Origin of the sequence: Streptomyces canus, from assembly GCF_001514145.1 — a bacterium.
In the GTDB taxonomy this organism is placed as follows: domain Bacteria; phylum Actinomycetota; class Actinomycetes; order Streptomycetales; family Streptomycetaceae; genus Streptomyces; species Streptomyces canus.
Window position 1 is genome coordinate 28,729 of sequence record NZ_KQ948684.1, and the last position, 50,409, is coordinate 79,137.

General features: G+C 68.9%; 42 protein-coding genes and 5 pseudogenes. 38 read left to right on the top strand and 9 right to left on the bottom strand.

Translation table 11 applies throughout. The annotated features are described in order from the left end of the window. The 3 genes and pseudogenes from AQJ46_RS56735 to AQJ46_RS48015 all read left to right on the top strand — a co-directional run. A pseudogene (locus tag AQJ46_RS56735) lies at positions 1–348 on the top strand (hypothetical protein); the annotation flags it as partial. Between the two features lie 162 nt (positions 349–510). Then, entirely contained in the window at positions 511–762 is a 252-nt protein-coding gene (locus AQJ46_RS48010; RefSeq protein WP_059211669.1) for a hypothetical protein, read from the top strand. 2 nt (positions 763–764) lie between these two features. After that, positions 765–1,145 carry a hypothetical protein gene (locus AQJ46_RS48015; protein WP_059211670.1) on the top strand — a complete coding sequence of 127 codons (381 nt, stop codon included), beginning with the start codon at positions 765–767 and terminating at the stop codon, positions 1,143–1,145. A 285-nt stretch (positions 1,146–1,430) separates the two neighbouring features. Here AQJ46_RS48015 and AQJ46_RS58035 read toward each other — a convergent pair whose 3' ends face one another. Together AQJ46_RS58035 and AQJ46_RS48025 are read right to left on the bottom strand one after the other, a co-directional pair. Beyond that, positions 1,431–2,888 (bottom strand): hypothetical protein, encoded by a 1,458-nt coding sequence (locus tag AQJ46_RS58035; RefSeq protein WP_225887628.1) that lies wholly within the window; start codon positions 2,886–2,888, stop codon positions 1,431–1,433. Then, a complete protein-coding gene (locus AQJ46_RS48025; RefSeq protein WP_059211671.1) occupies positions 2,885–4,327 on the bottom strand; it encodes a hypothetical protein in 1,443 nt (480 codons plus the stop codon). Before AQJ46_RS48025 ends, AQJ46_RS58035 begins: the two co-directional genes overlap by 4 nt. Positions 4,328–5,012: 685 nt before the next feature. Between AQJ46_RS48025 and AQJ46_RS48035 the strand changes: the two genes are divergently transcribed. The 21 genes from AQJ46_RS48035 (at position 5,013) to AQJ46_RS58050 (ending at position 27,925) form a co-directional block, all read left to right on the top strand. Continuing rightward, positions 5,013–5,945: a conjugal transfer protein gene (locus tag AQJ46_RS48035; protein WP_059211673.1), complete on the top strand. Its 933-nt coding sequence runs from the start codon at positions 5,013–5,015 to the stop codon at positions 5,943–5,945. Beyond that, on the top strand, positions 5,942–6,283 hold the full coding sequence (locus AQJ46_RS48040) for a hypothetical protein (RefSeq protein ID WP_059211674.1): 342 nt from the start codon (positions 5,942–5,944) through the stop codon (positions 6,281–6,283). The genes AQJ46_RS48035 and AQJ46_RS48040 overlap by 4 nt, the downstream gene beginning before the upstream one ends. Then, the gene (locus AQJ46_RS48045) at positions 6,280–6,864 is read left to right on the top strand and encodes a hypothetical protein (RefSeq protein WP_059211675.1); all 585 of its coding nucleotides are present in this window, start codon (positions 6,280–6,282) and stop codon (positions 6,862–6,864) included. Before AQJ46_RS48040 ends, AQJ46_RS48045 begins: the two co-directional genes overlap by 4 nt. Further along, positions 6,861–9,545 (top strand): ATP-binding protein, encoded by a 2,685-nt coding sequence (locus tag AQJ46_RS48050; protein ID WP_059211676.1) that lies wholly within the window; start codon positions 6,861–6,863, stop codon positions 9,543–9,545. The genes AQJ46_RS48045 and AQJ46_RS48050 overlap by 4 nt, the downstream gene beginning before the upstream one ends. Then, entirely contained in the window at positions 9,545–9,895 is a 351-nt protein-coding gene (locus AQJ46_RS48055; protein WP_059211677.1) for a hypothetical protein, read from the top strand. Before AQJ46_RS48050 ends, AQJ46_RS48055 begins: the two co-directional genes overlap by 1 nt. A 1-nt stretch (position 9,896) precedes the next feature. Continuing rightward, a complete protein-coding gene (locus AQJ46_RS48060; protein WP_059211678.1) occupies positions 9,897–12,665 on the top strand; it encodes a hypothetical protein in 2,769 nt (922 codons plus the stop codon). Further along, positions 12,662–13,813, top strand: a complete 1,152-nt coding sequence (locus tag AQJ46_RS48065; RefSeq protein WP_107117490.1) for a C40 family peptidase — start codon at positions 12,662–12,664, stop codon at positions 13,811–13,813. The genes AQJ46_RS48060 and AQJ46_RS48065 overlap by 4 nt, the downstream gene beginning before the upstream one ends. Continuing rightward, positions 13,810–14,445, top strand: a complete 636-nt coding sequence (locus AQJ46_RS48070; RefSeq protein WP_059211679.1) for a hypothetical protein — start codon at positions 13,810–13,812, stop codon at positions 14,443–14,445. Before AQJ46_RS48065 ends, AQJ46_RS48070 begins: the two co-directional genes overlap by 4 nt. A gap of 543 nt (positions 14,446–14,988) precedes the next feature. Then, the gene (locus AQJ46_RS58040; protein WP_225887629.1) at positions 14,989–15,573 is read left to right on the top strand and encodes a hypothetical protein; all 585 of its coding nucleotides are present in this window, start codon (positions 14,989–14,991) and stop codon (positions 15,571–15,573) included. Beyond that, on the top strand, positions 15,567–16,448 hold the full coding sequence (locus AQJ46_RS48080) for a hypothetical protein (RefSeq protein ID WP_059211681.1): 882 nt from the start codon (positions 15,567–15,569) through the stop codon (positions 16,446–16,448). The genes AQJ46_RS58040 and AQJ46_RS48080 overlap by 7 nt, the downstream gene beginning before the upstream one ends. Before the next feature lie 21 nt (positions 16,449–16,469). Beyond that, positions 16,470–17,177 carry an SAF domain-containing protein gene (locus tag AQJ46_RS48085; protein WP_059211682.1) on the top strand — a complete coding sequence of 236 codons (708 nt, stop codon included), beginning with the start codon at positions 16,470–16,472 and terminating at the stop codon, positions 17,175–17,177. Continuing rightward, complete coding sequence (locus AQJ46_RS48090; RefSeq protein WP_059211683.1) at positions 17,177–18,004, top strand: hypothetical protein; 828 nt, start codon at positions 17,177–17,179, stop codon at positions 18,002–18,004. Before AQJ46_RS48085 ends, AQJ46_RS48090 begins: the two co-directional genes overlap by 1 nt. Further along, positions 17,994–19,484 carry a CpaF family protein gene (locus AQJ46_RS48095; RefSeq protein ID WP_404828534.1) on the top strand — a complete coding sequence of 497 codons (1,491 nt, stop codon included), beginning with the start codon at positions 17,994–17,996 and terminating at the stop codon, positions 19,482–19,484. The genes AQJ46_RS48090 and AQJ46_RS48095 overlap by 11 nt, the downstream gene beginning before the upstream one ends. Next, the gene (locus tag AQJ46_RS48100) at positions 19,481–20,431 is read left to right on the top strand and encodes a type II secretion system F family protein (protein WP_059211685.1); all 951 of its coding nucleotides are present in this window, start codon (positions 19,481–19,483) and stop codon (positions 20,429–20,431) included. Before AQJ46_RS48095 ends, AQJ46_RS48100 begins: the two co-directional genes overlap by 4 nt. Next, positions 20,428–21,312, top strand: a complete 885-nt coding sequence (locus tag AQJ46_RS48105; protein WP_059211686.1) for a type II secretion system F family protein — start codon at positions 20,428–20,430, stop codon at positions 21,310–21,312. The genes AQJ46_RS48100 and AQJ46_RS48105 overlap by 4 nt, the downstream gene beginning before the upstream one ends. A gap of 39 nt (positions 21,313–21,351) precedes the next feature. Continuing rightward, positions 21,352–21,666, top strand: a complete 315-nt coding sequence (locus AQJ46_RS58045) for a hypothetical protein (protein ID WP_225887631.1) — start codon at positions 21,352–21,354, stop codon at positions 21,664–21,666. After that, positions 21,666–22,091, top strand: a complete 426-nt coding sequence (locus tag AQJ46_RS48115; RefSeq protein WP_208617114.1) for a TadE family protein — start codon at positions 21,666–21,668, stop codon at positions 22,089–22,091. The genes AQJ46_RS58045 and AQJ46_RS48115 overlap by 1 nt, the downstream gene beginning before the upstream one ends. Continuing rightward, positions 22,088–22,549 carry a TadE/TadG family type IV pilus assembly protein gene (locus tag AQJ46_RS48120; RefSeq protein ID WP_079072800.1) on the top strand — a complete coding sequence of 154 codons (462 nt, stop codon included), beginning with the start codon at positions 22,088–22,090 and terminating at the stop codon, positions 22,547–22,549. Before AQJ46_RS48115 ends, AQJ46_RS48120 begins: the two co-directional genes overlap by 4 nt. Continuing rightward, positions 22,549–23,001: a TadE/TadG family type IV pilus assembly protein gene (locus AQJ46_RS48125; RefSeq protein WP_059211688.1), complete on the top strand. Its 453-nt coding sequence runs from the start codon at positions 22,549–22,551 to the stop codon at positions 22,999–23,001. The genes AQJ46_RS48120 and AQJ46_RS48125 overlap by 1 nt, the downstream gene beginning before the upstream one ends. Next, on the top strand, positions 23,001–26,405 hold the full coding sequence (locus tag AQJ46_RS48130; protein ID WP_059211689.1) for a LysM peptidoglycan-binding domain-containing protein: 3,405 nt from the start codon (positions 23,001–23,003) through the stop codon (positions 26,403–26,405). The genes AQJ46_RS48125 and AQJ46_RS48130 overlap by 1 nt, the downstream gene beginning before the upstream one ends. Before the next feature lie 173 nt (positions 26,406–26,578). Continuing rightward, the gene (locus tag AQJ46_RS58050; RefSeq protein WP_263972917.1) at positions 26,579–27,925 is read left to right on the top strand and encodes a DUF2637 domain-containing protein; all 1,347 of its coding nucleotides are present in this window, start codon (positions 26,579–26,581) and stop codon (positions 27,923–27,925) included. 87 nt (positions 27,926–28,012) lie between these two features. Here the strand turns inward: AQJ46_RS58050 and AQJ46_RS48140 are convergent, their stop codons facing one another. Then, a complete protein-coding gene (locus AQJ46_RS48140; RefSeq protein ID WP_404828535.1) occupies positions 28,013–29,491 on the bottom strand; it encodes an ISL3 family transposase in 1,479 nt (492 codons plus the stop codon). A gap of 113 nt (positions 29,492–29,604) precedes the next feature. Here AQJ46_RS48140 and AQJ46_RS59270 point away from each other — a divergent pair. The 3 genes and pseudogenes from AQJ46_RS59270 to AQJ46_RS54975 form a co-directional block, all read left to right on the top strand. After that, positions 29,605–29,691, top strand: a pseudogene (locus AQJ46_RS59270) (hypothetical protein); the annotation flags it as partial. A 487-nt stretch (positions 29,692–30,178) separates the two neighbouring features. Then, positions 30,179–30,892: a TetR/AcrR family transcriptional regulator gene (locus AQJ46_RS48145; protein WP_059211691.1), complete on the top strand. Its 714-nt coding sequence runs from the start codon at positions 30,179–30,181 to the stop codon at positions 30,890–30,892. Positions 30,893–31,063: 171 nt separating this feature from the next. After that, positions 31,064–31,174, top strand: a pseudogene (locus tag AQJ46_RS54975) (IS5/IS1182 family transposase); the annotation flags it as partial. A gap of 53 nt (positions 31,175–31,227) precedes the next feature. Here AQJ46_RS54975 and AQJ46_RS58910 read toward each other — a convergent pair. The 3 genes and pseudogenes from AQJ46_RS58910 to AQJ46_RS58655 all read right to left on the bottom strand — a co-directional run. Beyond that, positions 31,228–31,604, bottom strand: a pseudogene (locus AQJ46_RS58910) (NF041680 family putative transposase); the annotation flags it as partial. 337 nt (positions 31,605–31,941) lie between these two features. After that, positions 31,942–32,250, bottom strand: coding sequence for a transposase family protein (locus AQJ46_RS58650; RefSeq protein ID WP_107117492.1), 309 nt, complete (start codon positions 32,248–32,250; stop codon positions 31,942–31,944). A gap of 77 nt (positions 32,251–32,327) precedes the next feature. Further along, positions 32,328–32,666, bottom strand: a pseudogene (locus AQJ46_RS58655) (transposase family protein); the annotation flags it as partial. 605 nt (positions 32,667–33,271) lie between these two features. On the opposite strand from AQJ46_RS58655, the gene AQJ46_RS55875 reads away from it, so the two are divergent. The 8 genes from AQJ46_RS55875 (at position 33,272) to AQJ46_RS48185 (ending at position 39,844) form a co-directional block, all read left to right on the top strand. Next, the gene (locus AQJ46_RS55875; RefSeq protein WP_159064215.1) at positions 33,272–33,475 is read left to right on the top strand and encodes a hypothetical protein; all 204 of its coding nucleotides are present in this window, start codon (positions 33,272–33,274) and stop codon (positions 33,473–33,475) included. A gap of 48 nt (positions 33,476–33,523) precedes the next feature. After that, positions 33,524–33,862, top strand: coding sequence for a replication/maintenance protein RepL (locus AQJ46_RS48160; protein ID WP_059211692.1), 339 nt, complete (start codon positions 33,524–33,526; stop codon positions 33,860–33,862). Between the two features lie 17 nt (positions 33,863–33,879). Next, positions 33,880–34,278, top strand: coding sequence for a helix-turn-helix domain-containing protein (locus AQJ46_RS48165; RefSeq protein WP_059211693.1), 399 nt, complete (start codon positions 33,880–33,882; stop codon positions 34,276–34,278). Between the two features lie 222 nt (positions 34,279–34,500). After that, a complete protein-coding gene (locus tag AQJ46_RS48170; protein ID WP_159064216.1) occupies positions 34,501–35,412 on the top strand; it encodes a hypothetical protein in 912 nt (303 codons plus the stop codon). A 217-nt stretch (positions 35,413–35,629) separates the two neighbouring features. Then, positions 35,630–36,526 carry a hypothetical protein gene (locus AQJ46_RS55880; RefSeq protein ID WP_159064217.1) on the top strand — a complete coding sequence of 299 codons (897 nt, stop codon included), beginning with the start codon at positions 35,630–35,632 and terminating at the stop codon, positions 36,524–36,526. A gap of 326 nt (positions 36,527–36,852) precedes the next feature. After that, complete coding sequence (locus AQJ46_RS48175; protein ID WP_059211695.1) at positions 36,853–38,355, top strand: hypothetical protein; 1,503 nt, start codon at positions 36,853–36,855, stop codon at positions 38,353–38,355. Next, on the top strand, positions 38,306–38,527 hold the full coding sequence (locus tag AQJ46_RS48180) for a hypothetical protein (RefSeq protein ID WP_059211696.1): 222 nt from the start codon (positions 38,306–38,308) through the stop codon (positions 38,525–38,527). The genes AQJ46_RS48175 and AQJ46_RS48180 overlap by 50 nt, the downstream gene beginning before the upstream one ends. Positions 38,528–38,767: 240 nt before the next feature. Then, complete coding sequence (locus AQJ46_RS48185) at positions 38,768–39,844, top strand: hypothetical protein (protein ID WP_059211697.1); 1,077 nt, start codon at positions 38,768–38,770, stop codon at positions 39,842–39,844. Between the two features lie 252 nt (positions 39,845–40,096). Here the strand turns inward: AQJ46_RS48185 and AQJ46_RS48190 are convergent, their stop codons facing one another. Then, positions 40,097–42,916 (bottom strand): tetratricopeptide repeat protein, encoded by a 2,820-nt coding sequence (locus AQJ46_RS48190; protein WP_059211698.1) that lies wholly within the window; start codon positions 42,914–42,916, stop codon positions 40,097–40,099. Between the two features lie 119 nt (positions 42,917–43,035). Between AQJ46_RS48190 and AQJ46_RS48195 the strand changes: the two genes are divergently transcribed. Together AQJ46_RS48195 and AQJ46_RS48200 are read left to right on the top strand one after the other, a co-directional pair. After that, on the top strand, positions 43,036–43,233 hold the full coding sequence (locus tag AQJ46_RS48195; RefSeq protein WP_059211699.1) for a hypothetical protein: 198 nt from the start codon (positions 43,036–43,038) through the stop codon (positions 43,231–43,233). Positions 43,234–43,745: 512 nt separating this feature from the next. Further along, a complete protein-coding gene (locus tag AQJ46_RS48200) occupies positions 43,746–44,525 on the top strand; it encodes a hypothetical protein (protein ID WP_059211700.1) in 780 nt (259 codons plus the stop codon). 495 nt (positions 44,526–45,020) lie between these two features. Here AQJ46_RS48200 and AQJ46_RS48205 read toward each other — a convergent pair whose 3' ends face one another. Beyond that, on the bottom strand, positions 45,021–45,446 hold the full coding sequence (locus AQJ46_RS48205; RefSeq protein ID WP_059211701.1) for a hypothetical protein: 426 nt from the start codon (positions 45,444–45,446) through the stop codon (positions 45,021–45,023). Between the two features lie 409 nt (positions 45,447–45,855). Here AQJ46_RS48205 and AQJ46_RS48210 point away from each other — a divergent pair, with 409 nt between their 5' ends. Continuing rightward, positions 45,856–48,825: a Tn3 family transposase gene (locus AQJ46_RS48210; protein ID WP_059211702.1), complete on the top strand. Its 2,970-nt coding sequence runs from the start codon at positions 45,856–45,858 to the stop codon at positions 48,823–48,825. Between the two features lie 167 nt (positions 48,826–48,992). Here the strand turns inward: AQJ46_RS48210 and AQJ46_RS48215 are convergent. Beyond that, a partial coding sequence (locus AQJ46_RS48215) for an MFS transporter (protein WP_225887630.1) occupies positions 48,993–50,409 on the bottom strand: 1,417 nt, incomplete at its 5' end.

Consider the following 50,409-nt stretch of genomic DNA (forward strand, 5'->3'; position numbering starts at 1 on the left):
CGCGTGGAAGGCCTGGTGAGCAAGCGGACCGACGCACCCTATGCCGCCGGCCTGACCTCGGGCTGGGTGAAGTGGCGCGAGCGCCACACCGCGGGGGTGGTGATCATCGGGGTGACCGGCAGGACACCAGCGACGCAGGCCCTCGTGCTGGGCCGGCCAACGGGCGGCCGGATGCGGGCGGTGGGCGTCAGTCTGCCGCTCACTCAACAGGTCCGCCTGGCCGTGGCGCCCCTCTTGCGCGCGGCCGGTGACGAGATGCACGAGCTGCCGGGTGGGCGGGCTGTCCGGCGCCGAACCGGTGCGCTTCCGGCCGGTCGAGCCGGAGGTCGTGGTCGAGATCGAGGCTGACCAGCCGCGGCTGGAGTTCGGCCGATATCGCCACCGGCCGCGTGTCCGACGGGTACGCGGCGACCTGACGCCCGAGATGCTCGACGACGGGTACTGACCGGAAAGGTGGCCGCATCCGCAGACCGGTATTCGCAAAGGTACCCATGGGTGCATACTCGGGGTATGGCTGATACCACCGTAAAGGTCGACTCCGAGACCAGGGACCGGTTCGCTGCGGTCGCCGCAGCCCGAGGGCAGAGCGTGCGCGCCTACCTGGCCGAGCTGGCTATAGAGGAAGAGAACCAGATCAAGCTGAGCAAGGCGACCGCCGTGTTCCGCGAGGTCACCGCACAGCCGGGGCTGGCCGAGGCGTTCGATGCGGCCTTCCCGAATGACGCTCCGCCCCGCCGGGACGCCGCGGGCCGGGCGGCCTGACCTTGGACCTGCACATCGACATCAGGTGGCTCCTGGACCGGCAGGAGGAGCTACTCGGCAAGGACCTCGGGGTTCGGGACTACTCGGGGCTGGTGGCCGCCGTGGCCCGACACCGGGTGAACACCCCGCAGTTGGACATGGGCACGCCCGACGCCTACTGGCGGGCCGCCGCACTGCTGGAACAGCTGGTACTGCTGCGTCCGCTGCCGGCCCGCAACGCGTACTTCGCGTACGGCGTCGCGGTGGCGTACATCCGGGCCTCCGGCGAGGAGATCGACGATTCCTTCGAGCTGTGGCGGGACCTGATCACCGACATCCGCGCGCTACGGCTCACCGTCTACGACATCGCCGACCGCATGCGCTCCTGGAGCAGCAACGGCTGATCCGAACGACTTCCGCCCGCAAGACCAGGCGGCGCCGAGGCTGGCGTACCGGGCCCCCGAACGGGGTCGGCGGGTGGGATGTTCCGTACCTGCACTTGCACCGTCGCGGGTGTTGGGCGCGGGCAGCATGGTGTGGAGGACCCGCAGGCCGCGCGCGCAGGCGAGCCTGCTACGGGAGCGACAGATGGAGCTCATGCGACGCCCCAGGCACACGACCTGGGGCGTCTACGTTCGTGCGTTCGGCGTGCCGCCCGCATGCACGGTGGACGAGCTGATCACCCGCCGTCATGCCTGTTGGAAGAGCGGGGGTAGCAGGCCATCGCCCGGCCAGAGATCCTGTTCGGCTACGAGGCAGGTAAGGAACGTGTCGATCTCGGCCAGAACCGCCGCACGCTCGTTGGGCCCGTAGGTGATGAGCTCGTCGGCTCCGGCGTCGAAGGCGCGTACCTGGCTGTGCGGGCCGGCGATGATGAGGGCGCGGGCGATGTCGGGGAGGCCGAGGCTGAGGGCGTCGCACTCCCCTGCACGGACGAGCTGTAGGAGGTCGGTGATGACGTTTTCCCAGTCACCGACCGCCGGCCAGTCGGCGCCGCCGCCTAGTTCGTGGGTCAGGGTGGCCAGCGGGATGATCTCGCCCGGCTGGCGCCCCCGGGTGAGTCGGTCGTGGATCCGGGCTCCGTCGGGCTGCTGCACCTGGGGGTGGAGCAGGGTGTCGGCGGCGACCAGGGTGGTGTTGATCTCCTGGGTTCCCGCGCTGGGGTAGTACGGCTCGTGTGCGAAGAGGAGGTAGACGTCCGTGGTGCGGGCTGTGTCGTCGGGCCGGGTCTGCGTCATGGGCGGGAATCCCTTCCGCGGTGATATGTCGTTGGTGGGCGGGGGTGTTGGCCGCGACGCTGGTTCGAAGCCGGGCGGAAGCGGGCCCAGGGGGCTTTCGTCGCTGCGGGGCTGGACGGCTTCGTCGGCGGTCGGCGCGGCGCGGGTGCGCTGGAGTATCTGGGCGACCTGGTCGGCGAGTTGGGCCATCAGCCGCTCCCGGTGTACGAGGCGCGTCGATGTAGTGCGGGTGTCCTGGTTCTGGAGTAGGTCAGCGGCGCCCCACAGCAGGTTGTGGCCGATCTCGGCTGAGCGGCGCAGTTCGTAGCGGTCGCTGTCGGCGGCGGCCTGGACGATGTAGGTGTGCAGGGCGGCCAGGCGCTGCAGGTAGTGGCAGGCGTCGTCTCCTTCGACGCTGCGGACGTGTGTGCGGGCCCGTTCGTCGAGCCGTTCGGGCAGGTGCTCGGTGAGCAGCGGGGCGAGCAGCATCGTTGGCAGCACGACGTCGGCGGGGATGCCGCGACTGAGGGCGAATAGGGCGGCGAAGAAGCTGACGGCCCCCATGGCGGCGGCGGAGTACCGCAGGGAGGCGGGGCTCGTGGCGGTCAGGGCGATGCGGCGGGCGGGGCGCCGGGTCAGCCAGCGCACGGCCAATCGCTGCGGAAGCGCCCGGCCGGGAGTGAAGACCCCGATCTGCGAGGGGACCTTGGGCGGGGTGCCGTCGCTGGGAACCCTCCATCCCAGCCAGCCCCATCCGGTGCGCTCGTACACGAGCGCCGGTTCGCCTGTGCCGGCGCATACGGTCTCGCGGCAGACATGGCCAAAGCGCAGAGCGCGGGAGCGTTCTTCGTCCCATCGTTGCGGATCGCGGGCGAAGGGGCGCAGCGGCTGCTGGGGTCCCGTCCCGTGTGAGTGGAGCGTGTCCGTCATGGGTTGCTCGCTTCCAGATGAAGGTCGGTCGCAGTCAGGGCAGAGGTGCAGGTGGCGCATCGGCCGTCGGCGTCGGGGTGCGCGCGACGGGGAGTCGGCCCGGGGCAGGTGCGGCACAGCGGCCAGTCGAGGCAGGTCGGGCAGAGGTCTTCACCGGGTGCGGTGCCGGGCCTGCCGCAGCCGGCGCATTCGACGAGTGCCCGGTAGGTGATCGCCTGGTCGACCGTGCGGGCGGCTGCGGGCTGCGTCGCGAAGGGCGCCGTCGTCCATGTGGCCTCGCCCGGGTCGACGTCGTCGGCGCTGGCAGTGGCAGGCGGGTAGAGCTGAGCGGAGCGCAGCCGGGCGGCGACGATCGCGCCGACGGAGGTGCGGATCTGGCTCGGCAGCGGGCGGCTGGTGATGACGTAGCGCAGTTGCTCGCCGCTCCAGCCGGCGTCCAGCATCGCCGTCACGACCCGGCCCTGGTCGTACAGGGCCTTTTCCTGCAGCAGCAGTTCGGGGTGAGCCGACCCGATCGACAGCAGCAGCCGGGTGCCAGGGTCCAGGTCCTGCGGCGGCGGGACCGTCCGCTGCGCGAGCACAGCCGCGCGGCCGCTCGTGCGCTCGCCTGGGGCGCACGGAGGGATGGAACTGGTCTTCTGCTTGTTGGTTTTCTGACTGATGGTGTTCTTAGTGGGGCGGTCAGCCAACGTAGGGTCATCCACTGGCGGAAAACCCGACTCTGGCTGCGACCTGCCGTTTTGCAGGGCGGGCAGGTCGGTGATGACGTACGCGGCCGCGCCGAGGGTTCCGTCCTCGCCGCGCTCGCGTTCCCGGACGAGGAAGCCGTGCTTCTCCAGCTCCCTTAGTCCGCTCTTGATGGCTGACTCACCGTCGCGGCCCCGGCGGGCGATGTCGGTGACGGTCATCCGCCAGCCCTCCCGGTGCGTGGAGAGCAGCCCGAACAATCCCTTGGCCTTGTAGGACAACTCGGGGGTGCGGAACAGGCCGTTGGCGATCTGGGTGAACTGATCGGCGGCCATTACGCCCCGGCAGATCCCCGCCCTGAAGCCGCCCGCGTGCCCGGCCTCCGGGGTCGCGATCGCCAGTTGCGCTTCGATCAGCGCGAAGTCCAGGGTGGCCGGGCGGTCGGTGATGCAGTAGACGATCTCGCCCAGGGTGCCGTCCGGGCGGCGCAGGCGCTCACGGATCAGGTAGCCGTGCGCCTCCAGCTCCTGCAGCCCGGTGCGTACCGCTTCCCGTCCGTCCGGGCCCAGGCGGACGAGGTCGGCGATCGTCACCTGCCAGCCGTTGGCATGCGTACTGACGTACCCAAAAATGCCCTTCGCTTTGAACGACAACTGCGAGTCACGGAACAGCCCGTTGGCAACCTGGGTGAACTGGGTGAACTGATCGGCCGCCATCACGCCCCGGCGGATCCCCGCCCCGAAGCGGCTCACCGCCGTGCCCCCGGCACCGGCCGCGCACGGCTGCCACCGCTCACCGAGGCGGGGCGGCCGGTGGTCCCGGGCGAAGAAGCGTGCATGTGTTCCATGCCGTCAGCTCACTCGCCGACCCCGACCAGGCTGACGGCCACCAGCCCCGACCATCGGTCACGATCCGGCAACACAGCCGACTAGCTGCCGTGGTCGGGCTCATGGTCGGGGCGACCACACGCCTTCAGCCATGGCGTGTAGGGGGGCGCCGCCCGGTTGCGCATCGCCGCACGACCGGTTGCACAGCGAGGCTGCGCAACCGGTCGAAGGCCGTGCGCAGTCGGATGGTGCTGAGCGGTTGCGCAGTCCGCCTGCGGCTTTCTGATCTTCTCGTGCGCAGGACCGGGTGCCGCACTGCGCAGGCTCTGCCGCGGCCCTTAGCGGCGACCGTCTGCGCACTGGTGTGCCGGTCCGTGGCCGTGGGGCAGCAAGACCTCGCTGTGGTCGTCGGCCGCGGGCTTGTGGCAGCCCGGATGCGCGGGTTCCACCTCAGGGCCGGCTGGTCCGTGGTCGGGCCGACCACGGACCCGACCATGGACTTCGTGTCCGCTTCGTGACCGTGGTCGGGGGTTCGTGGTCGGTGGTCGGGTCGGGGTCGCCCGGTTTTCTCAAGGTCAGCAAAATCCGTTCCTGACCTGGGAGTTCGTCCATGTCCCCTGGCAAGCAGGCCTCACAGAGCGAGGCCGCTGCTCCGATGGCGGCCGGTGCCCGGCTGGAGGCGATGCGCCGCCGCGTACGCCTCTCACGCCTGGCGGTCTGGACCGTCATCGCGGCCGGCCCCATCGCTCTGTGCGTTGCCGTCGCCTCTACCCCGACCACGGTCGTGGCAGCGACCGCGACCAAGCCCACCACCGTGCGCACCGCGACATCTGCCGCCGGCCCGGGCGGCTATGCGCAGGTGTTCGTCGGGGCGTGGCTGCGCAGCAGCGCGAACGACGAGACGACTGCGCAGGCTCGGCTTGCGCAGTCGATGGCGCCGGACGTCGAGCTGCCGGATCCGGCTGCCGATGCTCAATCGGCGCCGCCGTCCGTGACGGCGGTGCGCAGCGTGCAGCGCGCCGGCGGTGCGTGGTCGGTGACGGTGGCTGCGCAGTACGCAGGCGGATCGGTGCGGTACTACGCCGTGCCGGTGGCCTCGGACAGTACGGGCTCCTCGTTCACGGTGACTGGTGCGCCCGGCGTGGTGGCCGGACCGGCCCGCGCCGAGGTGCCGACGTCGTCGTACGGCGTGCTCGTCCCGGAGGGTGATCTGTCGTTGGCTGTCGGGCAGTTCCTCGCCGCCTACCTGACGGGTGCCGGTGAGGTCGACCGCTACCTCGCGCCCGGCGTGAAGCTCACCGCCGTCTCCCCCGCCCCGTACACGGCGGTCGCCGTCCAGGAGGTTTCGGCCGCCGAGGAGTCCGCGGCCGCCGAGCAGGTGCCGGCGGACGGCACGACGGTGCGGGTCCTCGCCTCGGTGGAAGCCCGGGACGCTGCCGGCCGGTGGCCGCTGGGTTACGAGCTCACGCTCAAGGCCCGCTCGGGCCGGTGGGAAGTCGCCGCGATGGAGTCCGGTACGGCTCAGGACGGGGCTGCGCGATGAACAGCGTGCACAGCCTGATGCTCGCCGGTCAGCTGAACGATCTTGGCAATTCGTGGATCGACATGCTGAAGGAGTGGGCCACGAAGGGTCTCCAGGCCGGTCTGATCTGCCTGGTAGTCGTCATCATGATCCAAAAGTTCAGCCTCAAGGCGGGGATCGGTGCCCTGCTGTTGATGGTGATCGCGCTGGGTCTGTACAACTCGCGCAACGACCTCGCGGAGATGTTCACCGACGAGGTGAAGAACCCGTCCAAGGGCGCGCCCGCCGTTCCCGGGGTCGTCCGGTCCGAACTCCCGGCCTCTGGTGACCACTCGCCGGGCGTCGGAGGCTGGCTGTGAGCGCGGCCGCCGCCCGGGTGGGCCGCTTCTACACCGCCGCCCGCCGCCATCCCTGGGTGCTGGGCAAGGTCGCCGACTGGAGGATCCCGCTCGGCCCGTACACGCCAGCGCAGATCGCGGTTGCCGTCGGCGGCGGCTTCCTTCTGGTCAAGACGATCAGCTGGTGGTCGTGGATGGGGCCGGTCCCCATCGTCGGGTGGGGTTTGGTCATCTGGATGGTGCGCCGGCCGAAGGTCCGGGGCCGTGCTCCGCTGCAGGCCGCACTCGGCTGGGTGCTGCTTGTTTGGCAGCCGCGCGGGGGGCGGATCGGCGGCCGGGCCGCCCGCGACCGCGCTGTCCACCCGTTGCTCGGCGGCTTCACCATCGAGGACGCGCCCGCGACCGGTCCGCGTCCCGCTGTGCAGGCCGCGCCCTCCCGTGCGGTTCAGCGGCATGCAGCCCGGGCGCCGCACCCGGGCCCGGCCGCAGGCCGCGCGTGCGCACCCCGCCGCACGCAGCCGGTTGCTCCCGCGGTCGCGGCAGGGCCGGTGTCGGGTGTGCAGCAGCTGCTCGCGCTCGCCCAGCAGGGGGGTGCGCGGTGAGGGTTCCGATCCGTCACATCGCCGGGCATCTGGTGTGGTCGGTGCAGGGCAGCGTGTGGGCGATCTACCGTCTGCACCCGGGTCCGGACGCTCAGGGTCGCCGCGAGGAGACCGTCCAGGGCACCTATGTGCCCGCCCCTGTCCGCGACGAACAGCTGGCAAAGATCACCCGCTTGGTGCGCTCGCTGTCCGGGGCGCCACGCCTGTATGGCATGTGTGCCCAGGTCGATCCGGGCGAGATCGCCCTCAAAATGATCGAGGGCATCGAGCCGGCCGAGCAGGCGCCCGGTGCGGGCCGGCACCCGTGGGTGGAGAACGTCGAGGCCACCCTGGATCTGCTGGACGACCAGGAGATGCACCGCCGCACCCTGTGGCTGGCCGTGCCCCTGCAGAGCGAAACAGGTGGCCTGCAGGTGTCGGCGTCCCTCGGTGCGGCGTGGGCCGAGGTCGTCCCGATGCTGGGCATGCGCCCGGCGCCGGTGGCCCGGCGCGAGGTGAGGGCCTACCGTGAGCAGGCCTCGCGGGTGGAGGCCGCGCTCGCCGGTGGCATCGCCTTCCGCCCGGCCCGCCCGGCGGAGATCGTGTGGATGATCCAGCACGCCCTCCACCGCGGCATGGCCGAGCCGTTGCTGGCGGAGGCCGAGTCCAGCGAGATGTATGGCGGGCAGGTACGCGAGGGGGTGTTGCGCTCCCCCAGCTACGCCGACCTCGGCCAGGTGCGCCTGCAGGAAGGCGGCCTCGACCCCGACCTCGACGACACGGGCGAGCTCAAGAGCATGGGCCGGATCACCCGGTCGGGCCGTAAGGCCTGGTGGCGAGTGAACACCGGCTCACCTTTGGGGCGGCGCTGGCTCCAGGTCGAGTCCGACGACGGGGTGGGTTACCAGGCGCAGTTGGCGCTGGCCGAGTGCCCGCCCGCGGTCAGCCAGGACGCCGCCGATCTGTTCGCCCAGCTGGAGATGCTGGACTTTCCCGTCGACTACACCGTCGACCTCACCCTCGTGCCCGCGGAGAGGGCCCGGGAGCAGGTGCGGCGCAAGAAGAACGAACTCGTCGACCAGGCCGACCAGTACGACGCCCGCCCCACCGGGATGCCCGCGTCCCTGACCGAGGCTGCCCGCGACCTGGGCGAGCTGGATGCCCGCCTGTCCCGCACCAGCGTGGAGGTCGAGGTGCAGTCCGTCACCGTGCTGAGCGTGTGGGGGCCGACCGCCGCCGTCTGCGACGCCCGGGCCCGGGCCCTGGCCGCGCTGCTCGGCGGCGCCGACTACCGGGCCGTGCGCCCGGCCGGCCTGCAAGAAGCCCTGTTCACCCTCGGTTTGCCCGGCACCGTACGGCCGGGGGTGGTGCGGGAGTTCACTCAGCATCAGGTCTCCGAGGACTGGGCGCTGGGCGGGGCCTTCACCGCTGCGGAGGTCGGCGACCCGAACGGGATGTTCCTCGGCATCGACCTGGACTGCGGTACCACCCGCCCCGTCATGATCAACGTGGCGGATGCGCCCAAGGTCGACGCGTCCGCGTCCATGGGGATCGTCGGGGATCTCGGTGCGGGCAAGTCAGTGATGCAGAAGCTGATCGCCGAGGCCGTGTGGGCTCGCGGCGGCTGCGCGATCTGTATCGACCGCACCCCTGTGCGCGAGTGGGCCGATTTCGCCCGCACCGCCGCGATAGGCCGCGCCCAGATCATCGACGCTGCCCAGGCCGAGGTGTCCATCGACCCGCTGCGCATGTTCGACGGGCCCGAAGGCCGCCACTACGCCCTGTCCTACCTCACCCTGCAGCTCGGCATCGGCCCGATGAGCACGAATGGAGAGGTCCTCCATCACGCCGTCGAGCAGGCCGCCCTCAGCGACGCCCCGTCCATGCACCGTGTCCTTGAGGTCCTCGAGGAGATGGCCGCGCGCGAGGCGGGCAAACGGCAGGACGCGGCCGCGACCCTCGCAGGCCTCATCCGGGTCGTCGCCACCAATTCCCTGGCCCGGATGGTGTTCGACCCGACGCTGCCACCGGTCAGGCTGGACGCCTCCAGCGCCTCCGACATGATCGTGATCACCACCACCGGTCTGAAGCTGCCGCCCAAAGCAGCCTTCGCTAATCCGGAGGTCCTGCACCAGCAACCGCTGGAAGCGCTGATCGGCCGGGCGGTGCTCTACCTGATCGCCGCGATCGCCCGGCAGACGGCGTTCGAGGACCCCGAGCGGTTCACCGCGGTGGTCCTGGACGAGCTGTACTGGCTCACCTCGTCCGCCGAAGGCACGGCCCTGGTCCACCAAATCCTCCACGACGGCCGCAAGCACGGCGCCGGGCTGTTGGCGGGCTCGCACGACGCCGAAGAACTCGGGCCCGACCGCGGCTTGATGGCCTACCGGGCACTCGCCCGCACCGCAGACCGTGAACGCGCCCGCCGCGGAATCGAGTTCGTGGGCCTTGACCCGAACGACGGCGAGCTGTTGCGGCTGGTGACCACCGGCCTGTCCCCCGTCGGCCAAAAGGGCCGGGAGGGCGAGTTCCTGCTGACCTGCCCGAGGCAGAACACCGGCCGCATCAAGGTCTCCATTCCCCGCATCCCGCGCATCACCACCTCCATCACCACCACGCCAGGACGCCGCGTGGGCGTGGCTCCGCGCTCCGCCCCTGCGGCCGGTGAGGCCGTGGGCGCCCGTCCGAAGGAGCACATCTGATGACCACTTCGTCCTGGGATCGCTCCCGGAGGATCGCCGCGGCGCTGAGCGTGATCTCCGCGATCGCCGTCGTCGGCGCCACGGTCATCCTCGCTCTCGGGGTGGGCCTGCCAGACGCGTGGTGGCCTCACACCGGACGGGCCTTCGCCGCCGACACCGCGCACCACGATCCCTGCGCCCTGATCGTGGGCCCGGCCAAGGCGCACTGCGAGCGCGGCGCCGCGACCACTGCCTCCGCCGCTCAGCACGATGTGGCCGGCGGGGCGTGGAGGCTGGTGCCTGCCGGTGCAGGTGTGGGCGCTCTCGTGGTGTGGGGGCTGCGCGGCGCCGCTGGGCAAAGGCGGCGCTGACGTGCTGCGTCCAGACCGCGCGACCCTGCGTTCCGCCGGCTTCGTCGTGCTGCTCACCGGCGTGTTTCTCATGGTGAACAGCCAGGTCGTGTACGCGGCGAGCAGCAACAGCGAGACCGGTGACCTCCTGGCGCCGCTGAACATCTCCTCCTCCGAGGGGCTGCCGATCAACGGCTACGAGTTGGGCGCGGACGGGGGCTCCATCGTCAGCTTCAAGACGCAGATCCTCGCCTTCGCGCTGTCCGGCGTGTTCACCCTCATCCGGCTCCTGGTCGGATTGGCCGGCTGGTCCATCGAGGTCGCTCTCCGGTTCCCGCTCCTGAAGATCCTCATCCGTCCGGCGCAGAAGGTCGCCGACTCCTACAACAACGTGGTCGTCGACACCCTCGGGATCAAGGGGCTCTTGCTCGCCTGGGCTTTTGTTTTTGCCGGGTTCATGATGGTGCGCGGCCGGGTCGGCCGCGGTCTCGGCGAGATCTTCCTGACCCTGCTGATCGCGGCGTTCGCCGCTTCCACCTTCGTCCGCCCCGACTACCTGCTCGCCGAGAACGGACCGCTGGGGCAGACCCAGCAGGTGGCCGCCGAGGTCGCCCAGGAGAGCGTCAACTCCTACGACTGGGGCGGCAAGATCGCCAGCACCGACCCGTGCGCGGGCATGGCCGGCAACGCCGAGATCAAATGCCTGGAGCGTGAGGGGGAAGCTCCCGTCTCCGCGGAAGACGTGGCCCGCCCCCTTCAGGACTCGATCACCAACGCGCTGATCGTCAAGCCCTACATGCTGCTGGAGTACGGGCGCGTCCTCGACCCCGCCAAGAAGTCCGACCGCAAGGCATACGCCGTCCATCTGAAATGGGTCGCCGGCGGCTACAAGGCCTACACCAGCAGCGACGACGGTGACGGCGGCGCCGACTGTTCCCTCATCGCCCCACCGGCGCGGAAGTACTGCGAGGAACAGAACCAGTCGCAGAAGGAGAGGGAAGGCAACTGCTCCTTGATCAAGGGCCCGGCCAAGGAGATCTGCATGGAGGACGGGGCCTCCCGGGATCTCACCGGCGAGCTGCCCGAACTCACCCCGGGCGGTGAACTGCTGGACACCGCACGACCCCTGGTGTCCGAGGAGGACCAGGAATTCAGCGCGTTCATGGCCGACATGAAGAAGGCCGGGGACGTCGGCAAGGCGTGCGCCGCCTACGCCGAGGAACCGACCTGGTGGCGGGTCGGCGGCGCGTTCCTGCTGATGATTGCCGCGCTGTTCATCTGCGGCATGCTCCTGTCCAGCGCGATCGTCCTGCTCGGTACCCAGGGCGTGTGCGCTGCGGCGGCGGCCGCAGGGGGTGTCACCTTCGTCGCGGGCATGCTGCCCGGCCCAGCCCGCCAATCGGTGTGGAAGTGGCTGTCCCTATGGGGCATCGCGTGCCTCGCCGTGGTCGGCATCTGCGCCTTCATTCCCTTTTTCGGGATCGCCGTCGACGCCACCATCACCAACGGTCCCGACCTGATGGTCGAACGCATCCTGCTGATCGACGTCCTCGCTATCGCTGGTGCGGCCGGGCACCGCCGTCTACTGGTGGGCATCACATCCTTCGGCCGCCGCATGGCCATGCGGATGCGTTACGCCAAGATCGGCGGCACCCACCTGCCCGGCGACACATCCGAGCTCGCCGCCGCGCTCGCCATGAACTCCCCCGCCGCCATGGCCGGTTACGGCGGCGGGCTGCGCGCCTTCGCCTCAGGTGGAGGCGGCCGGTACGGGGTGCTCGGCACCCGCCAGCGGCTGATGGGCGCACTCGCCTCCCTGGTCGACGGAGCGGGCATGCCGGTGGACACCGGCGGCATCCTCGCCGACGCCACCGCCGAAGCCGGGCGTGGTCTCGCCCCGCTCACCGCGGCCGCCGCCGTGGGCGGCCTGGGCGGGCGGCTCGGCGCCAAGGGCGCGCACTGGCTGCTCATCGGCAGGCGGCCGGAGGCGGAGCAGCTGGCCAAGTGGCGCAAGCCCACCGCCGACGGCGACCCGGACACGGGCGGGCCCGTCGACGGAGGACCCGGCTCGGGCGGCACGGGGCCGCGCCGGCCCGGTGGCCCTCCCGACCGCTACCGCGACGAAGACGGCCAGGTCGTCGACCGGGACTCCGGCCAGGTACTGCATGACCAGAACAGCGACCGCACCCTGCTGTCCACCCGCGCCCACAATCGTCTGGTCCGCTTTCGCGGCTACCGCATCCTCAACCGCGGGGGGCGCACGGCATACGGAGCGACGGCGGGTCTGCCCGCCAATGCCCGCCGGGCCAAGGCCGCAGGATCGCGCTACTCCCAGGACGCCCGACAGCAGGTACGGGTTTGGGCCAACACCGTCCGCGAGGACGGCCGGGTGTGGGCCGAGACGGGCCGTCAGGCGGCCCGCGCCAACCGGGACAACGGCGACAGCGGCGGGATGGGCCCCTTCACCAGCCGCCGCCTGCCGACCCGTCCGGCCCCGGCTTCGCCGTCGGGCAGGTCCTCCAGCTCCCCCGACCGCACCGGGTCGGCCGTGCCGCACGCAGGCGCGCCCACGGTTCCTGCGGCCTCCTCCAGCGCGGCGCCCGCCGCCTCGCCGGAGCCCCCCGTGCGGTCCGCAGGCGGAACAACCAGCGGCCCCGGCCGTGGAGATGGGCCGGACCGGGTGCGGGAGGCCATGCGGGACAGCGCAGCGGATGCAGAACGCCGGCGCCAGGCCGAGGCCTTGCGACAGATGCGACAGCGGTGGGCCAACGAGGGCGGTGAAGGCGAGTGAGCGCGTCCCGGCGCCGGCTGGGCCGGTGGGGGTGCGTGGTGGTGCTGTTGCTGCTGGCCGCCGTGTGCTGTGCCGCGCCGGTCAGCAATGCGATCAGCGCGTACGTCACCCTCAAGACGGGTGCCCAGGAGGACGGCGGGATCGCCGAGGGCGGCAGCGCCGCGGACATCCCACCGCGGATGCAGACCGCGTACAAGAAGGCCGTCCAGCAGGTCGGCAAGCATGTTCCGAAGTGCCGGGGCATGCGCTGGCCGCTCCTCGCCGGGATCGCCAAGGTCGAGTCCAACCACGCCATCGGCCGCACCATCGCCACCAACGGCGACATCACCCCGAAGATCTATGGGGTGCTCCTCAACGGCTCCGGCCAGGGCGGCAACACCACCGCCTTGACCGACACCGACAACGGCCGCTGGGACGGCACCTCGAGCGCGGAGCGTGCGGTAGGTCCCTTCCAGTTCCTGCCCTCCACCTGGGAAGGCGTCGGCAAGGACGCCAACGGCGACAAGACCGCCGACCCGCACAACGCCGATGACGCAGCGCTCGGCGCCGCGATCTACCTGTGCGGCAACGGCCGTGACCTGACGAAGCGGTCACAGCTGAAGGCCGCGATCTTCCAGTACAACCGGTCGCAGGAGTACGTCGCCAATGTGCTGGGCTGGATCGACCAGTACACGGCGGCCGCCAAGAACCCGGACCTGAAGAACGTCACGGGAAGGGTCCGCACCGTGCTCGATGCGGCGCTGTCCCAGCGCGGCGTCCCCTACTCGTGGGGCGGCGGCAACGCGAACGGCAAGTCGACCGGCATCTGCTGCTCCCCCAGCGGGAAGAGCGGCGTGGGCATCAAGGGCTTCGACTGCTCCGGGCTGGCCCAGTACGCGTACGCAAGGGTGGGCATCAGCCTGCCGCGCGTCGCGGCTGCCCAGGCTGGTGTCGGCAAGCGGATCCCGGCCGGCCTCGGCACGAGCGCGCTCAAGGCCGGTGACCTCGTCTTCTATGCCAATGCTCCCGGACGTGATGCCACGATCTATCACGTCGGGATCTACGTGGGCGGCGGAAAGATGGTCAACGCTCCCCGCCCGGGGACCGTGGTGCGCCTGGACTCCGTCAACGCGATGTCGGGTTTTGCCGGGGGAGCGCGGCTGCTGTGACCACCGCCCCGCGCTCACCGCGCCTGCTGCTGCTGAGCACCGTCATGCTCGCTATGGCGGGTGTCGCCCTGCTGGGCGGCCCGGGTCCGCAACCGGGCCCGCCGCCGACAGCGCAGACGGCCACGGATCGACCTTCGGCGGCCACAGTGCCTTCCGCTGGCAAGCCGACCGCTGGCACGGCTGTCTCCGCGACGTCCGCCGCATCGACCCCGTCGGCCGTCGAGTCCGCTCTGCCGCCGCACGGCGAGGGCGTGGCCGGCGACCCGGCCATCCAGCGGAACCTGGAGGCGGCCTGGCCCGCCGACCTTCCCGCAGGCGACGAGCGGGAGTTGCTTGCCGCCGGTCGTACTCTGCTCCGCGCGGACACCACCGGAGTCGGCCGTGCCAAATGGCCAGAGTTGTTCCCCGACTCAGGCCGCCAGGCGGTGGCCCCGGCGTTCGCCACCGCTCGCTTCCGCATCCAGGCCGCGATCGCCCGCCGCGACGGCAGCCCGGACAAGGCGGTCGTCCATCTGGTGTGGGCCGGCATGGACCGCGGCGGCACCTTCACCGATCTCCGCATCACCGACTGGGTCTTCACCCGCACAATCAAGAAGGCAACAGCGACATGGACTCCCCGGCCCCGTACCTGACGGACCGGCGCGATCACATGCCAGCTGATCCGGTACTTGGCCTGGTCGACGCCGTCGACTAGCTGTACGACCACTGGTACCTGCCCCCCCTGGTGATCGCGCGTGCTGGGGCGCGGTGAGCTTGTGGTGCATCGGCTCGCGGCGCGCGCCTCGGCCGAGCCGATGGCCCTGCAGCTCGTCTCCAACCGGCATCTCGGAGGAAGGTCTTCTGGCGAGGCGTCCAGTTCGCCCGCGCCTGGACGGCCATGAAGGACTCTGGCTCGGTAGACGCTTGGAAATATCGTTGAAGAGAGGAGCCGTTAGCAGAAGTAATGCTAGAAGTGATGGATCGAATAACTCGAATTCCGCATTCTGCTGTGACCGTGTACGTCCCGAGATGTGCGGGTGAATTCATTTTTCGCGCTGGGAAGTTGACCGGCGCATGCGTAATCTTGCCGCTACGCAAACGGATCACCGCAGCTGGACTAGGTCGCAGGGTTGGATTGCCGTCCGTCGGCGGTTCTGGTGGCGGCCAGTTCACATCGCGTCGCACGGGGAGACATCGTGGAACGTCGCGCACATCGGATTCATCACAAGACCGTCGCCTTCATCTCGCTGTGCGCTGCGCTCGTCCTGGCCGCGTGCAGTTCGTCTGACGGGACGGATGAGGCGACAGGCCAATCCCCGGGCGTCGCACAGTCCCCCACGTTGTCTGCCTCCGCCGACCCGAGGGAGACGGCGACAAGGGAATCGATCGCTGCGTACGTGGCCTATTGGCAGGAGATGGAGAAGCTGTACGCCGACCCGACCGGCAAGGGCGCGCATCTGGATCAGTACGCCGCATCCGCTGCGCTGAAGAACGCCGAGGCGGACGCGAAGCGCGCTCACGACCGCGGCCTCCTCTACACCGGCAGCGTCGCCCTCACCAACCAAACAGTCACCAAGGTGAACGTTTCGGGCAAGATACCCAATGCGACCGTGTCCAGCTGCCTGGACGTTTCCAAGTGGCAGACCGTCGATGCCAAGACCAAGAAGCCGGTGTCCCTGCCGGAGAACCGGCTGACGAAGTACCGGGTCCTCAGCACCGTGGAGAAGTACCCGGAAGGGTGGCGGGTCACCCGCGATGAGCCCCAGGGCAAGCCATGCTGACGCGCCGTATTGCCGTCAGCGCCGCTACCGTCTTGGCCACGCTCTCCATATCTGTTTCCAGCTATGCAGAGGATGACCCCAAGGGCGGCGGCGGCATCGAGTGCGGCTTGTACAACTGCGAGGTCGAGGTAGGCATCCCCAGGCAGGGCGGCGGGCAAGCAGGCGGCGGTGACGGCACCGGCGGCTCGAACGGAGGTGGCTCAGCCGGGAGCAACGACGGCGAGTTCGCGAACGTCTGCACCTATAAGCGCGCAGACCCGCAGCCGCCTGCCGGCAGCCTGGACTGGGACGGTCACACACCTGGCGACGGCGCCGTGTACGAGCAGGCGTGCACCCGGGACGGCGGAAATCTCACCGTCCTGCGGATGGTGTGGCTGGCCGACCCACCCGAGCAGGAGGCTGTCGACCCGGCCTTGCTGGCACAGCGCGCGGTCGACTCGATGACGCTGCTCGGCCCGGACATCGCCAGTCCGCGGGCAGCCGGGACGTACACGGTCGGTGTCCCGATGTGGATGTGGGTCAACCAGAGCGCCACGACCTACGGTCCCAACACCGCGACGGCGGCGGCCGGCGGTGTCACGGTCACCGCGACCGCGAAGGTGTCGAAGATCGTGTGGACGATGGGCGACGGCGCCAGCGTGACGTGCAACGGCCCCGGCACGCCCTACCAGGCCTCCGAGGGCATGGCCGAGTCGCCGACCTGCGGACACGTGTATGCCAAGACCTCAGCCGGCGCCGAGGGCGGCAAGTGCCCGGTCACCGCGACCTCGACGTGGACGATCGACTGGCAGGGCGGCGGACAGGCTGGCCAGCTCACCGAGATCCGGCAAACCAACGTGCAGGTGGCGATCGGCGAATTGCAGGTCGTCAGGTAACGCCGCCGGAAGGACAGAACGTTGAGCAAGACCCAAGAACGCACCAGCACAGCCAGCTCGAACGGCGTCCCTCAGCAGGGACATCCGGCCGGGCCGATTACTCCCCCGCGGGTATCGGCCCGCCGCCGTCGACCAGGGGTCATCGCCCTGTCGCTGGCGCTGATCGCCGCCGGAGGGGCCGGCGTTGCCGTCCTGATGCTCCAGGTCGGCAACCGCACCGAGGTGGTGACTGTCGTCCGCGACGTCCAGGTCGGCCAGGTCGTGACCGAAGACGACCTGGGCAAGGCCTCTCTTGCCCTGGATCCGTCCGTCAAGGCGGTGCACGGCACTGACATGGACTCGGTCGTGGGCAAGCGGGCCGCGGTCGAACTCAAGCCCGGCTCTCTGCTCGCCCCCTCCCAGGTGACCAAGGACTCGCTGGTGAAGGCCGGCGAGCAACTGGTGCCGATCGGGCTCAAGCCCGAGCAAGTACCGGCAACGGCGCTCGTGCCGGGCCAGAAGGTGCAGCTGGTCCACGTCCCCGCGCAAGGGCAGGCGGACAGCGGCAAAACCTCCGGCACCCCGCCGGAGACCATCGACGGCCGGGTGGTGAAAGCCTCCACCGCCGCTCCCGGCACCGGGACCGTGGTCGTCGACGTCGCCACCACCGCGGAGGAAGGCCCGACCGCCGCCGCATGGGTGTCGGCCGGCACGCTGCGCCTGGTCCTCGCTGCTCCGGACGGCACCTGATGGCGGTGATCGCGCTCGCCGGGTGCAGCGGCGCGCCCGGCGTGACCACGAGCGCTCTGGCCCTGCTGCTGTCCTGGCCCCTTGCCCCGGGCCGACGGATGATCCTCGCCGAGTGCGACCCGGACGGCGGAGCCGTGCTGCACGGTCTACTGCAGGGCTCACTCGGCGACCGGTACGGGCTGCGCAACCTCTCGGTCGCCGCCCGCAAGAACGAGTTCAGTGACGCCTTCTGGCGCCAGCTGATCGACCTCAGCAGCGAGGACGGAAGGAAGGATTCCCCGCGCGACCGGCTGCTGCTGCCCGGCATCACCGACCCCGCGCAGGCCGCGAGCCTGGGCTCGGTCTGGAAGATCCTGGCGCAGATGTTCCGCGGCATCGACGCCCAGACCCAGCACGACGTCCTGATCGATCTCGGCCGCCGCGGGGCGTACGGGCCGTCCGGCGTCCTGGCGGAGCAGGCCGACGCCGTGTTCGTCGTGGTCCGCAACACGCTGCGCTGTCTGCAGGCGGCCGAGGGGCGGGTGCGCACGCTCGAAGAGCGCGTCGGTGACGTCGGCGTCGTGATGATCGACGAGGGCCCGTATCCGGCGGGCGAGGTGCAGCGGGTTCTGCAGGTGCCGGTGGTGGCCACGATGCCGTACGCGCCGAAGGACGCCCGCGTGCTGTCCGACGGCGTCGAGCAGCCGCGCCACTTCACCAGGTCGCCGCTCATGAAGGCCGCCCGCATGGCCAGCACTCCCCTGATGCAGCGGGCCGCCATGCGCCGGGCCCGTCTCGATCCACGGGGTCTGCGCGCCGGGGGCGGGGAGGTGAACCGTGCACGGTAGGCCGCTGCACCCCGACCCGAGCGTGGCACCACCGCCTCCAACGCGGGTGCCCCACAGCAATGGCGCACCTTCGTCTGTCGGTGCTGCCTCGAGTACGCACGCGCTCGGCACCGCAGTTCCTCAGGTCACCGTCGACTACAAGGTGGCCCGGGACATCGCCTCCCAGGTCGCCAAGCAGCGCGAGGAACTGCTGAAGACCAAGCCCGATATGGACCTGGCCAGCGAGGAGCAGCGCTGCCTGAACTGGATCGCCGAGGCTGTGGCGCTGTGGTCGGACGCCCAGGCCATGACGCCGCAGGAGGACGAGGCACTGCGGCGCGCCATATACGACCAGCTCTTCAGGGCCGGCAGGCTGCAGCCGTATCTGGATGATGACCGGGTCGAGGACATCATCATCCAGGGCCCGCACGAGGTGTGGCTCGACTACGGCGACGGCGGCGTACGCCGCAAGGTGGGGCCGATCGCCGAGTCGGAACAGGAACTGCTGGAACTGCTGAGGGAGTTGGCGAGGGGCTCCGGGTACAACGAGCGCACCATCTCCACCGCGAACCCCACCCTCGCGCTGTCTTTGCAGGACGGCTCCCGTCTCCAGGCCATCACCGGGCTGGGTCCGATGACCTATGCGGTCATCCGCCGGCACCGGGTTTCCCACGCCGGTCTCGACGACCTCGTACGGCTGGGCACGATCGACCCGATTCTGCGTGACTTCCTCGGGGCGTGCGTGCGCGCAGAGAAGAACATCATGATCGCGGGGAAGCAGAAGGCGGGCAAAACGACCCTGATGCGGGCGATGCTCAAGGAGTTCGACCCGGAGTGCCGGTTCGCCACCATCCAGACCGAGGATGAGCTGTTCGCCCACGCCAACGGCTACCACCGCCAAGTCGTCTCCCTGGTCGGCCGCGAGTCCAACGGCGAGAAGGACGTCACCGGTCGCGGCGCGGGCGAGGTTACGCTGCTGGATCTGATGCATCCCGCGCTGCGGATGTCGCTGGAGCGGATCGTGGTCGGCGAGGTCCGCGGGCCCGAAGTCGTCGCGATGATGCAGGCGTTGACGAACGGGTCGGGCGGCAACCTGTGCACGATCCACGCCCGCCGCCCGGACATCATCTTCGACCGGATCGCCGAGCTGTACGCGCTCGCCCAGCAGAACCTGTCCGAGCAGCTCGCCTACCGGCAGACCGCCAACGGCCTGGACTTCATCGTCTACGTCGACATGACGGACGAGACGCAGATCGGCGGCCGCCGCCACCGCTACGTCTCCCACGTCCTGGAGCTCACCGGGATCGGCGAGAACGGCCGCCCGGCCACGAACACCATCTTCTCCCCCGGCACCGAATTCGGGGACCTGCGGGCTGTGCCGAGGATGGATCCCGGCTGCATCGACGACCTGCGCCGCGTCGGCTTCGACTCCGCCCTGCTGCAGCAGCCCTACGGTGCCTGGCAAGCGCCGCTGTCTCTGATGGTGGAGGTGCGCCGATGATCCTGTTGTTCGGGCTGCTGTGCGGCATGGCCGTCATCGGCGGGCTGGTCGGCGTGGTGGCCGGTGTCGTCGGCACCACCGGGCCGCGCCGGGCTCCGCTGGGGCAGCGCTGGAAGGTGTTGCGTGCCGGAAAGGAGCAGGGCGCGGACGTCTGGCTGCGGCGCCGGACCCTGGCGGTCTTGGCGGCCGCGGTCTTTGTGGCCGTGTGGCTGGTCTCGGGGAACTTCGTGGGCGGCGCACTGCTCGGCGCGGCCGTCATCGGAGTGCCGTGGCTGATCACCCCAGCGCAGATGGCGCAGGAGCGCATCGGCCAGCTGGAGGCGCTCAGCGAGTGGACCCAGCGGCTGGCGGGCCTGCTCCGCCTCGGCATGGGCCTGGAACAGGCGATGATCACCAGTCGGCAGGGGGCGCCGGAGGAGCTCGCCCCGCAGATCGTGAACCTGTCCGACCGGCTGCGTCTGGGCTGGCGCCCGGACGCAGCGCTCCGCGCGTTCGCCGACGAGCTCGACGACGTCACCTCGGACAAGGTGGTCGCCGCGCTCATCCTGTCCGTCAACGACCGCGGCCCGGGCCTGGCCCAGGCGCTGGAGGATTTGGCGGGCACCGTCCGTGAGGAGGTCGCCAAGAAGCGCGCCATCGAGGCGGACCGGGCCAAGCCCCGCACCACTGTGCGGTGGATGAGCATCATCACCGTGGGCATCGTGGTGGCCGGGTTCTTCGTGCCCTCCTACACGAAGCCCTACTCCACGCTGCTCGGACAGTTGGTGCTGGCGTTCCTGACCGCCGGGTTCATCGGGGTGCTCGCCCTGATGCGGCAGCTGGGGTCCTTCCGCCGCATCCCGCGCTTCCTGATCACCGACCCGTCCAGCACCGTCCGGCTGCCCGCACCTGCGGCGGAGACGGACGTGCCGGTCGCCGGCCGTGAGCCGCAAGGAGTCACCTCATGAACCTGCTTCCCGTCGTGGTGACCGGTGGCACGGTCGGTGCCGGTTTCGCGCTGCTGGTACGGGAACTCCTGCGCCCGCAGCCCGCCTTGGGAGCGGCCCTCGCCCGCAGCACCCCTGCCACGTTGACCATGCCTGAGCCGGAACTGGACCGCGAGGAGAAGTGGGGCCGGTGGCTGCTGGCCCGCCTCGAGCGTCTGCCCGGCGTCCGCATCCCCACCACCAACCTGGCCCTGCTCGGACAGGGCCAGGGCCAGTTCATGCTGAAGAAGACCGCGCTCGCTGGTCTCGGGCTGCTCTGCCCGGTGATCGCGACGATCCCGTGGATCATCGCGGGCGTCTCCCTGCCGTTCTACGTGCCCGCCGGCGTGGGACTCCTCATCGCGGGGCTGCTGTTCATCACCCCCGACCTCGCGGTTCGGGATCAGGCCAAGCGGGCACGGGAGGAATTCGCGCACGCCTTGTCCGCCTACCTTGACCTGGTCGCACTCAAGCGGGCCGCCGACGCCGGCCCGGCCGAGGCCCTGGAGAAGGCCGCCGAAGCCGGCGAGGGCTGGCCGTTTTTGTATCTGCAGGGCGCGCTGCGACGGGCCCGGCTGGAGAAGATCCCGCCCTATGAGGCGCTGATGCAGCTCGCCCATGAGTACCACCTGCCCGTCCTGGACGACGTCGCCGACATCATGCGCGGCAGCGCGACCGACGGCGCCGCCGTCTACAAAGCGCTGCGGGCCCGCACCGCGGCGCTCAACGCCGAACTGCTGGCCGCTCAGGCCGCCGAGGCGAACGCGGCCAGCGAGAAGATGACCGCGCCGGGAGCCCTCTTGGCCGTCTTGGTGATGCTGCTGATGGCTTTTCCCGCGGTGATCCGCATGTTGACCGTCTGAGACCAGCAACTCGTTCAACGCCCCAGAGAGGTAAGGAACATGAGGCACACCGCAGCCCGCACCCGCCGTGCTGTGCTCCAGGCGAGCACGCCCCCGCACCCCGGCTCCTGCACCGCGTCCCGCCAGCCGGGCCGTGGCCGCCGGGGCGCGCGTGCCCGCGTGAATCGTGGAGTCCTCCGGCTGACGACCCGAGTACACGAAAGCCTTCAGGAGGCCGCCCGCCGGCCGGACCGCGGCGACATCAGCACCACCACCATCATCATCTGGGTGGCCGCCGTCACCGGTGCCGTCCTGATCGCCGGGACCATCGCCGTCGTGATCGCCAAGTACAACGGCCAGCTCAACGGCCTGTGATGCGAGCTCCGGAGCAGCTGAAGAGCTGGTGGCAGGGGCGAAGGTGGCGCGACGACCGGGGTGACACCTCCCTCCAGATGGCGATCATCTTTCCGTTCGTGCTGCTCGCCACCGTGGCCGTCATCCAGGCCTCCATGTGGTACTACGCACGGCAGATCGCCCTGACAGCTGCCCGCGAGGGCCTCACCGCGGCCCGCGCCTACGAGTCGAACCCGGCCAATGGTGCGGCCCAGGCCCGGGACGTCCTGGGCCGGACCGCTGGGGACAGCCTGCGCGGCTACAGCGTCTTTGCCAGCAGCGACGGGCAGCGGGTGCGGGTCGCAGTGTCCGGCACGGCCCTGTCGATGATCCCGGGCCTGCCGGGCTTGCAGGTCACCCAGTCGGCATCCGGCCCCGTTGAGCGCTGGACCGTCCCGGGAGGTTGAACCACGTGCGATACACGAACCGATGGGCCGGCAGGCTCCGCAGCGAGGAGGGCAGCGCCGCGATCGAGGCTGCCATCATCCTCCCCGCGCTGATCATGTTCCTCTGCATGGCCATCGCCGGGGGCCGCATCGTCACCTCCGGCGCGAAGATCGACGCGGCAGCAGAGGACGCGGCGCGGGAGGCCTCCCTTCACCGCACAGCGGGGGCCGCGCAAGGCGCCGCACAGGCGGCAGCCGCCGAGTCCCTGACCGACCAGGGCATCACGTGCGCGTCCACCAGCGTCAACATCAACACGGGCGGTCTGAACGTACCGGTGGGACAGGTAGGAACGGTCACCGCGACCGTGACCTGCACGGTCAATCTCTCCGATCTGCTGCTTCTTGGGGTTCCCGGAGCGAAGACGCTCACGTCGACCGCCACCTCGGTCGTGGACCAGTACCGGCAGCGGGGTGACTGATGATCTTCCGTCATTCAGGCCTACGGCGAAGGCGGCTGGACGACGCCGGAGGCATCACCGTGTTCGTCGCCGTGTGCGTCATCGCGCTGATCGGGATCATCGGCGTCGCCGTCGACGGCGGCAGCACAATGCGTGCCACGGAACGCGCCGACTACCTCGCCGGTGAAGCCGCCCGGGCAGGCGGGCAAGCCATCGATCCCGCAGAGGCCATCAGCGGAACCGCGATCGTCGTGGATCCACAGGACGCAGTGGCCGCCGCCCAGGCCTACTTGGGCTCCGCCGACGCCACCGGAACGGTCAGCGTGTCCGGCGACGGCAAGACCCTCACCGTCAACATCACCAGCTCCTACGACACGAAGTTCCTGTCAGCGGTCGGGATCGGCTCCTTGCCGGTGACCGGCCAGGGCAAGGCCACCCTCCTGCATGGCGTCACCGCTCCTGAAGGAAACTGATGCGCACCACGCCCTCCCCCGCCACGACGGCCGGCCGCACCCTGGCCCGGGCCTTCAAGGCCGTGCTCAGCTTGATCGTCCTGGCTGCCGCGGTCGCCGGGCTGCCGCTGCTGCTGGCCTGGGCCACCCCGGCCATCTGGCGTGCCACCCACGACGACCTCACCCACCTGCTGGACCGGCAGGACACCGGGGCAGTGTTCCTGCTGCTACTCGCCGCGGTGGGCTGGACCGCGTGGGCCCAGTTCGCGTTCTGCACCATCCGTGAACTGATCGCGCAGCTGCGGGGCCACACCTGGCACACCCCGCGCGGCATGGGCGCCTCGCAGCGGGCCGCCGCTCTTCTGATCGGCAGCATCCTGGTCCTGCTGCCCACGAGCTCGGCTCTGGCCTCCGACACCCAGGCCGCGCCCACCACGACCGCAACCCCCACCCCCGGCCAGGCAACACCGACCGCCCAAGCCGATCAGGCCCCCGCGTCCGCGGCAAGCACCTCGACCAGCCCGTCGTTGTACACGGTGCGCGAGATGCGGCCCGCGGAAAGCCTGTGGGGCATCGCCGAACGGGAGTTGGGAGACGGCGAACGGTGGCGGGAGATCGCCGACCTGAACGAGGGCCGGACCATGGTCGATGGCCAGGTCTTCCGCGCGAACAGTTTTCTGCAGCCCGGCTGGCAGCTGGAGATGCCCGGGACAACTGCTGCCGCACCAGGCGCCCGTACACAGCTGGAGAACGGCGCCCCGGCTGCCGACGAGAAGGGCGAGCGCGTCGTCACGGTCCACGCCGGCGACTACCTGTCGAAGATCGCGGAGGAAGAGCTAGGCGACGGTGACGCGTGGCCCCGCCTGTTCGAGGCCAGCCGGGACATGCCGCAGCCGCGTGGCCTGCCCGCCATCTCCGACCCGGACGTCATCTACGCGGGACAGCAGGTCACGGTGCCCGGGGCCCAGCCCGAGCAGCCGCCCCAAGACTGCGGACACGGCGCTGAGCCGGAGAGCCGAGAAGCCACTCCCCCAGCCACACAAAAGCCCGACCAGGAGCACAAGCCGGGCGGGGGCACAGGGGACGAACAAGCACCCCCGTCCAGCAACACCGCTGCGCCTGCACCACAAGCCTCGGCCCCCAGCGCCAAGACGGGCCGACCTCCCCAGAAGGGGACCACGGAGCAGGCCGCTCCGTCAGCATCGGCCTCCGCGGCGCCCGGGCCCAGCGCCAGCGCCTCGCCCGCTCCCGCCTCACCATCATCTGAGTCGCCCGGCTCCGCTGCCTCCCCTCCCGCCACCACGGCGTCCAAGACCCCGGCGACGGCCCCGGCCAGCGGACCGCTGAACCTGCGCACCGTTCTCGGGGCCGGTGCGCTCCTGGCTGCCGCCATCACCGGAGCCCTCGCCCTGCGCAGGATTCTGCAGCGCCGCCGCCGCGGGCCCGGCGAGAAGATCGCTATCGCGCTGGAGACATCCACCGCAGAGGCACAGTTGGCGGCGGCCGCCGAGCCACACGGCGCTGCCCGCCTCGACGTGGCGCTGCGAACCCTGGCCCACCGTGCGGCTCAGGGTGAAATCACTGCGGTCATGCCGCCGCTGCGGGCAGCACGGATTGGGGCCCGCACAGTGGAGGTGCTGCCCGAGGATCTCTCCCAGGAAGCGCAGGCGCCCTTCGTCCCCGGCCAAGGCAGCTGGTGGATGCTGCCCTCAGATGCAGTCCTCCTGGACGAGGAGGCCGCCCGCGAGGTGCCGGCACCGTATCCGGGGCTGGTCACGGTCGGCAACACCGAAGCGGATGAACTTCTGCTGCTCAACCTTGCGCAGATGCCTGCGCTGCTGCTGGACGGCAACCCGCTCCACATCTCCGAGGTGTGCACCTCGCTCGCCCTGGAGCTCGGGATGAGCCCGTGGGCCAGTGACGTCGAGGTCGTGACGATCGGGTTCGGTGAGGACCTGCCGCAGCTGCTGCCCTCCGCACGGATCGCGCACATGCGGCAGGCCGCCCACGCACTGCGCGATCTGTCCGAGCGGCTGCTGGAAGCGCACCAGATGCCCGAGACCCAATATCAGCCGTATCTGCTGCTCTGCGCGTCGTCTCTGGACGCCGACACGGCCTGGCAGTTCGCCGATCTCATCGACAAGTCCGGCACGGTGCCCGTCACTCTGGTAGCCCCGGCGAGTCCGGCGGCCGCACACTTCCCCGAGGCGGAGATCCTCAACGCCTCACCCAGTGAACCGCAGAACCTCGATTACGTCGGCCTCGACATCACGGTGCAGCGCCTGGAACACGCCGCCTACATGCAGATCACCACCGTGCTGAAGGTGTCCGGGCAGCCGCCCCACCCGGCCGAGGGCCCCTGGCAGGACGTCCCGGGTGAACCCGACACCGCGCAGCAGCCAGCACCTCCCGTATCGCAGGGCGCACCGACACCGGTTGCACAGCAACCTGCGCGGGCAGCGTCGCCAGTGGACGTGGGCGGCGAAGCGTTCCCTGCTCTGCTCGCCGCCACCTCCGATCCCGCTGGGCTTCGGCTCCTGCCCGCGCCGCGGCCCCAGGCCCCCGAGTCCGTGGCCACCGCGGACACCACCGGAGAAAAAGCCGGGGAGGCTGACGACCGCGAGGACTCCGCCAAGGAACGCACGCCGGAGCCGCAGAAGTGCGAGGCGCACGACCTGCACGCGCCGGAGATCCGGGTCCTGGGCCCGGTCGAGGTGACAGGCGTGGACAGCACGGGCCACGGCCCGCGGATGGCACAACTTGCCGTCTTGTTGTTCTTCCGGCCCGGGCGCAGCGCCAACGCCTTGTGTTCGGACATGGACCCCGTCAGCCCCTGGTCGCTGAGCACCCTCAACGCCCGGCTACAGGGCCTGCGCCGCTCACTCGGGAACGACCCGTCCGGTGATCCCTACGTGCCGCGCCGCAGGACCGGCGAGAGTCCCTACCGGCTCTCCCCCGGTGTGCGCAGCGACTGGACCCGCTTCCTCCAGCTCGTCGAGCGTGCCCTGCCGCTGGGCCCGGCCGGCCTAGCCGAGCTGGAAAAGGCGCTCACTTTGGTGCGGGGCCGCCCGTTCGGCGGCAAACCCCTGCCCTGGGCCGAGCCATACCAGCAGGAAATGATCACACGCATCAGCGACGTCGCACACACCGTGGCCACCTACCGCACGCCCGCAGGCCCGCACCACGACCTCAGCGCGGCCCGCCAGGCCGTCGCCACCGGCCTCGGCGTCGACGACACAGCAGAGCTGCTCTATCGCGACTGGCTGCGGATCGAACATGCGGCCGGAAACCGGCAGGGCCTGCATACCGCCATCACACGCGTTCAACAGATCAACCGGTCACTCGACTGTGATCTTGAGACGGAGACAGAGCAGCTCATCGACGAACTCCTCCACCCCCTCACTCGACACTCCCATCGCCCATGACCCCAACCCCAGCCCGCTCCCACGCTCTTCGCACCGACCCAGCCCCGCACCTGCATCCCACCCGGCAACCGTCTACAGGACCAGGCCACAATCACCCACGCTCCACCGGACCGGGCAGGGAACGTCTCCGACCCGCCCAACAACGCCTCGTCGCAGCGATCACCGTCTGCACCTTGATCATCGCCGGCATCGGCTTCGCGGGGTCGTACGCGGCCGTCCGTGAGCTCGCCATCCAAAAGGGCTTCGGGAACTTCAGTTATGTCTTCCCGATCGGCATCGACGCGGGCATCTGTGTCCTGCTGGCCCTGGACCTGCTTCTGACGTGGATCCGGATCCCGTTCCCGCTGCTGCGTCAGACGGCGTGGCTCCTGACCGCCGCGACGATCGCCTTCAACGGCGCGGCCGCCTGGCCGGACCCGCTGGGCGTGAGCATGCACGCGGTGATCCCGATCCTGTTCGTGGTGTCGGTGGAGGCCGCCCGTCACGCGATCGGCCGGATCGCGGACATCACGGCGGACAAGCACATGGAAGGGGTCCGCCTCACCCGCTGGCTCCTGTCCCCCATACCCACGTTCCTCCTCTGGCGCCGTATGAAGCTGTGGGAGCTGCGCTCCTACGAACAGGCCATCAAACTCGAACAGGACCGGCTAGTCTACCAGGCCCGCCTCCACTCCCGCTTCGGGCGGGCCTGGCGCCGGAAGGCGCCGGTGAAATCCCTGATGCCACTGCGCCTCGCCCGCTACGGCGTCCCCCTCGCCGAGACGGCCCCGGCAGGCCTCGCGGCAGCCGGCATCGAACCGCAGCCGCACCCCTCCGCCCCCCGGCGCACTCTGGACGACACCGACACCGCCACGACTCTCGCGGACCAGCCCCGCAACCCAGCACGCCGCACGACGCACGAGCCCGCAGCCTCCGCTCACCCGCACCGCATCCCAGGAACCGGCCACACCGCACAACGGTCCGGACGGGCCACCACCCCACATGCACAAGCCGCGCCCGTACCCACCCACCCGGACGCCACCAGAGACACCGCACACCCGCGCCCCGGCACCACCACACACCATCACACTCTGGGCCCCGTACCAGCCACCCACCCAACACCGCCGCCCCCCACGCCACCGCACGCCAGCAAACGCCCCCACATCACCACAGCCGACCGCTACTACCAGGCGTGGGACACCTTCCAGCACCAACACGGCAGGGAACCAAACTCAACCGAGCTGTCCCTTTACCTCACCCAACACGGCATCCACGGCCCACACGGCCAGCCCATCAAACCCAAAGCCCTGGCCCGCTACCTCCTCCAATTCCGGATCTACCACATCTGGGCCCAGCACCGAACCCTCACCAACAACCCACCAACCGACCAAGTCGCCAAAGACCTCGCACAACACGGCATCACCGCCCAATACAACAAACCCCTCCACCCCAACGACCTCACCCCCTACCTCAACCGATTCGAACACCGCTGGCAAACCCTCAACACCCACCCCACAAACCTTGACCCTCAGAGCTCGTAACGGGTCTGTACGGTCTTCGGTGTAACTCCCGATGGGTGTGTCAATTTAACGGCCCTGTCTCACATTCGGTGGTGACGGAACGTGCTGTTATCCGAGGAGGATGCGGTGCCGGAGCAGGGTGAAGCCTGCTCGTCCGTGCATCTGGCGCGCGATCCGTTTGGTCTTGGTGTTGACGCCCTCAGTGGGGCCGTTGCTGTACGGAAGCGTGAGCCCGGCGATCACGGCGTCGATGTCCCGGTCCAGGCCCCGGGTGAAGGCGTGTAGGTGAGGCAGGTCGGCTGTTCGGACTTGGGCGATCCAGTGCGTGAGCGCATCGGCGTTGTCGGTGTGTGGTGTAAGGAGCGGTGCGAAGTCTCTGATACCTGAGGCCAGTTGGGTCATCTCGGGGCAAGCGGCGGTGAGCTTGGCCAGGAGTTCGTGCTGCTCGGGCTTGAGGTTGTCGGGTCTGGTCAGCAGCATCCGGGCGAGCCGGCGTGGCGAGATATGGCTGCGGTCGGAGTCCGCGCGGCCTTGGTTGATGTACTTGTGCAGAAGGTTCAGGCAGCCCGTGAAGCCGAGGGTCTTGATCTCTTCGAAGAGGTGTTGGACGGGGACGCCGGGGTCTTCACTTCGGCGTTTGCGCAGGTGCTCGCGGTGGGGATCGACCAGGCTTGCACGGTACTTGGGGACGCGGAGCATGCGCTCGGGCCGGTCGGCCCGGGCGTAGCGTTTGACGGTGTTCAGGGCCAGTTGCAGGCGGCGGGCGCATTCGAGCAGGCCCACGCCCTGGTCGAGCAGGCCATGAACCTGATGCCAGCGTTCGAGGGTGGTCTGCGCGCGGGGCCCGTCGTAGATCGGCGCGTCCAGTACGGTGGCCCAGCAGGTGCTGTGTGCCTTCACTTCGCTCAGGGCGGCCTCGCACAGGTTCTTCCATAAATGCCAGCGATCACCGACTTGCACCGCGTCGGGCAGAGCACGGCGGATGGCCTCGGCGTAGGTGGCTGAGCCGTCGCGGCACACGACCTCGATGCCCGGATGCCCGCGCAGCCACGCTTCCAGGGTGTCGGCCGTGCGGTCGGGCAGCACGTCGATCCGCTCATGGGTCTCGGCGTCGATCACCACGGTGGCATAGCGGTGACGTCGTCGCAGGGCGAAGTCGTCGACGCCGATCACGCGGGGCACCCGCCCGGTGGGCAACGGGATGCGCAGCAGGGTGCGCAGGGCCGTGTGACGGGACAGGCCCACCGCGAGTATCGCCAGCAAACGTGATCCCGCCCGGCCCGCTAACTCTTTGACCACGGCCTTGACCTGCCTGGTCAGACGAGCGGTGCGTCGCTGGTATCGCTCCAGCACCCCGGGCACCTGTTCGCGGAAGGTGTGGCGGCAACCTCGCGTGGGACACAGCAGACGCCGCACCCGCACACGGACCACCACCCGTCGCCCGTCGACCGGAACGTCGGCCACCGTCCGCCAGTGATAGCCGTGCACCCGTCCCGACGAGGCCCCGCACACGGGGCAGACCGCGGTGTCCAGCGGCGTCCGGGCCCGCACCACGATCCGCTCACCCTCGTCGACCACATCCTCCATGATCAGTGGGGACAGACCCGAAAACACCGTCTGCACAAGCTCGTTGACATCTATCACATGAAGGTCAACGACCCTGACAACTCTCCGTCACCACCGAATGTGAGACAGGGCCGTTGGCTGGACAGACCCGGACTCCGCTGCATTTTGCTGCCCAGGCGCAAGCTCCCTCGGTCGTCGCAGTGTTGCTGGCTGCGGAGGCTGCAGTCGATGTCGTGGTCCGTCATGGCAATTCGCCGTCGTGGAGGGCGGCGTTCTGTTCGCGGGGCGAAGGCGGGACGATTCGGCTTCTTCTGGAAGCCGGAGCTGACCCTGACCGGGACAAAGCTCATGGCGTGATCCCCAGGGCGCTGGCGGGACGGATTGCCACCTATGACGTGGCTGTTCACGTTCCGGCCGGGGACGGGACTTCCTCCTCGGGGCCGTCTGATATGCGGGCCTCGCGGCCCGAGGGGCTGGGGCTCACGCGCCCTGGAATGCATGAGTCCCGGAGACGGCCGCCACCTTCCCTACCCTCAAACAAGGTTGGTCACCTGGTTTGGCCACGGGCACTCAATCATGCGCGGTGCGAAAGAATCAACGGCGGCGTAGTGGGAGCAGTGGTGATGCGACTAACCTCATCGCTTACTGTCCGAAAGGCCAGCACTCGCAGTGATCGGTCGGTAACCGGTTGGGATCTCAGGAGGCACGGTGGCACGGCAGCCAGTCCAGGCGCGAGCCCGGGCGAAGTACGACGCAATCTTCAAAGCTGCCGCAGAGCTGTTCGCCGAGCAGGGCTTCGCCCAGACGACCGTCGACCAGATCCTCCAGCGGGCCGGCGGCCTCTCCCGGGGTTCCCTGTACAACCTCTGGAAAGACAAAGACGAACTCGCCTACACCATTGTCACCGAGTCACTCATCATGGACTCGATCACATTCGCCACACCCCGTTTGCAGAGCGTCGTCGACGCGTCGATCCTCCTGGCAGTCCTGACACCCCACGTCACGGTGATCAAAGCCGCGAACCGCCTGGCCACCGAACAAGGCAAAGCCTTCTTCGGATACCTCTGGCGCACCTACACCCCACTGATTACCGAACTGATGACACAGGCCCGCGACCTGGGCGAACTTGAGCCAGGAGTGGAACCCGCCGACTGGGCAGCACTCTGGGTCGACGCATGGGTCGGCCTGGACCTGCGCTTCAGGGAGAACTACGACGAACTGGCCACCGCAGTCGACCGGCTGAACCAGCAGATGGTCCACTCAGTAGCCGCGCCGGAGACGAAGGCAAAACTGCAGGTCTCCATCGGGCGCGGCCATGAGCTGATTCACACCTCTCAACACGCCGACGCCTACTACACCTCCCTCCAGGAACAGTTGAAGGAGGATCGCGGTTCCGCACCGAAGCCCATTGCTGCGGACTGAGCCTCTTCGAGATGGCCACCGATCAGGTAACGCTTCACGGGCCGCAGCGAGCAAGGCCTCCCGGGCTGTTGATCGAGATGTCTGACGTCTCAACCACGCTCCTCGGGAGCCTCGTCGGTCATCTATCCTGCCGCACTCGGCCTGCCGCTTGCGCTGGTGGAATGGGCGACCATGCTCGTTGTCACCCGCGAGGGTGACCGGCGCTGCAGGCTCCGCCCGTCTCAGCGAGCGATGGTGGCACTGGGGCACCCGCGTGAACACACCACCTTGGCGAAGATCGCAAGGATGTCGGGATCACCGGTCTGCCACTGCCCCGCTGCGATCAGTCGCTGAAGTAGATCGCGCAGCTGGCGGGCGGTGACGGTGGCGGTGTCGTCGCCGGGCATCAGACGCAGAGCGTCCAGCGGTGCGGTCCATGAGCTGCGGCCCGGTTCCAGTGCGCAGATGATCGAGTAGGGCCAGCCGGGGACCGGGATGTGCTGGTCCTGCCTCGGCCGTAGGCGTGGCAGGATCCACTGCGGTGAGGTGTGGGCGTCGGGCTGCAGCCAGGAGGTGACGTCGATGGCCAGTCGGCGGCCCGCGGCAGTGGTACTTCGGCCAGTGCCCGCCGCAGCCGGTCGGCATCGATGCGTCCACGGGCCACTGCCGCGCAGAGCCCTCTATGGCCGCGGCGGTGTTCACCCACCAGCGACAGCTCGGCCAGAGACCTCACCGGCCCGTCGCCGCACAGAAGGCATCAGCCAGCTCGAACAACGCGTCCGAACGAGTGGTCAGGCAGGAGTATAACTCGCCCCGGAAGCATGACAGTTGCGCCAATGCGTCAAACCGGGCGTCGTGATGGAGGAGACTCATCCTCACGGCTTTCGTTCTGAATGTGTGTGTTCCTTGGTCGAAGCACATGTTCAGACGAACGCCGCCTCCGTGTACGACAGTTGCCGGACCGAGTGATCAAGTTCGACCTGCCATTCGACGCCGAACGTTAAAGATCAAGTTACGAGCTCGTGCATGGTTGGCCGTGTCACGTCGAAGGATGCGGATCCGCCCCCGGTTCACACCCCTGAGGCGCTGGGCCTGGTGGCGGTCTGCTGGCGTGAGAGCAGTCCGGCGACGGCTTGGATGATGTCGCTCATGTGCTCGCGGCAGCCGTGGTGGCGGGCGAGGGAGCGCCAGTTCTTCAGGTGTGCGATGCCGTGCTCGACGGGGATTCGTCGTGAGGAGTGTGCCTTGCGCTGCTGCTTGTGCCGCTCCTCATACCAAGCGGGGGCGTTCTTCTTGAACTTGCGGTGGGGCGGTGTGACCACCCGGCCGCCGGTCTGCGCGCCCATGCCCTGGTAGGCGGCATCGGCGAGGAGCTCCATGAACGGGCCGTCGGCCAGAGCTTGACCAGTCCGAGCTGGCGGGCCTGGGTGATGTCGGCGCAACTGCCCGGCCGTACCGGACTGCAGAACAACACGCGCCCGTCGGCGTCCGTGAGGACCATGGCCTTCACGGCGTTCTGCTTGGTTTTGCCAGAGACGTACTTGTCCCGGTCCTTGCGGCCTGCGGCCGGGCGTCGCACACGGATCTCCGTGCCGTCGATGATGCCGGTCCGACCTTCAGAGCCCAGGTGTTCGATGACCTCGGCGAGAGTGCACAACCGGACGCCGGGCGCGACGGTGCAGCCGCGTTGCGCCAGCAGCAGCCGCACCTCGCCGATGGCATGCGTGGTGGTGGAGCGGTCCACGCCGAACCAGCAGGCCAGCACGTCATGAGTGGTGCCATGACGCAGATTCACCAGGGTCGCCAGCAGGCGGTCGACGATGACGAACTTGTACTTCGCCCCGGCTCCTACAGCCCGCCGCCGCGGCCGGGCCGCGAGCCGAGCCTAATGCTGCTAATGCCACAACGGCCCCACCTCGGCGATGAGTTCAGGGATCACATCCGGCGACAGCCCAGTGACCCAGTACTCCGCCACGATCAACTCACGCGTCCCAGCCCCCATCATGCACAGTTCAACGAGCTACCTGGGCACCGAGCCACGGCCAACCATGCACGAGCTCGTTTGACTCCGGCGGAACGGCAGATTGTCTGGGGGCTATACCAGGACTGCAGCACCAACTGGGCCGAGGCCGCAGCTCTGGCCGGCGCCCCGAGACGGAGGCCTTCGGTGAACCCATGCGGCGCAAGGCCAAACAGCTCGCCGCCGAACCGCGCCGCCGAGCCCAGCAGTTGCACCGCCCGTGGCCGGCACCTGCCCCGGCCGCGTACCGGCGGAACACCAATTCCCGTGCCCGCCGACAGAAAGTTGCGGCGATCAGCAACTCTCCGGCGTGGAACATGCGGCTGCCCGCAAGTTTTGCCGTACAGTGCCGATCACCTGTACGCGAAAGGATCATCACCATGGGAGAAGCGGCACGGCCGCTGCGCGGGCGCCGCGCAGGGCCACCACGCCAACAGCCCGGCGCCGTCAGGGCCGTTGGAGCCGACGACGGCACAGACCTCGCCCGGATGATCGCCGAGCAGTTCGGCAAAGGGCCCGTCCACGAGGTCAAGACCGTCGTCTACCGCCGGCCCCCGCACGACATGCTCGGCTCCGACGGGTAATCCCTCGTCAGCAACTACTTCCTGCGCCGCGTCCTGCCCTACTGCCTGATGCACAACATCATCAGCAAGCTCCAGGCCGCCGTCCTGTCGAACATGATCGGACGGCAGAAGAAGGGCAAGATCGAAGCCACCCACGCCGAGCTCGCCGAGGAGATCGGCGTCAAGCGCACCAGCATCGGCCACGCCCTGGACGCCCTGTGCGAGAAGAACCTCGTCCGCAAGGTCAAGAGGTCCTCCTACCAGCTCAACCCCCGCGTCGCGTATAACGGGAACGGCCAGGAACAGCGCGACTTCCTGGCCGAGCTGAGGGCGCTCGCCCTGGAATCCAAGTTCCCCGACGAACTCGCTCCCGAGCTCAGCCTGTTCCCCAGGTCTGAGGTCGGCTGACCGAAGGGATCCCCGCCATGCTCTTCCAGACCACCGGGCTGTTCGGCATGCTCTACCAGCTGCAGCTCACCCCCACGGCGATCGACGTCCTCTCGGTGATGGTCAAGCACCAGGACGCCGGCGGGAACGTGGGCATGAAGCAGGCCGAGATCGACGAGATCCTCGGCGTCGGCCAGGCTTCCATGAGCCGCGCCATGGCCCTCCTCGTCGAACGCGGCATCGTCCTGCGCTCCGGCGGCGGCCGCGGCCACCGCTACGCCCTCAACCCCGCCGTCGCCGGCTACGAGTCCCAGACCGAGCTGGAGAAGTCCATGACCGCCCAGCTCGCCGTCGGCGGCCCGCCCCCCATCAAGGTCCCTGGCTACGACAAACGGCCCCCCAAGTGCGGCAAGGGCGGCCTCAGGTCCGTCGCCTGACCAGCCCCCACAACGCAGCGAGGCCCCGGCGGGATTGCCGGGGCCTTCTGCACCTGTACGCGAAAGCGTCCACCCCCAGTATGCCCACCCTCTCCGTGACCAGCCACCCAGAAGCTCCGTCAGCCACTACTCCACCCGGGCACGGCGCCGACGTAGAAAAGTCTCAGAACGGACAGAGGGACCGACCGACCGCCTCAGTACAGGAAGAGCATGACTGAATCATTGCCCCCCGAAGCCCCCGAGAGCGCAGCGAGCGATCCGGAGGACAGCACCGGGGAAGACGAGAACGGCCCGGCGGACAACCGCCCGGCGGTCACGGCTGCCAAGGCGGTCGCCGCCTCACAGGTCGAGAAGGCAAGAAACGCCCGTCGGACTTCCGCTCGCATCGACAACTGGCGATTCGGGCTCCCTGCGGTCTTATCGTTCATAGTCGCCGTCGGAACCTTCATCTACCTGTCAGACGATGCCAGTGAGCGGGAGATGACAGGTGATGACTCCGGAGCACCTTTCAGCTGGTGGTGGCCTGTCGCGTGCCTTGGCCTCGCGATCCTCCTCGGGGTAATCCACCAGGTCCGTGCAACCAGCAGATCGGCCACTTTCGGCGAAGCCGTACGTGCCGAGGAATTCAACGTACGGATGGCCGAGCTCGACTACGTTCCTGAGACGGACGCACCGTTGTCAGCGAACCGGGCCCTTCTCCAGGAATACCACCGCCTGTCCACCGGCCAGGCGAACGCCGCCTTCAGAGTGGCGGTATGGGTGATGACGGCCACAGCCGTACTTGTCCTCGCCGGCGCCGTCACCGTGGTCCTGATCCACGACACCGCCACAGCCATCACACTCGCCTCACTGACCGCGTTCATCTCCGCTCTAAGCGGTTACGTCTCCGCGACCCTCCTCGCCACCTACCGCGTCTCCGTCGAACAAGCCCGCTTCTACTTCCGCGAGCCCCTCGCAGGCGGCTACCTCCTGGCGGCCGAGCACCTCGCCAAACGAGTCCCCGCCCCCGACCACATCCCAGCCCTCCACCGTGTGGTCGACGGGTTTATCCAGGCCGCCGTCAACGTGCCCGGGACAGCAGTCGATGCTGCAACTCCCCAAGAACTTCCTCAGGACCCCGGCACGGCACCCTGACAGCTGACTCGGAACCGGCGTTCACGCGGCGACATCCACGGGCCTCGACCCTCCTCATCATCACCCATTGGCACGCTGAACGTCTTTGTGAGCGCTCTTCAGCCACCCCCCGTGCCCTACGACTGGGCAAAGAGGCATCGCTGAGGCGCGGACTACTGCGACCATCTCGACAGCAAGGTCACCAAGGGCCATTACTCCTGACTGGGGAATCTCGCGCATGGCACACGGCACTCCACCGCCTCAACAACCCAACCCGCCGGCGTCGCTGTCCACAGGCACCGACTGGAATACATTCCTCCAAGGCCTTGTCACACCCGGTCTCATCGGCGGCTTCGGGGTCTTCGCCACCTGGTTCATCGGCCTGCCGAACCAGATCCGCCCCATCGTGCTCGGTCTGCTCGCTGTATGCGCCGCCCTGTTCTACTGGCTCAACATCCGGGCTGACCAGCCGATCCGCGCGGGCCTCACCGCAGAGGAGGCACAGGAGGAGACCAAAGAGCGTGCCCAGTTACGGCGGCGCACCATCCTCGCCACGTCGGGCAGCCTCTTCGTCCTGGTCGCACTTGCCATCTCCTGGACCGTCCCCTCGCCCAATGAAGAGGATTCGGCAAAGCGCGAAGCAGCCGATGCCAAGAACGGAGCTCCTCTGACAGGGGGTCAACTCAAATCAGCAGCGGACCGACTGGACTACGAGTTTCCGCCCAACAATGAGAAGGTTTCGCGCTGTTTTCGCGTCCGGGGCAGAGGCACCGTCCCCCAGGGATACGGCCTGTGGGTCGTTCATCAGAACAATGAGACAGACGAACGGGGGGTGGATAAGGCTGTTCCTGGCGCGTACTTCTCCCTGGTTAAAGCTAGCTATGCAGAGGACTCGAAGGAATGGGAGACGGACATCATCCGCGTCGGCAGCGAAAGTTCGAGCGAAAACGGAAAATACTACTGGGTCAGCGTCTATCTCGTCCCTCCGGTGACCAACGCTCTTCTCCAGAAACTTGGGGGCGGCAAGGGCATCACCATCAGTTCCTCGCCCAAGACGCTCAGCGATTCCATCCACGCTCCTGCTGTACGCGTCAAGCAGGTAAAAATCCACCGGACTTCAGGAACCACCTGCTGACCGAGCTCAAACATCAAAATACCTGCACTTCGTAGCGTCCTCGACCTCCTGCACAGCGGACGTCTGCCGATGGTGGCGGTCATGTGGCTGGCCACCACGGCAGTCACACGAGCCCGGTAGCCATGGAAGACGCCGAGGGGGCGGGCGGCGCTGGAGGCGAGACCGCAGTCCAGGGCCGCATGCAGGTGACACAGGCTGTCCCCCGCCGCCGACAACGCCGTAGGCGCCGATGCCCGCTTGCCCTCCGCCCCGCCGACTTCCGTCTGCGGTACCAGTGTCGGACCTCTGTGTGAGGATGCGGCGGGCTACTAACGGGAGGGCGCAGTATGGCGATCGACTGGGATCGTATCGGGCAACCGGCCTTCGACCGGCATGTCGAGGCCTTGCTGTTCAGAATGTTCGACGGCCAGGCGATCGCGGTCAACGGGCGCGGAGGTGACAGCGGCATCGACGTGATGGTCTGTACAGATGCTGGCCTGCACATCTTCCAGCTCAAGTACCACCCCGACGGCTTCCCCAGCTCCCACCGAGGCCGCCGTCCTGCGATTCAGCAGTCCTTTCACCGGGCCATGCAGCACGACCCGGTGGAGTGGACGCTCGTGGTCCCCTGCGTGCTCACCTCCTCTGAGCGTTCCTTCGTCGACAAGCTCTCTGACGGTCGGGCGGTGAAGGTGTCCGTCATGGACCGCGCGGCCCTCGACAACGGCTTCGCCGTTCACGCTGACTTGGAAGCCACGTTCACCCGAGACCAGGCCCGCGAAGCGGCCCGGGACTACGGCCGGGAGAAGGCTCTCCTGGCCGAACGGAGTGATCTGACCGAACGGGTGCGTGCTCTGGGCCGACGGGCGGACGGCATCGATCCCGACTGGACCTGGGACTTCACACGCCAGGGCGACACGGTGATCCAGACCTTGCGCGGCCAACACGCGCTCGCGCACGAAGTCAGCCCCGTCCGACTGCTCCTGACGTCCCGTGCGCAGGCAATCAGCTCTGATGTGCGCGCGGCTCTGGAACGGGCACTGGGCTACGGAATCGCTGAGGAGGTGCGCCTTGACCCCGAGGCAGTGGAGAGTCTGAGCATCGAGGGCCCGGAGTGGCTGACGGAGACCGTCACCGACGTCGGCGTGATCTGGAAACCCGTACCCCTCGCTACTGAGGCCGGTACCGCAGCCGAGATCCAGTTTTCCGACACCGACGGAACTCGGGCGGGGCGATACGCCGGGCGCCTCATCGCGGTGGGATCGGGAGGAGTAGGCAGGTCGGTGGAGGCCGACGTTCACGGCGCTCGCCTGCAGATGCTCGTCCCCTTCGATCACCAGGCGGCGGGGAACCTGAGGTACTCCTTCGACCTGGAGGGCCGGACGCCCGCCGAAGCCATGCACGTCCTGCGCCTGTACCGCAGGCTCCTGCGCGGTGGCTCATTCCAGGTCAACATCAACGGCCAAGCCGCCGGCTCCGGAACCATGGCCGGAACCGGAAGCGTCAGCGACGTCGCCGAGGTCGACAGCCTCCTGCTCTACCTCTCCGACCTGGACGTCGTGCAGCGCCACTGTGAGACTTTCTTCCCCGCCGCTGGAGTGCACCGGCCTCGAGCGCATCGACCTGCGGATCGCCCGCCTCCTCGTCGAAGGCCGCTGCGTTGCCTATCGCCCTGCCCGCACGATCACCATTACCCTCAACGGCCAAGACGATCCCGCCCTGCGAGCGGTACTGGGCCAACAGCCACAGTGCCTGCGCATCAGTCCCCCGGGATTCGAAATCACACTCAGCGGCCACAGCATGGACATCGGCCCCGTCCACCTCTTCCACGCGCGCGTCGTCGCCGATAACGGTCTCCAGGCCATCGAAGCCCTCCGCGCCGGGCGGGCCGCCGACATGAAAGTCGTCCTGCGCCCCCAGAACGGCGAGCACTACCGCATCTACCTCGCTGACGCGCCCGACGACAACCTCCCCCTCATTCCCAGCCCACTGGGACTTCCCGGCTACAACGACCCGTCCTGATCGGCCGCCGTGTGCCTCGCCAGCCGATCGGCGCTCGGCGTCGGCGGGAGGGGCTTTCGGGGCGTCACTCGACGTGCGCCCCTCCCCCTCAACATCGTTCCTGCTCAACCAGCCTGGTGCGAAGGAATTATCCGAGAGTGGCGCCGGGGGGCTCGGTAGGATCAATACCCCGACGCTCTGTCGGACACGGCGCAGCCTCCTTGGCCGCCGGTCTCCCTCGCAGTGCACCACGAGGTTTTCTTGGACACGCTCTCTTTCGCCATCCTCCCCGCCTTCGAGCAGAGCAGGATCAGTGATTTCCTAGCGGTGCTTGCCCGGCCCTGGCTCGCGTCCGGCGAGTGGCCGGTGTGGGGTCACGTCCTGCACGCCTACGACATCAGGGGTGAAGACGCCGTCGAGGTGTTCCAGTCGCTGCCACGCGTCGGGGTGGCCGGACCGTTCGGAGCAGGGTACGGCTACACCACCGGCATGCGCCCGCCCATCGGCGAGGGCGACAGAGTGCGGGTGACCGTGGCCGGCGGACTCGTCCTCCCTGAGTTGCGGGAGGCAGTGGGCGAGCCGTTCCTCCGCGTCCTTCACCACATGATCAAGCTGCACACCGACAAGCCCGCCTCAGCGAACGAGGTCACCTACGCCCAGCTGCGATCCAGTGAGTTGAGGCAGGCCGTGCCGCACCTCGCGCCCCGGTTCGTCGACGTGTTGCCCGACCTGCTCTCGTACGAGCCCGGGATCGGCAACGGCGGCAGCGCGCGCAAGGGCGACGGCAGCTGGGAGTGGAACATCACGCGCAGCGTGCTCGCATACCGCAACGTGAAGACCCTGGAGGCGTACGTCGAGAAGACGTGCGAGATCGTCACCGCGGCGGCCGCCGAGTTCACCCCGTCCGCCGCCATGGCGGCAGCGCCGGTCGTCGCTCCCCAGCGGGGCCCGTACGTCGACCTGGCCCTCCTCGACGAGCTGGAGAAGGCGGCCCAGTCGACCACATGGAACCTGGGCCGGCTCATCGCCCTGTGCAGGGAGCTGAACCACAACTACACCGCCGAGATGCCGCACGCGGCCGCCGCCATGATCCGGACGATCCTGGACCACATCCCGCCCGTCTTCAACGGGTACAAGGACTTCAAGGTCGTCGCAGCCCAGCATCCGTTCGGCAAGACCGACAAGGCACACGCACAGGAACTCGTGCGCTTCAAGGCCATCGCCGACGACGCGCTGCACCGGCAGATCGGCAAGAGCAACTCCACCCTCACCATGGACGACCTGCCCGCGCCTATCCGGCTCCGTGCGGTGCTGCGGGAGCTTCTGACGCTGCTGTGACGAAGGGCGGAACCTGCGCTCACGCCCTTACCCGACTTTCTGATACCGACTTGCGGCCACCATGGCCACCGGACACCCTTCGGCCTCACTGCGCGCGGGTTGGACTGAAGCCAGCGTGGCTGCGTCGTGGACGCGAGGCGCGTATTACTGCCGTCGGCCAGCGGGCTCCGGTAGGTGGTTGTCGTTGTGCTGCCGTTGGGGTGGATCACGGTCTGCGGTACGCCGGCGTCTGTAGGCGTCGCGCGCCGCAGTTCACCGCCAGGGCGGTGTGGGCTGTCCATCCGGGTCCAGACCATCGCGCCACCATGCACTGAAAGCTGATCCATCAGGAGGCATGTTGCGCGCGTGGCCTCGGTCGGCGACCTGGCGGAAGAAGTTTTCGGCGCCTTCCCGGTCTCCCGCCTTCTCCAGCGACAGGCCCAGCCGGTACAGAGGGTCGGGACTGCCGAGGTCATCGGCCAGCTGGGCAAGGCGCTCTGCTTCCTTCAGGTCCCCCGCCTGCTCGCGTAGCCTGACCAGGAAGTTCAGGGCGAAAACGCTGCCGCGTTCAGCGGCCTGCCGGTAGAGACTTTCAGCGCTCTCCTTGTCTCCGGTCGTTTCCCGCACGCGGCCGAGGTAGGTCATCCCGTTGGGGTCGCCGTTGTCTGCAAGCTGACGTGCCAGGCTTTCAGCGCCTTCCCTGTCGCCCATCCTCTCGCGCAACGTGACCACGCGGCGCAGGCCAGCGGACTCGCCGTTGTCCGCAGCTCGCCGGTAGAGATCCTCCGCTTCTTCCCCATCCCCTGCTCGCTCCCGCAGAACAGCCAACGGGAAGAAGGCCTCGGTGATGCCGTGTTCTACGGCTTCCCGATAGAAGGTCTCGGCACCCTTCAGATCCTTGGCCTTCTCCCGCAACTGGCCCAACCGGTAGAGGGCTTCGGTGATGCCGTGATCGGCGGCCTCCTGATAGAGCCTGTCAGCCTCCTTTACGCTCCCCGCCCTTTCGACGGAGCGCGCCAGGCTGTGTAGGGCGGCAGGCCTGCCGCGGACTGCGGCCCGCCGCGCGAGGGCTGCAGCGCCCTTCCTATCGCCCACCATGTCCCGCACCGTGACCACGCGGCACAAGGCATCAAGGTCGCCGTGGTCGTCGGCGCGCTGATAGAGCGTCTCTGCGACGGCCTGGTCTCCCCTGTCCTCTCGGATCACGGCCAGGCAGTACAGGGCATCAGCGCCGACGTGCTCGACGAGCTGTTCGTAGAGGCTCTCGGCACTCGCCCGGTCCCCAGCCTCCTCCCGCATCATGGCCAGGCGGTACAGGATGGTGGTGCTGCCGTGACCGGCGGCCAGTCGGCCCAGGGCTTCAGCACCCTCGTGGTCCCCAGCCTCCTCCCGCAACTCCGCCAGGTCGGACAGCACTTTGATATTTCCGAGGTCAGCGGCCTGCCGTGCAAGGTCGTCAGCGCCTTCCCTGTCATTCGCTGCCTCCCTCAATAGAGCCAGGTTGAAGAGGACATCGGTATCGCCGAGGTCGGCTGCCCGCCGATAGAGATTCTCAGCCTCTTCTCGGTCGTCCGTGTCCTCCCGCATCTCGGCCAGGGCATAGAGGGCGTTGACGCTGCCGAGGGAGGCCGCGCGGTGGCGGAGGTGGTGTGCCCATTCCAGGCGGTGTCGGTCCTCAGCCGCCTCGACCAGGACGTCCAGGTCATCTGGGTTGGTGAGGTGGGCGTGGGCGGCGTCCCAGAACGAGGCCGGCGGGCACAGGGAGCGGCGGGTAGAGCGGCCGTGTTCTTCGAGGTAGTCGGCGAGCCGGAACATTGTGCCCGCGGGTTGGGGTGAGGGGTGTTCGGCTGGCTGCTGCGGGCCGGGTGGGCGTCGTTGAGGGCGGGCTCGTACGCGACGTAGCGGGGCTTGTTTGCCGTGCCCTGGTGCGGCGAGTTCGGCGTAGGCCTGTTCGGCCCAGTCCTCGGTGAGTTGGTCGTAGTCGTCCTGTGAGAGGTAGTCGGGGGCCGCGTCGGTCAGGAAGGCTTGGGGGAGGTGGGGGCCGACGAAGAGGCGACGGGCGTCCATTGCAGCGTGCAGCAGGGCGCGGGCGGGTGGGGTGGCCTGCTCGTAGCGGCGCAGGAGTTCGGGGGCTCCGGCCAGGTCCTGGGTGATCCGTCCGCCGTCGCGTGCGCGCGTGAGGGCGTCGGCCAGCAGTGCGTCACCCCCCTCGGCCAGGAGGGCGGCGGCGGCCAGGGCTGCGGAGTCGAACGCGTCGGGGACGGCAACGGTGCGGCCGGTGAGCAGTTCCCGCACCCGAGTGTGAGGGTCGTTCCCGTTCGGAGCGGGCAGCGTCGTGTACCGGTCGGCGTACTCGGGCCATAGTGTGCCCAGTACCAGGACTGGGCCGCGCTGCTCGTCGGTCAGCAGGCGGTGTACGGCTGCCGCGATCCGCTCGCCGCAGGCCCGGTCGCCGAGATAGTGCTGAGCCTCGTTCAGCCACACCACGGTGCGCGGCCCGACCTGGTGCAGCTCTTCCAGCGCGGCCTCCGCCCGGGTCGGGTCGAAGGGATGCCACAACCGCCAGGGCTTCGTGGCGAGCGGCTGCACGGCCTCCCAGCACGCCCTCGTCTTGCCCGTCGAGGAGCTGCCCACCAGGACCACGATCCGGCTGCGGCCCTGGGCCGCCTCGCGTACCGCTGCGGCCAGCACTTCGTCATGTCGGCGCTCCACGTATCCCGGCAGGGCCTGCTCGCCGACCGCGATGGTGCCCGGACCGGCCGGGTGCACTTCCAGCTCGTGCGGCTCCCACTGCTCGATCGGACGCCCCGGCCCCGGCATGTCGGCCGGGTGCCCATCCGCTTCCTCCATCGCGGTCCGCCGCAACTCCAGCAGCTCCCCCGCCGACAGCTTCAACGCGCGTGCCAGACGGGCCACCGTATTCGCCGACGGAACGCCGCCGTCAAGCGCAAGAGCCTTGCCCACCGTCGCTCGGCCCAGCCCGGCTAACCCCGCGAGCTCTGTCTGGTTCAGCCTGGCCCGGGCGCGTGCCTCTTCCAGCCGTCCGTGCAGCTCAGCGAGTGCCGGGCTGCGGCTGTTGTCCGCCTCGTGCATGTGCTGGCCCCCCGGGTGGTGTGTGCGCCCGTGTTCATTTTCGTCTCGCTGAACCATGGCGCACAGGCATTCCGGGAGGTTGATCCCTGTCAACACCCACCGTGTGCAGGGAGCTTGCCGTGACCGTCGCCGTCGTCCTCCTCGCTGTCGCTGTCGTCATCGTCGTCGCGCTGATGGCAGCCGCCGGCGCCGCCACGTTGGCCCGCCTCGAGGGCAGCACCTGGCCCAGCGCCCTGACCCGTGCGGCCCTCACCTTCACCACAGTGATCACCCTCGCCGCCGCCGTCACCGCGGCCCTCACCCCCCTCCTCCCGTGAGCGCTGTGGTTCCTGGACAGCGTGGGCAGCGTCCGTTCACCGGAGAGTGACGGCGCGGCCGCGACGGCGCACCGTCGCTGCGCAGGACGTAAGCGGATCGAGCCGTCAGCATGCGCGCATGAATGATCAGTGGATTGCAGAGAGCGCGGTGTGTCCGCAGTGCCAGGGCCCAACGGAGGCCCTGTGGAGGGAACATCCGGGTGCCCACCGTCTCGATCAAGATCCGGGCGACCACGGGTGCCTCTTTCGTGACTGGGTCAGTCGTCGCTGCCGGGCGGGATGCTGGCAGCAACCACGTCCTATGCGGTCGTGCTGGCGTGGTGACAACGTGCCAGGTGCCTCGTCTGCGCCGGACGGAACGGAACCAGAGCTGGGTTGATCTTCGACTCTCCTACAACCCTCGGCCCCTGCGGACGGTCTGATCCCGCGGGCCGAATCGGCTCTCTGACTCTCGCGGGCCGCTCACGCAGTGCACTGCTGTCTACCGGCCCCCTGTTCTCACTTGGACTCACATGCGTATACGTGCTGCGGCGATCGCCGGGACCACGTCCGCCGCCCTGCTGCTGACCGCTGGGACCGGTTTTCCGGCACACGCCGATGGCCAACCGGTCATCACCAAGGTCGTGGTCAACAAGGGCAAGAACATCGTGGTCGGCCCCACCGCCGTCACCAAGTTCAGCGCCCAGGTCACGGCCACTGATCCGTCCGGCGTGATCGTGGCAGACGTGCAGCTGTGGCGCGGCCCCTCCTTCGACGACCGCACGGGCGGGATCTCCTACGACGCCCCCAACTGCCATGCCGACAGCTCCACGACCACCACCTGCACCATGAACTTCGCGGTCATGGCCGACACCCGCGACATGAGCAACGCCGTGTCCAATGGGAAAGCCGGCACCTGGCACATCTACGCCAGCGCCTTCTCCAAGGACCGCGTCCAGACCACCGTCGACTCCTGGGCGACCATCAAGGTCCAGCGAAGGTCCCAGCTGACCGCGAACGCCGCCCCCGAGCCCGTGAAGAAGGGCAAGACCCTCACCGTCACCGGAAAGCTCTCCCGCGCCAACTGGGACACCCGCAAGTACGCCGGCTACAGCGGCCAAAGGGTGAAACTCCAGTACCGGCCCAAGAACAGCAGCACCTACACCACCCTCAAGACCGTCACCACCAGCAGCACCGGCGAGTTGAAGACCACCGTCAAAGCCACCGCCGACGGCTTCTACCGCTACTCCTTCCCCGGCACCACAACCACCCCGGCCATCAACGCCGCCGGCGACCACATCGACGTGAGGTAGAGACCGCCGGGCAGGAACACCCCTGTACTTGACCGCGTCGTCCTGCGAACCTCCGCGCGGCAAGTCAGGAGGCATATTGGTCGCGGACGGTGACGTGACCGCCCGGGCACGCGCGTCATGCCCGGGCCAGCACGGCCGCCGCAGTCCGGGTCCGTTCCATGTCCCGGCCCAGGTCGAGGGATTCCAGTGCATCGACGGCCGCTGGTCGGGTCTGGTGGACAGTTCGGCCACTGGTGTGCGGTGCTACCAGAGTTCGACAGAGCACGAAGCGCACTTCCCGGTGAACCGAAGTACGTTCTTGGCGGCGTAGCGCACTCTGACTCCGGACGCCCGCGAGGTGTTCGCGGCGCACTTGGAGAGGGTTGGCAGGCGTTCGCTGGGCTCTTCGCCATCCGGGGCGGTGCCGTCCGAGGCAATGCCGTACGACCGCCCCTGACACCAGCGGATCGGCTCCGGGCCGGTCGCGCTCCCCGAACGCGGGAAGCGCCGCCGCTGTCAAGCCGCCGCCGATTGCCGGTGCTGGTTGCGGAATTGCCGCAGCAGCTCCGCCCACACCAGCAGGCAGGTCGCGGGCGCCGCGGCGGCGAACAGCATGTGCACGTCGTCCTCGCCCGCGCTGTGCGACGCCCACAGGCTCCAGGCCAGGGCCGCCAGCACTCCCACCACCGTCAGAAACCAGGAGGGCAGCTCGCGGCGGTTGTCGACGATCGCCGCCGCCGCGCCCAGACCGCCGCCGACCACCAGCCCCATGACCAGGACCGCGCGGGTCCAGTCGGGGGCCCCGATGACGCCTTCCAGTACGGGCTTCGCGTGAAGCTGCCGGTATGTGATCAGCAGGCTGCCGATATAGACGATCGCCAACGTCGTCAGGCTCAGGACTCTGATGAACTGCCCCAGCGTGCCGCGGTTTCCACCAGCCATGCTGTACCCCCCACTATGGAACAAGGCCGGAATTGGCTCTACAGGATGCCCGGTTGGGTATGAATGCGGCAGGGGGTCGCGGAAAATCCCCCGCGACGGGGCGCATGGCCACGGAACCGCCGCACTCGCAGACGAACTCCTGCAGGCCTACGGCTATCCCGAAACCGGCCTCATCACCCGCACCGGCCACCTCCAGCCCAGCCAGTTCACACAACGCACCTCCGGTGCCGTGGAACTCTGGGCACGCCAGCAGGGCCTCCAACACTAGGACCGACCGGCCCTATTGGGCCCCGGTGCCCTAGCTCAGTCATCAGCCGCAAAGTAGGTCTCGGGGAGCCGGGCGATCCCGTTTCCCCGTCCTGGGCGTCGTCGTTGGTCTGATCGAGTGATCGAGGCCAAAGGGGCGGGCGTGCGGCAAGAGTGGTCGCCAGAGGAGCTGTTGGCGAACTGGACGCTGGTAAACGGCGACTGGGAGCTGGTGGCGAACAAGAGCGGGACGACCCGGCTCGGCTTCAGCCTCTTGCTGAAGTTCTTCGAGCTGGAGGGCCGGTTCCCCGATGTGCTGGAAGAGGTCCCGCCGGCCGCGGTGGAGTACGTCGCCGATCTGGTGAAGGTCCCGGCCACCGACTTCGCGAAGTACCTGCTGGTGGGCCGGACTGCCGAGTACCACCGCAAGCAGATCCGTGAGGCCCTGGGATTTCGGCCCTCGACGGTCGCGGATGAGAAGGCGCTGGCCGAGTGGCTGGCCGTGGAGGTCTGTCCGGTCGAGCTGGTGGAGGACCGGCAGCGCGAGGCCCTGCTGGTCGAGTGCCGGGCCCGGAAGATCGAGCCGCCGGGCCGTACTCGGGTCGAGAAGGTACTCGTCGCGGCGCGGGGCAAGTGGGAGAAGACTTTCTGCGCCCGCACGATCGGCCGCCTGGGCGAGGCGGGTACGGCTCGGCTGCTGTCCCTGGTGGCTGAGGACAACGAGGCGGGCACCACCCTGCTGGCAGCGCTCAAGCGAGACCCAGGCGCGGTGGGCCTGGACTCGCTGCTGACGGAGATCACCAAGCTCAACGACGTGCGCAAGCTCGGGCTGCCCGACGAGCTGTTCACTGACTGCTCGGAGAAGCTGGTGGCCGCCTGGCGGGCACGAGCGATCAAGATGTACCCCTCGGACTTCCGCGACACGAGCGAGGACGTACGGATCACCCTGCTCGCAGCGCTGTGCTCGTCCCGGCAGGCGGAGATCACCGACGCCCTGGTCGACTTGCTGGTCGCGCTGGTCCACAAGATCAACGCTCGTGCCGAGCGGCGGGTGGAGAAACAGCTCACCGCCGAGTTGAAGAAGGTCCGCGGCAAGGAGGGCATCCTCTTCAAGCTGGCCACGGCTGCGGTCGACAAGCCCGACGAGGTCGTACGCCGGGCCCTGTTCCCGGTGGTCGGGGAGAAGACGCTCAAGGACCTGGTGGCCGAGGCGAAGGCGAATGAGAAGGTCTTCAAGGCGAAGGTCCGCACCACGCTGCGCTCCTCGTACAGCTCGTACTACCGGCAGATGCTGCCCCCGCTGCTGAACACGCTGGGCTTCAAGTGCAACAACACGGCCTACCGGCCGGTGATGGACGCGATGAAGCTGCTGAAGAAGTACGCCGATGTAGACGGCAAGACCCGCTTCTACGACAGCGTCGAGGACGAGCCGCCGATGGACGGCGTGGTGCGCAAGGACTGGCGCGAGGCGGTCGTCGACGACAAGGGCAAGGTCGAGCGCATCCCCTACGAGCTGTGCGTCCTGGTCGCGTTGCGGGACGCCCTACGGCGCCGCGAGATCCACGTCGAGGGCGCCGCCCGCTGGCGCAACCCGGAGGACGATCTGCCCGGCGACTTCGAGGCCACCCGCGCCGTGCACTACGCCGCGATCCGCCAGCCGCTGAACCCGAGGGCGTTCATCGCGGACCTGAAGAAGCGCATGACCGCGGGCCTGGACCAGCTGTCCCGCGCGCTCGCGGACGGCTCGGCAGGTGGGGTGAAGGTCACCACCCGCAAGGGCGAGCCGTGGATCACGGTTCCGAAGCTGGAGCCGCTGGCCGAGCCCACCGGCCTGGCGGCCCTCAAGGAGGAGGTCGCGCGCCGCTGGGGCGTCCTCGACCTCCTGGACGTGCTGAAGAACGCCGACTTTCTGACCGGCTTCACCGAGGAGTTCTCCTCAGTGGCCGCGTACGAGCGCATCGAGCGTGACGTCCTCCAGCGCCGTCTGCTGCTGGCCCTCTTCGCTCTGGGCACGAACATGGGTATCCGGGCGATCGTTGCGACCGGCGAGCACGGCGAGAGCGAGGCCGCGCTGCGGCACGTGCGCCGGCACTTCATCACCGTCGACAATCTCCGGGCCGCCGTCACCAGGCTGGTGAACGCCACCTTCGCCGCCCGCGACACCGCATGGTGGGGCGGTGGCACCGCGTGCGCCTCGGACTCGAAGAAGTTCGGGTCCTGGTCCTCGAACTTCATGACCGAGTACCACGCCCGCTACGGCGGCAACGGCGTGATGATCTACTGGCACGTCGAGCGGAAGAACGTCTGCATCTACTCCCAGCTCAAGAGCTGCTCGTCGTCCGAGGTGGCGGCGATGATCGAGGGCTTGCTGCGGCCCTGCACCGACGCCGAGATCGAGTCGAACTACGTCGACACGCACGGTGCGTCGGTCGTCGGGTTCGCGTTCACCGAGCTGCTGAAGAACATCGGCAGCGTCCGCCTGTACCGTCCGGACGACACCCCGCCCGGCTGGCCGACGCTCGGCGCCTCGCTGACGAGGCCGATCCGCTGGGAGCTGATCGAGCAGCAGTACGACCAGATGGTGAAGTACGCGACTGCGCTCCGGCTTGGAACGGCGGAGGCGGAGCAGGTGCTGCGGCGTTTCACACGGGGTGGCCCCAAGCACCCCACCTACCAGGCACTCGAAGAACTCGGCCGGGCCGTGCGCACGATCTTTGCCTGCGACTGTCTGGCCAGTCCCGGCCTGCGCCGCGAGATCCACGGCGGGCTCCAGGTTGTGGAGAACTGGAACAGCGCGAACACCGTGCTCCACTACGGCAAGGACGGCGCCCTGACCGGCCCCGACAAGGAGCACGCCGAGACGTCGATGCTCGCCCTGCACCTGCTCCAGTCCGCGCTCGTGCATGTCAACACCCTGCTGGTGCAGCGGGTCCTGGCTGAACCAGCATGGGCATCGAAGCTGAGCGACGAGGACCGGCGCGGTCTGACCGCGCTGTTCTGGTCGAACGTCAACCCGTACGGCACGTTCCGCCTGGACATGGACAAGCGCCTCGATCTGGGGTCGGCCATCGCCGTGCCCCGCCCTCGCACACCGACGCATCAGGCCGCCCGATCAACCTCGAAGTCACGCTGAGGGACTTCCAGGGCCTAGCCGACTTGGGAACCATCGGCGAGCCACCCCCGGCTGATGGAATGTCCGGGCGTGGCCAGGCGGCTGCCGCGTTCTGTTGCATGGCCGCCGGTGTGCCTACTTGTCGGTGATGAACGGTGCGCGGCCGATCTGGCGGGAATTTCGGTGACTCACATGTGCACGACGGAGGTCGCGTCGGGGTCGGTGGCCGGTACGCCGCGCCGGTAGAGGACGGCGGTGATGATCAGACCGCCCGTGAACAAGGCGGCCGACCACCAGTACGCGGTTGAGTAGGCCTCCAGGCTGGACTGAGCGAGGACGGCGGGGTCCTTGGGGTTCTTGCCGGCCAGGTAGTCGGCGGCGGCGCTGGTGGCGAGGGTGTTGAGCAGCGCGGTGCCCAGGGAGCCGCCGACCTGCTGCATGGTGTTGACTGCGGCGGAGGCGGCGCCGGCGTCCTCGGCGCGCACGCCGGCGGTGGCCAGGGCCAGTCCCGGGGCGATGACGAGGCCGAGGCCGAGTCCCGCTACGAGCAGCGGAAGCATGATGTCCGTCGGGTAGCTGCTGTGGAGGTCGAGGCCGGTCAGCCAGACCATGCCGGCGATGGCGGCGCCCATGCCCAGCGGCACGGTTGCCTTGGGGCCGATGCGGGGGATCAGCACCGTGGAGGCTAGCTGGGCGGCGACCCCGAGTCCGACGACCATGGGCAGGAAGGCCAGTCCGGTTTTGATGGGGGTGTAGCCGAGGCTCTGCTGCAGGTAGTAGGTGAGGAAGAGGAAGACTCCGTAGATGCCGACGGAGGTGATCAGGATGGTGAGGAAGGAGGCGCCGCGGTTTCGGTCGAGCAGGACCCGCATGGGCAACAGGGGATAGGTGGAGCGGGTCTGCCACCAGGCGAACACGCCGATCAGAACGACACCGCCGGCCAGGAAGCCCCAGGTGGTCGTGGAGCTCCAGCCGTGGGTCTCGGCGTGGGAGAAGCCGTAGACCAGGGCGAACAGGCCGGCGCTGACGAGTACAACGCCGGGGATGTCGAGGGTGGCGGTCTTGTCGCGGGTGGTGCGCTGCAGCAGAAGGACACCACCGACGAAGGCGATGGCGGCGAATGCGAGGTTGACGTAGAGGGTCCAGCGCCAGTCGAGGTATTCGGTCAGCACGCCGCCGAGCAGCAGGCCGACGGCGCCGCCGGCACCGGCGATAGCGCCGAAGACGCCGAAGGCCTTGGCTCGTTCCTTGGCATTGGTGAAGGTCGTGGTCAGCAGGGACAGCGCCGCCGGGGCGAGCAGGGCGCCGAACAGGCCCTGCGCGGCACGCGCGACGACGAGCATCTCGAAGCTGGTCGAGGCGCCTCCCAGGGCGGAGGTGCCGCCGAAGCCGACCAGCCCGGCCAGGAAGGTCGCCTTGCGGCCGAAGAGATCAGCGATGCGGCCACCGAGCAGGAGCAGGCTGCCGAAGGCGAGCGCATAGGCGGTGACGATCCACTGCCGGTCGCCGTCGGAGAAGCCCAGGTCCTTCTGCGCGGAGGGGAGGGCGATGTTCACGATGGTCGCGTCCAGGACCACCATCAGCTGGGCTACGGAGATGACACTG

What these genes read in the sequence shown, in the direction of transcription:
- AQJ46_RS48010 (WP_059211669.1), top strand. Translation starts at nt 511, where the DNA reads ATGGCTGATACCACCGTAAAGGTCGACTCCGAGACCAGGGACCGGTTC.
- AQJ46_RS58035 (WP_225887628.1), bottom strand. Translation starts at nt 2,888, where the DNA reads ATGACGGACACGCTCCACTCACACGGGACGGGACCCCAGCAGCCGCTG.
- AQJ46_RS48035 (WP_059211673.1), top strand. Translation starts at nt 5,013, where the DNA reads ATGTCCCCTGGCAAGCAGGCCTCACAGAGCGAGGCCGCTGCTCCGATG.
- AQJ46_RS48040 (WP_059211674.1), top strand. Translation starts at nt 5,942, where the DNA reads ATGAACAGCGTGCACAGCCTGATGCTCGCCGGTCAGCTGAACGATCTT.
- AQJ46_RS48055 (WP_059211677.1), top strand. Translation starts at nt 9,545, where the DNA reads ATGACCACTTCGTCCTGGGATCGCTCCCGGAGGATCGCCGCGGCGCTG.
- AQJ46_RS48080 (WP_059211681.1), top strand. Translation starts at nt 15,567, where the DNA reads ATGCTGACGCGCCGTATTGCCGTCAGCGCCGCTACCGTCTTGGCCACG.
- AQJ46_RS48090 (WP_059211683.1), top strand. Translation starts at nt 17,177, where the DNA reads ATGGCGGTGATCGCGCTCGCCGGGTGCAGCGGCGCGCCCGGCGTGACC.
- AQJ46_RS48100 (WP_059211685.1), top strand. Translation starts at nt 19,481, where the DNA reads ATGATCCTGTTGTTCGGGCTGCTGTGCGGCATGGCCGTCATCGGCGGG.
- AQJ46_RS48105 (WP_059211686.1), top strand. Translation starts at nt 20,428, where the DNA reads ATGAACCTGCTTCCCGTCGTGGTGACCGGTGGCACGGTCGGTGCCGGT.
- AQJ46_RS58045 (WP_225887631.1), top strand. Translation starts at nt 21,352, where the DNA reads ATGAGGCACACCGCAGCCCGCACCCGCCGTGCTGTGCTCCAGGCGAGC.
- AQJ46_RS48115 (WP_208617114.1), top strand. Translation starts at nt 21,666, where the DNA reads ATGCGAGCTCCGGAGCAGCTGAAGAGCTGGTGGCAGGGGCGAAGGTGG.
- AQJ46_RS48125 (WP_059211688.1), top strand. Translation starts at nt 22,549, where the DNA reads ATGATCTTCCGTCATTCAGGCCTACGGCGAAGGCGGCTGGACGACGCC.
- AQJ46_RS48130 (WP_059211689.1), top strand. Translation starts at nt 23,001, where the DNA reads ATGCGCACCACGCCCTCCCCCGCCACGACGGCCGGCCGCACCCTGGCC.
- AQJ46_RS48140 (WP_404828535.1), bottom strand. Translation starts at nt 29,491, where the DNA reads ATGGAGGATGTGGTCGACGAGGGTGAGCGGATCGTGGTGCGGGCCCGG.
- AQJ46_RS58650 (WP_107117492.1), bottom strand. Translation starts at nt 32,250, where the DNA reads ATGGAGCTCCTCGCCGATGCCGCCTACCAGGGCATGGGCGCGCAGACC.
- AQJ46_RS55875 (WP_159064215.1), top strand. Translation starts at nt 33,272, where the DNA reads ATGGGAGAAGCGGCACGGCCGCTGCGCGGGCGCCGCGCAGGGCCACCA.
- AQJ46_RS48160 (WP_059211692.1), top strand. Translation starts at nt 33,524, where the DNA reads ATGCACAACATCATCAGCAAGCTCCAGGCCGCCGTCCTGTCGAACATG.
- AQJ46_RS48165 (WP_059211693.1), top strand. Translation starts at nt 33,880, where the DNA reads ATGCTCTTCCAGACCACCGGGCTGTTCGGCATGCTCTACCAGCTGCAG.
- AQJ46_RS55880 (WP_159064217.1), top strand. Translation starts at nt 35,630, where the DNA reads ATGGCACACGGCACTCCACCGCCTCAACAACCCAACCCGCCGGCGTCG.
- AQJ46_RS48175 (WP_059211695.1), top strand. Translation starts at nt 36,853, where the DNA reads ATGGCGATCGACTGGGATCGTATCGGGCAACCGGCCTTCGACCGGCAT.
- AQJ46_RS48180 (WP_059211696.1), top strand. Translation starts at nt 38,306, where the DNA reads ATGGACATCGGCCCCGTCCACCTCTTCCACGCGCGCGTCGTCGCCGAT.
- AQJ46_RS48190 (WP_059211698.1), bottom strand. Translation starts at nt 42,916, where the DNA reads ATGCACGAGGCGGACAACAGCCGCAGCCCGGCACTCGCTGAGCTGCAC.
- AQJ46_RS48200 (WP_059211700.1), top strand. Translation starts at nt 43,746, where the DNA reads ATGCGTATACGTGCTGCGGCGATCGCCGGGACCACGTCCGCCGCCCTG.
- AQJ46_RS48205 (WP_059211701.1), bottom strand. Translation starts at nt 45,446, where the DNA reads ATGGCTGGTGGAAACCGCGGCACGCTGGGGCAGTTCATCAGAGTCCTG.